The following is a 55,092-nucleotide window of genomic DNA, read 5'->3' on the forward strand; positions in this document are numbered from 1 at the left end:
AGTACGGTCCCGGGACCGTCGCTCTCGACCGCGGAAGCCTCGGCCGAAGCCGGATCGGCGGGCGCGATGGTCACGTGGGGGCTCTCCCTCGCTCGGCTCGGGGCCTCGGCGGGGGCAGGCGGACGGGCGGGCGTCCAGGCATGACGCGCCGCGTCCACCGGCCCACTCCGCGAGGCCCGGACGTCTGTGGCACCCGGAACGGAAGGACCGGGCGCGCTGTCGGCAGGTGTTCGGACTCACTCCGGACGAAACCGCACGAAGTACACCGTTGCGGGACAGTTCCGGATTCGCGCCGGATTCCCCTGCGTCGACAGCGAGGACGAGCATACATGTGGGGGGCGCCGCTCGTGGCACCCCCCACATGTTGTGTCGCCCCCTGGACGGGACTTGGGGTCAGAACTCCAGGGAGTAGGTGCGCAGAGAGTGATCGGGGATGGGCTCCCAGTCCCGGTGCGGGGTGCGGACGAAGCCCGTCCGCTCGTAGATCCGGTGCGCGGAGACCATCGCGGCGTCCGTGGAGAGCACGATCCTGGCGCACCCCGGAAGGGCCCGCGCCCGGTCGACACAGGCCCGTACGAGCGCCTCGCCGACGCCCCGGCCGCGGGCCTCCCGGGCGACCGCGAGCATCCGGAACTCGGCCTCGCCGGCCACCGCGATGTCGGCCCACGGGGTGCCGCCCCGGGCGAAGGTCACCCCGCCGACGATCCGCCCCGCCGCGTCCCCGGTGTCCTCCGCGACGAGGACCTCGCTCTCGCGGGCCCGCCGCTCCGTGTCCCGCAGCACGGCCAGATAGGAGTCCTCGGCCCCGTACTTCAGCAGTCCGTCGTCCAGATAGGTGCGTCCGGTCAGTTCGCCGAGCACCTCGTACTCCTCGGGCCGTACCGCCCTGATCGTGAAGTCCATGGGGGAAGTGTGCACGCCGGGGACGCGACGGGGCCCGGGGCCTCCTGGCGGAGGTCCCGGGCCCTTTCGGCGCGACCGGTGTCAGTGGGTGGGCGCGGTGGCCTTCTCCATCTCGGTCTGCACGCCGGGGTCGCCGGCGTCGGCGGTGTAGTCCGACGGGGAGGTCTCGTCGATGCCCTCGGGGGCCTTGAGGGCCTTGAGGACGAAGGTGAGGACCACGGTGACCACGACGTTGAGGACGAAGGCGGTGAGGCCGATGTAGCCGATCTCGCCGATGCCCGGGATCTCGGCGGAGGAGCCGCCGAAGTGCTTCTGCTTCGGAGTGGACACGTTGTAGGCGGCGATAGTGCCGTACAGCATGCCGACAGCCCACCCTGCGAGCAGGGCCCAGCGGTGGAACCAGCGGGTGAAGAGCCCTCCTACCAGGGCGGGGAAGGTCTGGAGGATCCAGATGCCGCCGAGGAGCTGGAAGTTGATCGCGACCGTCTTGTCCATGGTGAGGACGAACACGAGGGCGCCGACCTTGACCAGAAGCGAGACGATCTTGGAGACCTTGGTCTCCTGGGCCGGGGTCGCGTCCGGCTTGATGAAGTCCTTGTAGATGTTCCTGGTGAAGAGGTTGGCGGCGGCGATCGACATGATCGCGGCCGGGACGAGCGCGCCGATGCCGATCGCGGCGAACGCGACGCCCGCGAACCAGTCCGGGAACATGGTCTCGAAGAGCTGCGGAATGGCGAGCTGGCCGTTCTCGACCTTGATCCCTGCGGCGATCGCCATGAAGCCCAGCAGTGCCAGCAGACCCAGCATCAGCGAGTACAGCGGCAGGATCGTGGTGTTGCGGCGGATGACCTCGCGGCTCCGGGACGACAGCGTCGCCGTGATGGAGTGCGGGTACATGAAGAGCGCGAGCGCGGAGCCGAGCGCGAGCGTCGCGTACGTCCACTGGCCGGCCTCGCCGGGGACGAGTCCACCGACCTTGTTGGTGGTGAACTTCTCGCCCGCCTGGGCGAAGATCTCGTCGAAGCCGCCCAGCTTGATCGGGATGTAGATGATCGCCACCGCGATGACGATGTAGATCAGGGTGTCCTTGACGAAGGCGATGAGCGCGGGGGCGCGCAGGCCGGAGGAGTAGGTGTAGGCCGCGAGGACGCCGAAGGCGATGAGCAGCGGCAGGTCCTTGATGAACCAGTGGGTGTTCTCGCCGCCGCCGACGCCCATCACGTCCAGGACGGCCTGGATGCCGACGAGCTGGAGCGCGATGTACGGCATGGTGGCGAGGATGCCGGTGACCGCCACCGCCAGCGACAGGCCCTTGGAGCCGAAGCGGCCCCGGACGAAGTCGGAGGTGGTCACGTACCCGTGCTTGTGCGAGACCGACCACAGGCGCGGCAGGAAGGTGAAGATCAGCGGGTAGACCAGGATCGTGTACGGCACGGCGAAGAAGCCGGCCGCGCCCGCCGCGTAGATGGCCGCCGGGACGGCGACGAAGGTGTACGCGGTGTAGAGGTCGCCGCCGAGCAGGAACCAGGTCACCCAGGTGCCGAAGGACCGGCCGCCGAGGCCCCACTCGTCGAGGCTGTGCTCGTTCTCGGCCCTGCGCCAGCGCGAGGCCAGGAAGCCCATGACCGTGACGGCCAGGAAGAAGAAGATGAAGACGGCGAGCGCCACGCCGTTCACGCCGTCCTTCATCGCGCGTCACCCCCCTCGCGGGACCGCTGGTCCCGCTGCCACAGCTTGTAGGCGATCATGGTGAGCAGGGTGGAGACCAGCACCCAGAGCATCTGGTACCAGTAGAAGAAGGGGATGCCCGCGAAGAGGGGTTCTGCCTTCGCGTAGGAGCCCACCCAGAGCATCGCCACGAACGGGGCGACGAGACAGAGCGCGATCACCACCCGCAGGGGGGTGACGGTCGGTTGTTTCCCTTGTGCCGCTTCTGACATCGAGATTTCGTCCCCTCGCTGATCACCTCGGTAATGCTGGGGAAATCTAGGGGACGCGTCCGTTCCATGGAACCCCTGTCCGCATAACGGATCTGTTTTGTCGGAAGAGGCCCTCTTCGATCGCCGACGGTGCCGTGCGGAGGGAATACGACATTCCCGGAAACGCGAAACGGCCGCACCCGTCGGGGGGTGCGGCCGTTCTGCGAGAGGGGTGCCGTCGAGTCAGCCGTTGGGGCGCTTGAGGCGGGCCACGAACTTGTACCGGTCGCCCCGGTAGACGGACCGCACCCACTCCACCGGCTCGCCCTGCGCGTCCAGCGAGTGGCGGGAGAGCATCAGCATCGGCAGGCCCACGTCCGTGCCGAGCAGCCCGGCCTCGCGCGGGGTGGCGAGGGAGGTCTCGATGGTCTCCTCGGCCTCGGCGAGGTGCACGTCGTAGACCTCGGCGAGCGCGGTGTAGAGCGAGGTGTACTTCACGAGCGAGCGGCGCAGGGCCGGGAAGCGCTTCGCGGACAGATGGGTGGTCTCGATCGCCATCGGCTCCCCGCTGGCGAGCCGCAGGCGCTCGATGCGGAGCACCCGGCCGCCGGCCGAGATGTCGAGGAGCCCGGCGAGGGTGTCGTCGGCGGTGACGTAGCCGATGTCGAGGAGCTGCGAGGTGGGCTCCAGGCCCTGGGCGCGCATGTCCTCGGTGTACGAGGTGAGTTGCAGCGCCTGGGAGACCTTGGGCTTGGCCACGAAGGTGCCCTTGCCCTGGATGCGCTCCAGGCGCCCCTCGACGACCAGCTCCTGGAGCGCCTGGCGCACGGTGGTGCGGGAGGTGTCGAACTCGGCGGCGAGCGTTCGCTCCGGCGGCACGGGGGTGCCGGGCGGCAGGGTCTCGGTCATGTCGAGCAAGTGCCGCTTCAGCCGGTAGTACTTGGGCACGCGCGCGGTACGGGTGGGCGTCCCGCTCTCTGTCTCCGTGCTGCCCGCGTCCGTGGCCATGGCCTGCCTTCCCGACTCCTGTGCTGTTGCCGTCACCGGCTCCTCCGTCTGTCGCGGCTCACATGGTGGCACGCTTCATGTGCCTCCACGGTTTCTCCTGCCGATATGTGCGGGTTCGGCGAGGAGGAGTCGTTCCCTGCTTCTTATACACCGTGATATCCCCCGTTGGTCTAGGCCATTCCGGCCGAGAGGTGAGAGGCTTCCTCCGGCGGGACGGGAAGGGTCCTCCGGGCCGCCGGGGTGCGCGCGGCGTCCTCGGGAGGGCGTCGGGTGGCGCGATTCCTGCGGTCGTGGCCGGTCTGGACCAGGTGTCGGTCCGATAACGGACGCCCATACCCGTCTTGCGCACCCTTGACACCCAAAAAGGTCTAGGCCAAGCTCCGGGTACTGGTCTAAACCATTAAAGACCAGGTCCCAGCCCCAGCATTACCCGACGTATGTCTTCGCGCGGTGGGCAGGGGGGTTGCAGGCATCCCTGAGGAGGGTGGCGTGAAGCGCAAGCTCATCGCGGCGATCGGCGTCGCGGGCATGATGGTCTCCATTGCTGCGTGTGGTTCCGACAGCGACAAGGCCAAGGACGGCGACAAGGGCACGGCCGGGGGCGACAAGACCCTGACCGTCTGGGTCATGGACGGTTCCGCTCCCAAGGAGTGGATCGACGGGGTCAACAAGGAGTTCGAGGCCTCGCACCCCGGCGTCAAGGTCAAGGTCGAGACGCAGCAGTGGACCGACATCCAGACCAAGGTCACCACGGCGCTCTCCGAGAACACCCCGCCGGACGTCCTGGAGATCGGCAACACCCAGACCACGGGCTACGCCGCCTCCGGCGGTCTCGCCGACCTCACCGGTGACAAGGACAAGCTCGGCTACGCCAACTGGAGCGAGGGCATCAAGCCCTCGGCCGAGCTGGAGGGCAAGCTCTACGCCGCTCCGTGGTGGGCCGCCAACCGCGCCGTGATCTACGACAAGGCCGCCTTCAAGAAGGCGGGCATCACCCCGCCGAAGACCCGCGCCGAGTGGATCGAGGGCCTGAAGAAGCTCAAGGCCTCCGACCCGAAGTCGCAGCCGCTCTACCTGCCCGGCCAGAGCTGGTACGTCTTCGCCGGCTTCCTGTGGGACGAGGGCGGCGACCTCGCCACCAAGGACGGCGACAAGTGGAAGGGCGGTCTCGGCACCGCGGAGGCCGCCTCGGCCATCAACTTCTACAAGGAGCTGCAGTCCTACTCGACCGCTCCGAAGGACAAGGACGAGGCGACCCCGCAGCAGTCCACCGACATCGTCCCCAAGGGCGGCGTGGCGTCCTGGATCGGTCTCGGCTGGGAGGCCGGCGGCGCGATCGACGCCATCAAGAAGGCCGGCAAGACGGCCGACTTCGGCTACTTCCCGATCCCGGGCAAGACGGCCGACAAGCCGGGCTCCGTGTTCTTCGGCGGCTCGAACCTCGCCGTCGCCGAGCGTTCGCAGAACAAGGACCTCGCGAAGGAGTGGCTGACCCTCGCCACCAACAAGAAGGGCATGCAGTCCTACGGCACCGCCGTCAAGGGCGGCATCGTCCCGAACGACCCGTCCGCGCAGATCCAGCCCGAGGCCGGCTCCTTCGCCGAGGCGATGGTGAAGTCCGCGAACAGCGGCCGCATCACCCCGATCACCGAGGGCTGGGCCAACGTCGAGACCGAGCCCAACCCGATCAAGGGCTACATGACCAAGGTCCTGAAGGGCGAGGACCCGAAGAAGGCCGGCGACGAGGCCGACAAGGTCATCGCCGAGCGCCTCAACCAGTAGCGGTAACCACCCCGGTGGCGCGGCCGGATCGTACCGGCCGCGCCATTCGGCCATTGCAGTGAACAGCGGCCCGCTCCCCCGGGCCGCGCCCCGGTGGGCGCGGGAGCCCCAGAACCGCGAGGAAGAAGACCATGACCGTGGACTCCCAGGGGACGGCCAGCGCCGCTCCTCAGGACGCGCCCGGGAGGGCGGCAGGGAAGTCGCAGACTCCGCCACCCCCTTCCGGCGCGAAGGAATCCCTTCGGCCTCCGCGTGGCAGGCGCTCCCTGCCCAGCGGGCTGCTGCCGTACCTGCTCGTCACGCCCGCCCTGCTCTCCATGGCGGTGCTGCTCCTCTACCCGCTGATCCGCAATGTGATCCTCTCCTTCCAGGGGGTCAACAAGCGGGAGATGATCCGGCGCGAGACGCCCTGGGTCGGCTTCGAGAACTACACCAAGCTGCTGAGCGACCCCGACTTCTGGAACGTCGTCGTCCGGTCGCTCGTCGTCACCGCCGTCAACGTCGCGCTCGTCATGCTGCTGGGCACGCTGATCGGCATGCTGCTCAACCGCCTCGGCAAGAAGATGCGGCTCGTCCTCTCCCTGGCGCTGATGCTCGCCTGGGCCATGCCGATCGTCGCCTCGGTCACCGTCTTCCAGTGGCTCTTCTCCGAGCAGTTCGGCGTCGCCAACTGGCTGATGCGGTCCCTCGGCTTCGCCGGCTACGAGCAGCACAACTGGTTCGAGACCGGATTCTCCACCCTCACCATCGTGACGATCCTGCTCGTCTGGGGCTCGATCCCCTTCGTCGCCCTCAACATGTACGCCGCCCTGACCACGGTCGGGTCCGAGCTGTACGAGGCGGCCAAGATGGACGGCGCGAGCGGCTGGCGCACCTTCTGGTCCGTGGTCTTCCCGAACCTGAAGCCGTTCTTCATGATCACCACGTTCCTGGAGATCATCTGGATCTTCAAGGCCTTCACCCAGGTCTACGCCATGAACCAGGGCGGCCCCGACCGGGCCTCCGAGACCCTGCCGGTCTTCGCCTACATCGAGGGCATGGGCCAGCAGCACTACGGCCTCGCGGCCGCCATCTCGATCCTCACCATCGTGATGCTGCTCGTGGCCATGTCCTTCTACTTCCGCCTGATCCTGAAGCAGGAGGACGAGCAGTGAGCACCACCACCCCGACCCCCCAGAAGCTGCGGACCCGCAGCCCGCTCCGGCCGGCGACGGTCGCGAAGAACCTCACCGCCCTCGTGGTCGCCGTGGTCTTCGTCTTCCCCGTCTACTGGATGTTCTCGTCCTCGCTGAAGCCGCAGAGCGAGATCCTGACGAAGGATCCCGTCTTCTTCTTCAAGCCGACCTTCGAGAACTACTCGACGGCCACCGGTGTCGACCTGTTCTGGACCTACGCCACGAACAGCCTGATCGTCACCGCCGGCGCCGTCCTCCTGGCCCTGCTCGTCGCCCTGGCCGCGAGCTTCGCGATCGCCCGCATGAAGTTCAAGGGCCGCAAGGGCATCGTCCTGATCGTGATGATGGCGCAGATGGCCCCCTGGGAGGTCATGGTCATCGCGATGTACATGATCGCCCGCGACAACGACATGCTGAACAGCATCCCGCTGCTCACGGCGATCTACTTCGTGATGGTCCTGCCCTTCACCATCTGGACCCTGCGCGGCTTCATCGCCGCCGTCCCGGTCGAGCTGGAGGAGGCCGCGCAGATCGACGGCTGCACCCGCGGCCAGGCCTTCCGCAAGGTGATCTTCCCGCTGCTCGCCCCCGGTCTGATGTCGACCTCGCTCTTCGGCTTCATCACCGCCTGGAACGAGTTCGCGATGGTCCTCGTCCTGAACAAGGACAAGACGAACCAGACCCTCACGCTCTGGCTGACCCAGTTCCAGACCGCCTTCGGCAACGACTGGGGCGCCACCATGGCCGCCTCGACCCTCTTCGCGCTCCCCGTGCTCGTCGTCTTCATCTTCCTCCAGCGCAAGGCCGTCGGCGGCATGACCGCCGGCGCGGTGAAGGGATAACGGGTCTCATGACCACTCTCGTACACGCCTCGGACACGCTCACCCGCGACGCGCTCACCGTCCTCCAGCCCGGCTTCGTCGGCACCACCGCCCCCGACTGGCTGCTCCGCCGCATCGGCGAGGGCCTGTCGTCGGTCGGCCTCTTCGGCCGGAACATCGTCACCCCCGAGCAGCTCACCGCGCTCACCGCGCAGCTGAGGGCCGAGCGGGACGACGTCCTCGTCGCCATCGACGAGGAGGGCGGCGACGTCACCCGCCTGGAGGTCAAGCAGGGCTCGTCCTTCCCCGGCAACTACGCCCTCGGCAGCGTCGACGACGTCGAGCTCACCCGGGCCGTGGCCCGCGAGCTCGGCCGCCGGCTCGCGCAGTGCGGGGTGGACCTCAACTGGGCCCCCTCCGCCGACGTCAACTCCAACGCCGAGAACCCGGTCATCGGCGTCCGCTCCTTCGGGCCGGACCCGGACCTGGTCGCCCGGCACACCGTGGCGTACGTCGACGGCCTCCAGGGCGTCGGGGTCGCGGCCTGCACGAAGCACTTCCCCGGACACGGCGACACCAACGTCGACTCCCACGACGCGCTGCCCCGGATCGATGTGGACCTCGCCACACTGCACGCCCGTGAGCTGGTACCTTTCCGCGCGGCCGTCGCCGCGGGTACCAAAGCGGTCATGAGCGCGCATATTCTTCTCTCCGCGCTCGACCCGCACCGCCCGGCCACCCTGAGCCCGCAGATCCTCACCGGTCTGCTGCGCCAGGAGCTGGGCTTCGAGGGGCTGATCGTCACCGACGGCATGGAGATGCAGGCCGTCTCGGCGACGTACGGCATCGAGCGCGGATCCGTCCTCGCCATCGCCGCGGGCGCCGACGCCATCTGCGTCGGCGGCGGGCTGTGCGACGAGGACACCGTGCTGCGGCTGCGCGACGCGCTCGTCGACGCGGTACGGACCGGTGAACTGCCCGAGGAGCGGCTGGCCGACGCCGCGGCGCGCGTGCGCGCCCTGGCGGCCTGGACCCAGGCGCACCGGGTCAGGGGGGCTGGATCGGTGCCGGGCGCGGCAGTGCAGGAGGGGACCGCGCCCGGCGCCGACATCGGACTCGTCGCCGCCCGCCGGGCCCTGAAGGTGACCCGCGGGGAGCGTCCGTACACCCCGATCACCGGTGCCCCCTACGTGGCGTCCTTCACCCCGGTCGCGAACTTCGCCGTCGGCGACGAGACGCCCTGGGGCATCGCGGCGGAGCTGGGGCGGCTGCTGCCCGGCACGGAGACCGGCTCGTACGACGAGTCCTCCGCCGAGTCCGTCCTCGCCGACGCGGGGGAGCGGCGCGTGGTGGCGGTCGTACGCGACCTCCACCGGCACCCGTGGATGATCCGGGCCCTCGACGGCCTCCTCGCGGCCCGCCCCGACACCGTCGTGGTCGAGATGGGCCTCAACGAGGCGGAGCCCCGCGGGGCCCTGCACATCGCCACGCACGGCGCGGCCCGGGTCTGCGGCCGCGCCGCCGCCGAGGCCGTGGTCGGCACCGGAGCCTGACGGCTCCCCGCGCACGCCGTACGGCGGAGGGACCCGGCACCGGAGCCCGACGGCTTCCCGCCGACGCCGTACGCGAAGGGGCCCGGCCGGAGCCCGACGGCTTCCCGTCGACGCCGTACGCGAAGGGGCCCGGCACCCGTCCTCGGGTGCCGGGCCCCTTCGCGCTGTCACCGGGGTTCCGGGTGTTCTCAGATGCCCTGCCAGGCGGGCTTGTTCGCGAAGGTGTGGCGGAAGTAGTCCGCGAGCTTCAGCTTGGAGGCGGCGGCCTCGTCCACGACGACCGTGGCGTGCGGGTGGAGCTGGAGCGCGGAGGCCGGCACGAGCGCCGCCACCGGGCCCTCGACGGTCTGCGCCACGGCCTCGGCCTTGCCCTCGCCGGTGGCGAGCAGCACCAGGTGGCGGGCCTCCAGAATGGTGCCGATGCCCTGGGTGATGACGTGGTGCGGCACCTGCTCGATGTCGTCGTCGAAGAAGCGCGCGTTGTCCACCCGGGTCTGCTCGGTGAGCGTCTTGATCCGGGTCCGGGAGGCGAGCGAGGAGCACGGCTCGTTGAAGCCGATGTGCCCGTCGGTGCCGATGCCGAGGATCTGGAGGTCCACGCCGCCGGCCTCGCGCAGGGCCCGGTCGTACTCCTCGCAGGCCGCCTGGACGTCCTCGGCGGAGCCGTCGGGGCCCATGAAGGCCTCCGGGGAGAGCCCGAGCGGCTCGACGACCTGCCGGAGCACGGTGGAGCGGTACGACTCCGGGTGCCCGGCGGGGAGGCCGACGTACTCGTCCAGCTGGGCGATCCGGGCCCGCGAGGCGTCCACCGCGCCGTCCCCGACCTTGGCGATCAGGGCCTTGTAGATGGGCAGCGGAGTCGAACCGGTGGCCACGCCGAGCAGCGCGTCGGGCTTGCGGCGCAGGAGGTCGGCGATGCCGTCCGCGATGAGCTCTCCGCCCGCCTCGGCGTCCTTGACGATGACAACTTCCACGCTGTGCCTGCCGATCTGGTGAGGGGCTGGGAAGGGGTCCGGTGGTATAGACCAATCTAAGGTCAAATCTAGCAGAGGAGAGCCCTCCCTCCCATGCCGTTCCGCCCCCCGGACGGCCCCGCTCCCATCGTCTGCCGCACCCGCCCCGCCAGCCACTCGGACCCCGGGCGCGCGGCCCCGGCGGCTCAGGTCAGCGAACCCCCCGTGGCGTCGATCCAGGCCCCCGTCACCCACCGCGCGTCGTCCGAGGCCAGGAAGGCCACCACGTCGGCTATCTCGGCCGTGCTTCCGATCCCGCCCAGCGCCGAGTACCCCGCCGCCCGCGTACTGGCCTCCTCGTCGTCCTCCAGCCATGCCGTGTTGTCCGTCGCCACGATCCCGGGCGCCACCGAGTTGACCGTGATCCCGCGCGGGCCCAGCAGCTTCGACAGGTCCCGCGTGAGGACGTCCAGCGCCCCCTTCGACATCGAGTAGGCGATCAGGTCCGGCATCAGCGCCGTCCTCGTCAGCCCCGTCGACACGTTGACGATCCGGCCCCCGTCCCGCAGCCGCTCCGCGCCGAGCCGCGCCAGGAAGAACGGGGCCTTCGTGTTCACCGCGAAGACCCGCTCGAACTCCTCCTCGGCGATCGTCGCGAAGGGGCTCGACGCGCCGATCCCCGCGTTGTTCACCAGGATGTCCAGCCCGTCCGCCCGCGCGTCGAAGGCCGCCCAGAGCGCCGCCGCGTCCCCCGGCACCCCCAGCTCCTGGCCGAGCGCGAACGCCTCGCCGCCGGCCGCCTCGATCGCCGCGACCGTCTCCTTCGCCGCCGCCTCGTTCGTCCCGTAGTGCACCGCGACCCGCGCCCCGTCGCGCCCCAGTCGCTCGGCGATCCCCCGCCCGATGCCCCGGCTCGCGCCCGTGACCAGTGCCGTCTTCCCCGTGAGCACGCCCATGGCGACGCCCCCTCATATCTGTAGCGGTCGTTACGTAAAGACCGTACCCCACTTCCGTAGCGTGCGCTATAGAATTCACTCCATGGTGACGAGACAGCGCGGCCGCCCCCGCTCCTTCGACCGGCCCACGGCCCTGGAACAGGCCACGATGGCCTTCTGGGAGCACGGCTACGAGACGACCTCCGTCTCCGACCTCACCCGCGCCATGGGCATCAGCGCGCCCAGCCTCTACGCCGCCTTCGGGGACAAGAAGACCCTCTTCGAGGAGGTCGTCGAGGCGTACGCGCTCTCGTACGGCGCCTACGGCGGCCGCGCCTTCGCCGAGGAGCCGACCGCCCGGGGCGCCGTCGGACGCATGCTGTGCGAGGCCGCCGAGCTCTTCACCGAGCCCGGCCACCCCCGCGGCTGCCTGATGATCTCCGCCGCGACCAACTGCTCGACCCCCGAGGTCGAGGAGGCCCTGCGCGACCGCAGGAACGCCAACCTGGCCTTCTTCGAGGAGCGGATCCGCCGGGGCGTGGAGTCCGGCGAGCTCCCGGCCGGCACCGACCCGCGCGCCCTCGCCCGCTTCAGCGGCGCCGTCCTCCAGGGCATGTCGCAGCAGGCCCGCGACGGGGCGACGGCGGAGGAGCTCGCGGCCGTGGCCGAGGCGGCGATGCGCGCCTGGCCGGCGGAGGCGGGGGAGTAGGCCCGGGTCCCGGGGGACGGCGGCGCCGGAAACACCCGCGGGCCGCGGCGCCCGGCGGGACCCTCAGCCCGCCCGGCACCGCAGCCCGGAGTTGCTCGGCCGGGGGTGTGCGGTCCCTCGGCCGTGTGGGAGGTCTCGACGCAGTCAGGGCAGAGAGCGTCGGGTACCTCGTTCCATCCTCCTGTGCGGGGAGGATGGAGGCTCTGTTCTGTTCATTGTGGACTAGACCATTCTTGTCTGTCCATCCACGGGAACGCGGTGTTTCCCGGCCCATACTCCAACACGCGGCCCCGGAGATCCAGGTTCACCGCCCCTGAATTCCGCGGGTACGCTCGCACCGTGCCCTCCATGAACGACCTCGTGCGCCAGCACACCGCCCTGAGCGACTCCGACCTCGAGTGGCTCCACCTGCTGGTGTCGGAGTGGCAGCTGCTCTCCGACCTCTCCTTCGCCGACCTCGTCCTCTGGGTCCCGACCCTCGACGGCACGCGGTACGTCTCCGTCGCCCAGATGCGGCCGAACACCGGCCCCACCTCCTACCAGGACGACATGGTCGGCCACCTGGTCCCGCGCGGCCGCCGCCCGCTGCTCGACGCCGCCCTCGACGAGGGCCGGATCGTCCGCGAGGGCGACCCGGAGTGGCGCGAGGAGGTCCCGGTGCGGGTCGAGTCGATCCCCGTGCGGCGCGAGGGCCGGGTCCTCGGCGTCATCGCCCGCAACACCAACCTGCTGACCGTCCGCACCCCCTCCCGCCTGGAGCTCACCTACCTCCAGTCGGCCTCCGACCTTGCCCAGATGATCGCCGCCGGAACGTTTCCCTTCTCCGGCGAGCAGGTCGACATGGACTCCTCGCCCCGCGCCGGCGACGGTCTCGTCCGCCTGGACGCGGAGGGCATCGTCCAGTACGCCTCGCCCAACGCCCTCTCCGCCTACCACCGCCTCGGCCTCGCCGCCGACCTCGTCGGCCAGCACCTCGGCCAGATCACCGCGGAACTCGCGCCCTCGCGCGGCCCGGTGGACGAGGCCCTGGTCACCCTCGCCTCCGGCTACGCGCCGCGCGAGTTCGAGGTCGAGGGCAACGGCGGGGTGATCCAGCTCCGGGCGATCCCGCTCAAGCCCAAGGGCACCCGCATCGGTTCGCTCGTCCTGCTCCGGGACGTCACCGAACTGCGCCGCCGCGAGCGCGAGTTGATCACCAAGGACGCCACCATCCGGGAGATCCACCACCGGGTGAAGAACAACCTCCAGACCGTGGCCGCCCTGCTCCGCCTCCAGGCCCGCCGGATGGACTCCGACCGGGGCCGCGAGGCCCTCAACGAGGCCGTGCGGCGCGTCGGTTCGATCGCCATCGTCCACGAGACGCTGTCCCAGAACCTGGACGAGCGCGTGGAGTTCGACGAGATCGCCGACCGCGTCATCGCGATGGTCGCGGAGATCTCCCCGGGCAAGGTCACCTGCCGGCGCAACGGCCGCTTCGGCATCCTCGACGCCGAGGTCGCCACCCCGCTCTCCATGGTCCTGACCGAGGTCCTGCAGAACGCGCTCGAACACGCCTTCGCGCAGGGGGAGCGGGGCACGGTCGAGGTCTCCGCCGTCCGCGGCGAGGCCCGGGCCGACGCCCGCCTCCTCATCACGGTGAAGGACGACGGCTGCGGCCTGCCCGAGGGCTTCGACCCGCAGCGCGCCGGGAACCTCGGCCTCCAGATCGTACGGACCCTGGTGGAAGGGGAGTTGGGCGGAACCTTCGACATGCTGCCGGGCACCGAGCGCGGCACGAAGGTGGTCCTCGACATTCCCGTGCGGTCCCAGAAGTAGGCCCCGCGGAAACGGTCTCCGCCGGAATCCCGCCGGAGACCGGAACGGCCGGAGGCCGGAACCGCAGGAGAGCACAGCAGCGAGCCCCGGACCGAAGGGAATTCGGTCCGGGGCTCGAATGCTGTGGGTTACTACTGCGCGCTGCGACTCAAGGGCGGTGATTGCACACGCGATGTGTGCGCCGCTCGCCTGAGGCTGTAAGTGGGGCGTCAGGCGCTGGCGTTGCGCGCCCGGTTGCGAGCGGCACGGCGCTTCATCGCGCGGCGCTCGTCCTCGCTGAGGCCACCCCAGACGCCGGAGTCCTGGCCGGACTCGAGCGCCCACTGCAGGCACTGCTCCATGACGGGGCAGCGGCGGCAGACGGCCTTGGCTTCCTCGATCTGCAGCAGCGCAGGACCGGTGTTGCCGATGGGGAAGAACAGCTCGGGGTCTTCCTCACGACAAACGGCGTTGTGACGCCAGTCCATGGCTGCTACCTCTCTTGGTATTACGTGCAGGTTGCTTGTGAATGTGAACGCTTTCACGAATCCCCCCGCAAGGGAAGGGCCGACTGCCAGATGAACTGGTGTGGTCCTTGGACTGAGGAGGGGTTCTGGCTCTCAGTGGAGGCCGGTCTTGCGGGCCGTCCCGATCGCCAAGAAGAGACTCGCAAACCTCGGCAGCGGATACAACCCCTTCCGGAAAGTTTTTTTTGATTCCTCGGTGTCGGCTAGGTCACAGCCGTACTTCTTAGGGGTGGATACGCGCCTAAACGTTCGAGTGAAAGGACTTTGGGCCCTTCCACTCACACAATCACACGCAGTGCACGGCGAACGCCTGTGAACGCCACGCTCGTACGCAGTCCGAGGTGGTCTCCGTCCATCTGGAGGGGGAGGGGGACCTTCGAATGCAAGGTGAAGTCGGTCAGGTCGTGCAGGGAGACCGCGTGCTTGCCGCGGGGCCCGCGCTCCGGGGACGAAGTGAGCAACTGGGTGGCATACCGGGCGACGGCGGGGGTAGAGAGACGCCTCAGCCCGAGCACGTCCAGCGCTGTTTCGAAGGAGGCCTCGGGGGACGCGTACACCGGGCGATTGCCCAGGTAGGTCCAGGGAGAGGTGTTGCAGATTATGGAGAGGACCAGGTCCTCGACCGGCTCCTCGCCGGGGCGCTCCAGGCTGATCGTGCCGTGCCGGCGGTTCGTCTCCCCCAGGAACTGGCGCACCACCTGGCGCAGATAGAGGGCGTGCGTGGATCTCTTCCCGCGCTCCCGCTGCTGTTCGACCCGGCCGATGACGCTCGCGTCGAAACCGAGGCCGGCGCAGAAGGTGAACCAGCGGGACGGCACGGACTCGTCCTCCGTGCCCGGCGCCCCGGAGGCGAGCCCGAGGCTCACCGTCCGTGTCCGCTCCTCACGCAGCGCGTCGAGCAGGGCGCCGGTCGCCTCCACGGCGTCGTTCGGCAGTCCGAGCGCGCGGGCGAAGACGTTGGTCGACCCGCCGGGCACGACCGCGAGGCTCGGCAGCCGGTCCGGATCGGGTCCGCCGTGCAGCAGTCCGTTGACCACCTCGTTGACCGTGCCGTCCCCGCCGAGGGCCACGACCAGGTCGACGTTCCCGGAGTCGGCGGCCCGCCGGCCCAGGTCACGCGCGTGTCCGCGGTACTCGGTGGTGATCGCCTCCAGCTTCATCTCGCTGGCCAGCGCGTGGATGAGGACGTCACGGGTGCGGGCACTGGTGGTGGTGGCTGCCGGGTTGACCACGAGAAGTGCGCGCATGGTCGCCAGCGTACCTACCCGGCGGTACCCGGCCCAGCCCGGTCCGTCCGGCGGACTCTCCCGCGAGAGCCCGCCCGTCGGCACCCGGCCCCGCCGGTCCCGGCGGCGCCCCCGCTACCCTGCCTTCCATGAGCAGTACGGAGCAGACCCCCGCCGGCGGTGCGGAGACCCCCGTCGGCGACCCGGAGCACACCCCCCGCCCCGCCCGTCTCGCCGCCGCGGCGGCCGTGGCCGGTGTCGAGGCGCTCGGCCTCGTCGCCGGGGGCATGTACATGCTGGTGAGGGCCCTGACCGGAACGCCCGACGACCTCACCGGCGCGGTGACGGGCGCCGTGACGCTCGTCGCGCTCGGCCTGATCCCGCTCGCCGCCGCCCGCGGCCTGTGGCTGCGCCGCTCCTGGAGCCGCGGCCCGGCCGTCATCACCCAGATCCTGGCCCTGCCGGTCGCCTGGCAGATGCTCCAGGCGAACAGCGCGATGATCCCGGCGGGCGCCGTCCTCGGCGTCCTGGCCGTCACCGGGCTCGTCCTCCTGGTGAGCCCGGCCACGACCGAGGCGCTCGGCATCCGGCGCCCCGGCCAGGACACCCCGTGAGCGGCGCCCCGTGCGGCCCCCTGTGAACAGCGGCACTCTGTGAACGCTGTGAATGGATAGCGGCGAGTCCTACTCCTCTGTCAGGAGTTCTGCTCCTCCGCCAGCAGTCCTACCTTTTCCGCCAGGAGGTGCTACTCCTCCACCAGCAGCTTCTCCCGCAGCTGCGCGAGCGTCCGGGCGAGCAGCCGGGAGACGTGCATCTGCGAGATGCCGACCTCCTGCGCGATCTGCGACTGGGTCATGTTCCCGAAGAAGCGCAGCAGCAGGATCCGCTTCTCCCGGGGCGGCAGGTCCTCCAGGAGCGGCTTGAGCGACTCGCGGTACTCGACCCCCTCCAGGGCCTCGTCCTCCGCGCCCAGCGTGTCCGCCACCGCCGGCGACTCGTCGTCGGTGTCGGGGACGTCCAGGGAGAGCGTCGAGTAGGCGTTCGCCGACTCCAGCCCCTCCAGGACCTCCTCCTCCGAGATCCCCAGCCGCTCGGCCAGCTCGTGCACCGTAGGGGAGCGGCCGTGCTGCTGGGAGAGCTCCGCCGTCGCCGTGGTCAGCGAGAGCCGCAGCTCCTGGAGCCGGCGGGGCACCCGTACCGCCCAGCCCTTGTCCCGGAAGTGGCGCTTGATCTCGCCGACGACCGTCGGGGTCGCGTACGTCGAGAACTCGACCCCGCGCTCCGGGTCGAACCGGTCCACCGACTTGATCAGGCCGATCGTCGCCACCTGCGTCAGGTCGTCCAGCGGCTCGCCGCGGTTGCGGAAGCGCCGGGCCAGGTGCTCCACCAGCGGCAGGTGCATCCGCACCAGCCGGTTGCGCAGCTCCGCCTTCTCGGGGGAGCCCTCCGGCAGCTCGCGCAGCTCGACGAAGAGGGCGCGGGCGCCGCTCCGGTCGTGCGGGGCGGGGACGGCGGGGACCTCCGGCGCCTCGTCGGCCCCGCCGTCCTCCGGCGCCCCGGCCCCGGCCGCACCCTCGTCCCCGGGCTTCGGGACTCCGGAAGCCTCCGCGGGGCCCTCGGGACCCGCGAGGGCCGCGGGGACGGCAGGGGCCTCGGGGGCGCCCGGTGCCCCGGCACCCTCGTGCTGCTGCTCGTGCTCGCTCATCTGGTCCGCCCGCTCCGTAGCGCCCTCATGCGGCCGCGCCTTCTGCCCGGGGAGGCCGGCCGTCGCGTCCCCGCTCCTCACGCCGGGCCTGGCCCCGCGCCGCGCTGTTTGTACAGGCTGATCGAGACCGTGCGGTCGTCGGCCACCGACGACTCGACCTTCCCGGCCAGCGCCGACAGCACCGTCCAGGCGAAGGTGTCCCGTTCGGGAGCGCGGCCGTCCGTCGTCGGGGCGGAGACCGTCACGTCCAGCGAGTCGTCAACCAGCCGGAAGACGCAGCTGAGGACGGACCCCGGCACGGCCTGCTGGAGCAGGATGGCGCAGGCCTCGTCGACCGCGATCCGCAAGTCCTCGATCTCGTCGAGGGTGAAGTCCAAGCGCGCCGCGAGGCCGGCCGTGGCCGTACGCAGCACGGACAGATAGGCACCCGCAGCGGGCAGCCGGACTTCCACGAAGTCCTGGGTCCCGGGCTCGCCTGCGATCTGGGACACCCTCACCTCCAAGGTGGCACAAACTCATTCGGGGCCCGGGGGGAGAGGCCCCCGAACCGGGCGGTACGCAGGGGGCTGCGCAGTCCGCCGTGACGCTATCGCGATCCGTCCCGCCGTGTCGCCGTGCGTTCCCCGGCCCCGCCACGACCCGTCACCCATGGTAGGCCCATGGGTGCGGAAGGTGTGCGGAGGTCTGTGGACAACGGAACCGAGCGACCGGCGGAGGGGTGACGTACCCAAGCGGGAGCCCGTCGAACCGCCAGACGCCGAACCGTCAGACGATCGCCCCGTCCACGAAGCACCAGCGCCACCGCTCGCCCGGCTCGAAGGTCCGCATCACCGGGTGCCCGGTCGAGGAGAAGTGCGCCGTCGCGTGCCGCCCCGCCGAGGAGTCGCAGCACCCCACGTGCCCGCAGGCCAGGCAGAGCCGGAGCTGGACCGGATGCGTGCCGTCCGCCAGGCACTCGGGGCAGGTGTCGGACAGCGGGGCCGGCTCGGGGCGCGGCAGTTCGGCAAGGTGCGGGCACTCGCTCATGATGGCCAGGTTACGTTGCGGGACGAGAGGGCGGGCGGGGACGGGCATGGACGCACTGCAACTGGTGGGACTGGTGGCGGCGAGCGCCGCGATCGCGGGGGCGGCCCGCCGGACCCCGGTGCCCGCCCCGCTGCTCCTGGTCGCCGCCGGCCTCGCCGCCTCGTACGTCCCGGGCGTCCCCGACTACACGCTCGACCCGCACGTGGTGCTGCCGCTGATCCTGCCCCCGCTCCTCTACACGGCCGCCGTCGAGTCCTCCTACCTCGACCTGCGGGCCAACGTCCGGCCGGTCGCCCTGCTCTCCGTCGGGTACGTCCTCTTCGCCACCGTGGCCGTCGGCTGGCTCGCGTACGTCCTCGTGCCCGACCTGCCGCTCACCGCCGCCCTCGTGCTCGGCGCGGTGATCGCCCCGCCGGACGCGGTCGCCGCCACCGCCATCGCCCGCAAGCTGGGCCTGCCGAACCGGATCACCACGATCCTCCAGGGCGAGTCCCTGGTGAACGACGCCACCGCGATCACCGCCTACAAGGTCGCCCTCGCGGCGGCCGTCGGCGAGGGCGTCAGCTGGGCCGGCGGGATCGGGGAGTTCGCGCTCGCGGCCGTCGGCGGCGTCGGCGTCGGCCTGGTCCTGATGGTCCCCATCCACTGGCTCCGCGTCCACCTGCGGGACTCCCTGCTCCGGAGCATCCTCTCGCTCCTCATCCCCTTCGTCGCCTACGCGGCGGCCGAGGAGGTCGGCGCCTCCGGGGTCCTCGCCGTCGTCGTGGTCGGCCTCTTCCTCGGCCACCGCGCCTGGCAGGTCGACTTCGCGACGCGGCTCCAGGACGAGGCCGTCTGGAAGATGGTGGCCTTCATCCTCGAATCCGCCGTCTTCGCCCTGATCGGCCTCCAACTCCCTTACGTCGTCCAGGGGCTCGGCCGGTACGGCGTCGGCGAGGCCGCCGGGTACGCGGTCGGCGTCTTCGTCGCCGTCGTCCTCGTCCGCTTCGTCTGGGTCTACCCGGCGACCTTCCTGCCCCGGTGGCTCTCCGCCCGCGTCCGGGAGCGGGAGCCGGGGGTGGACTGGCGGGCGCCGCTCGTCGTCGGCTGGGCCGGCATGCGCGGAGTGGTCTCGCTCGCCATCGCCTTCTCCATCCCCGTGGTCGCCGACGGCGAGGAGTTCCCGGCCCGCAACCTCGTCCTCTTCCTCACCTTCACCACCGTGATCGGCACCCTGGTGGTGCAGGGCCTCACCCTGCCGCCCCTCATCCGGCTCCTGAAGCTGCCCGGCCGCGACCGGTACGCCGAGACGCTGGCCGAGGCGCAGGCCCAGAGCGAGGCCTCGCGGGCCGCCGAGGAGCGCCTCGACGCCCTCCTCGCGGACGGGCGCAACACCCTGCCGCAGCCCCTCGCCGACCGGCTGCGCACCGTCCTCGACCGGCGCCGCAACGCGGTCTGGGAGCGGCTCGGAGCGGTCGACGAGGCCACCGGGGAGACCGCCGACGACACCTACCGGCGCCTCTCGCGCGAGATGATCGACGCCGAGCGGGAGGTCTTCGTGCGGCTGCGCGACGAGCGCCGGATCGACGACGAGATGATGCGCACCCTGCTCCGCCGCCTCGACCTGGAGGAGGCGGCCGCCTACCGCGAGGAGACGGACGGCTGAACCCCGTCCGGGGCGCCCGTGACCACCGCCGCGATCCGGCTGCCTTTGGGGAACGCGCCCTCCTCCGCCAGGGTCACGAGGCCGTGCAGCATTTTGGCCACATATAGTCGCTCGATGGCGAGTTCATGCCGTTCCTCGAAATCCCGTGTGAACGCCTCCAGAGCCGGGGACACGCGCGCGTAGCCGCCGCCGTGGAAGCGCTCGTCCAGGGACCAGTCGCCGCGCGGACCGCCGTACGCCGCCTCCTGGAGGGCCCGGACCTCCCCGCCCAGGAAGCCCCCCTTGAGGACCGGGAAGCCGAGGGCCCGCTGCCCGGGGGCGAGACCGGCCGCGAGGCCCGCCAGGGTGCCGCCCGTGCCGCAGGCGACGGCGACCGCGTCCGCCGCCCCCGCGAGCTCCCGGCCCAGCTCGGCGCAGCCGTGCACGGCGAGCGCGTTGCTGCCGCCCTCCGGGACCACGTACGCGCCCGCGGGGGCACGCTCCAGGAGCGCGGCGAGGACGGCGGGGTCTTTCTTCGCGCGGTACGTGGCCCGGTCCACGAACTCCAGGCGCATCCCGTCCGCCGCGCACCGCGCGAGGGACGGGTTGAGCGGCCGGCCGGCCAGCTCGTCGCCCCGGACCACCCCGACCGTGGGGAAGCCGAGCAGCCGGCCCGCGGCCGCCGTCGCCCGCAGGTGGTTGGAGTACGCCCCGCCGAAGGTGAGCACGGGCCGCCCGGCCGCCGCCTCCAGGTTGAGCACGAGCTTGCGCCACTTGTTGCCCGGCAGGTCGGGGTGGATGAGGTCCTCGCGCTTCAGGAGCAGCGTGAGGCCCCGCCGGGCGAAACGTTTGTCCTCCACCGGTTCCAGGGGTGAGGGGAGCCGGGGCCGCAGCCGGGAGAGGTCGAACGCGTTCACGGGACCATTGTGTCGCCCGGAAGCCCCGGAAGCCCCGGAAGCCCCGGAAGCCCCGGAAGCCCCGGAAGCCCCGGTGGCCCCGGTGCCCGGCTCCGGCTACCGCATCCGCTCGGCGATCCGCTCCCGCATGGAGGCCATCGTGAAGCCTCTGGGGTCCGACTTCCCCGGCTGCCACTCCAGGTGGCCGATGACCGACCGGTGGGTCCAGCCGTGCACCCGGCACACGGCCGCGGCCGCCTTCGCGATGGCCTCCAGCTGGACCTTCGGCCACGGGTCCACGCCGTCCCCGAGGTTCTCGCACTCGAAGCCGTAGAAGTGCCGGTTGCCGTCCGTGGTGGCCTCGTCGTCCCGTGGCAGGCGCCGCTCGGCGATGACCGCCCGGAGCACCTCGTCGTCGCCGAGCCCGGCGTGGTTGGCGCGCCCGTGGCCGACGAGGTGGACCGTGCCGTCCTTGGCGATCACGCCGTGGCAGAGCGGCCCCGGCAGGCCCGCGTAGCCGTCCCGGCAGACGCGGACGGTGCCGGCGGTGCCCCGGGTCACGGTGTGGTGGATCATCACGCCGTGCACCGGACCCCAGGGGCCCTTGTGGTTGCGGTTGTGGGTGGACCAGTCGCCGACCTGGACGACCTCCAGGCCCTCGTCGCGCAGCGCGGTGAGGAACCTGTTCGCGGACATGGGCGCAGCCATGGCTGACTCCTTCCGGAGGACGGGTGGGCTTCCGGAGTACCGGAGTCCGCCGCTCCGCCGCCATCCGTTCGGACCGTGTGCGAGCCGATCCGGACAGGGGGCCGAAGGGGTCGCCGGGGCTCCACCGTCCGGATGGAAAAACCGGTGACATGCCCCGAAGATCTTCGAACAGTCCCACTCGATTGTGTAATGGCGCGGACACGGTGCGTACTGAAAGGCTTCTCCCGCAACTCAGTCATACGAGAGGGAGTTCCATGTCCGTAGGTTCGGTTGGCGACGAGGTCCTCGCGGAGCAGCAGGCGCCGCAGCAGAGTCTCGGCACCGCCGCCGCGCGGAACCTCGCCACGACCACCAAGTCGGCCCCGCAGATGCAGGAGATCACCTCCCGGTGGCTGCTGCGGACGCTGCCGTGGGTCCAGGTGCAGGGCGGCACGTACCGGGTGAACCGGAGGCTCAGCTACTCCGTGGGGGACGGGCGCGTCACCTTCGTCCAGACGGGCGAGCGCGTCGCGGTGATCCCCGCCGAACTCGGCGAACTCCCCGCCCTGCGCGGCTACGAGGACGAGGAGGCGCTGTCCGAGCTCGCGTCCCGCTGCACCCAGCGGGAGTACGCGGCGGGCGAGACCATCGCCGTCTCGGGCGCCCCCGCCGACCGGGTGTACCTCCTCGCCCACGGCCGGATCGAGCAGATCGGCGAGGGGCCCTACGGCGACGAGGCCGTCCTCGGCGTCCTCGCCGACGGCGCCTACCTCGGCGAGTCCTCCCTGATCCGCGAGGACGCCACCTGGGAGTGGAGCGCCCGGGCCGCCACCGCCTGCACGGTCCTGGAGCTCACCCGGGCCGACGTGCGGAACCTCGCGGACCGGGCCGGCTCGCTCGCCACCCACCTCGCGGCCGTCGCCGCCCTGCCCGAGCAGCGCACCAACAAGTACGGCGAGGCCGCCATCGACCTCTCCGCCGGCCACGTCGGCGAGGCCGTCGTCCCGCACACGTACGTCGACTACGACGCCTCGCCCCGCGAGTACGAGCTGAGCGTCGCCCAGACCGTGCTGAAGGTCCACAGCCGCGTCGCCGACCTCTACAACCAGCCGATGAACCAGACCGAGCAGCAGTTGCGGCTCACGGTCGAGGCGCTCCGCGAGCGCCAGGAGTACGAGCTCGTCAACAACAAGGAGTTCGGCCTCCTCTCCAACTGCGACTACGAGCAGCGGATCCAGCCCCACGACGGCGCCCCCGGCCCGGACGACATGGACGAGCTGCTCTCCCGCCGCCGGGGCTCCAAGATGTTCCTCGCCCACCCGCGCGCCATCGCCGCCTTCGGCCGCGAGCTCAACAAGCGCGGTCTGGTCCCCGAGACCATCGACGTCAACGGCAACCGCATCCCGACCTGGCGCGGCGTCCCGATCTACCCGTGCAACAAGATCCCGGTCTCGGACGCCCGCACCACCTCGATCATCTGCATGCGCACCGGCGAGGCCGACCAGGGCGTGATCGGTCTGCACCAGACCGGCATCCCCGACGAGATCGAGCCCAGCCTCTCCGTCCGCTTCATGGGCATCGACGAGCAGGCGATCATCTCCTACCTGGTCACCGCCTACTACTCGGCCGCAGTCCTCGTCCCGGACGCGCTCGGCGTCCTGGAGAACGTCGAGGTCAGCCGCTGGCGCTGAACCGGCGGCGTCCGGGGGCGGGGGAGTGGACCCTCCCGCCCCCGGGCGTTCCCGGCCCGCCGCGGCGGACGACCGCCGCGAAGGACGCGAAGGAAGTGACCGTGACCATGACCAGCGCGGATGCCGTCACCGAGGGCCAGGGGGCCGTGGCGCTCCTGGACCGGACGCGTACGGCCGTCCAACCCCAACTCCGCTCGACCGTCGAGACCCTGCCCGGGTCCATACGCCGGGTGGCGATGTACCACTTCGGCTGGGAGCACGCCGACGGCTCCCCGGCCGCCGAGCAGGCGGGCAAGGCCATCCGGCCCGCCCTCGTCCTCGCCGCGGCCCGCGCGCTCGGCGCCGAGGAGGCCCGGGCCGTGAAGGCCGCCGCCGCGGTGGAGCTCGCGCACAACTTCACCCTGCTCCACGACGACATCGTCGACGGGGACCCGACCCGGCGCCACCGGCCCACCGCCTGGACGGTCTTCGGCATCCCGGACGCGCTGATGGCGGGCGACGCGATGAGCGCGCTCGCCCTGCGGCTGCTCGCCGAGGACCCGCACCCCGCCTCGGCGGCCGCCTCCGCGCGCCTCGCCGCCTGCGTCATCGAGCTCTGCGCGGGACAGCAGGCGGACTGCGCCTTCGAGCGGCGCGGCCCGCGCGAGGTCTCCCTCGACGAGTGCACGGCCATGGCCACCGCCAAGACCGGCGCGCTGCTCGGCTGCGCCTGCGCCCTCGGCGCGCTCTACGCCGGCGCGGGCGAGGAGGAGGTCGCGGCGATGGACGCCTTCGGCCGGGAGGCGGGGCTCGCCTTCCAGCTCATCGACGACCTGATCGGCATCTGGGGGGACCCGGAGCGCACGGGGAAGCCGGCCGGTGCCGACCTGGCCGCCCGCAAGAAGTCCCTGCCCGTGGTGGCGGCGCTCACCTCCGGGACCCCGGCGGGGGAGGAGCTAGTCGAGCTGTACTCCCGTCCGGTCCTCGACGCCGCGGGGGTGCGGGCGGCGGCGGACGCGGTGGAGCGGGCCGGCGGACGCGACTGGGCACAGGCCCAGGCGGCCGAGCGGATGGGCCGCGCCGTCGAGCACCTGGCGCAGGCGGTCCCGGACCTGGCGGACGCGGGGGACCTGCTGGCCCTGGCGGAGTTCGTCACCCGACGCACGCGCTGAACCCCGTCCCGGGCCGGGGCGGTCACGTCCGGGGACGGTCCGGATCCCCCGCCGCGCGGGGCTCCGTCCGTACCGAACACGTAGCCGGGCACGGCCGAGCCCATGGGCGTCGACGAAAAGGCTTGCGTAACCACTACAAGCAGAGCACTATGGCTGACGTGGTTGCGGACGTGGTCCGCTTCCGGAACTTCCCCGAACGAAAGAGAACCGGTTTGCGCAAGCTCACGTACTACATCGCCTGCACCATCGACGGCTTCATAGGCGACCCCGAGGGCGACGCCGCCTCCATGTACAAGTACGTGGACGAGGCGTACCTCCGGTGGATGAACACCGAATACCCCGAGACGATCCCCACCCAGGGCCGGGAAACCCTCGGCATCGACAACCCCGACCAGCGCTTCGACACCGTGATCCAGGGGATGGGGTCGTACCGGCTCGCCCTGGACATCGGCGTCACCAGCCCCTACAACCACCTGCGCGAACTCGTCGCCACCCGCTCCCTGGCCGAGTCGCCCCACCCGAACGTCGAGCTGATCTCCGGCGACCTCGTCGGCCGCGTCCGCGAACTCAAGGCCGAGGAGAGCCCGTTGGACATCTGGCTCTGCGGCGGCTCCACCGTCGCCGGCGAACTCGTCGAAGAGATCGACGAACTGATCATCAAGACCTACCCGCAGGTGTACGGCAGCGGCATGCCGATGTTCGGCGCCGGCTTCGAGCCCCGGGACTTCGAACTCGACGACGTGCGCGCCTTCGACAACGGCGTGCTCGTCCGCCGGTACTCCAGGAAGCGGTAGCGCGGGCGGCGGTCACGAGGAGCACGAGGGGCGGAAGCCGCGACACCGCACGTGACCGGCAAGAACGACGAGATCGGGAGAAGTCCGGCCACGGGGTGGCCGGACGCGCGGCGGAGCCGTTCGTACCGCTACAGTCCGCGCATGTCATCGGAGTCGACGGAAGTCTGGACCGGCTGGTACCGGGACCGCAGCGGCGCGGAAGCGATCGCCATCACGGCCGACGGGCGGCACGTCGCCGTCCGGATCAGGGGCACCGAGTACGCGGGCGAGAGCTTCGCCGCGCTCGCCGCCGCCGACGGGCAGACCCTCACCGGCTGCGTCCTGGAGTGGGACCTGCCGCTCCCCGTCGTCGTGGACGGCGCCTCCCAGCAGGCCACGCTGAGCTGTCTGCTGACGCTCGGCGAGCGGTCCGACCTCAGCCTCGCGCTGCACTACGGCGGCGCCGCCTTCGAGGCGTGCGTCGCGGGAGGCGACTTCGAGGGGGCCCTCGACCGGGTCCGCCGCCAGCTGCCGCCCGGCGCGGACTTCGGCCGCGGCCTCCTCCAGCCGGCCTGACGGGCCGAAAGGCCCGGGAACGGCGACGAGGACGGCGGCGCCCGGGGAGGGACGCCGCCGTCGTACTCGTACTACCCCTGCCGCGTCAGTTCTTGAAGGCCGAGGCGAGGCCGTAGCGCCACAGCTGGTCGACGCGCGCACGCTCCTGCGCGTTCGGCTGGGCGTTCCGGCAGGACGTGCCGGGGCCGCCGCCCGACATCAGCTCGCTGCACGGGCCGCTGTAGCGGTCCGGGAGCCCGAGGACGTGCCCGGTCTCGTGGGCGGTCACCCGGGTCGAGTCGTACTGCTGGTTCTGCCGGTAGTCGAGGAAGATGTAGCCGCCGCCGTGGCCGTCGGTGCTGGCGTACGAGCCGCGGGAGTCGTTCCCCTCGTAGTAGCGGAAGTCGGGGTTGCTGCCCTCGACGAGCCGGACGTTCACCACCGAGCTGTTCCATATCTGGGTCGAGCGGGCGATCTGGGTGCGGAAGCTCGGCGCGTTGGAGGCGCTGTAGACGACGGTGACGGCGGCCGCGCCGGGGGCGGCGGCGCGCTTCTTCGCCACCGACTTCACGACGGCGTCGAAGAAGGCCTGGTTGGCCTTGGCCTCCGCGGCCGAACCGGCGTACGCCACCGTGGCGTCGGCGCGGGACACGGCCCGGTCGTCGGGCGCGGCGACGGCCGGCGACGCGCCGAGGGAGGCGGCGAGACCGACGCCGAGGGCGGCGGTCAGTGCGGAGGTGAGGACCTTGGAACGAAGCATGGGGGGCTCCTCCTGTGTGGGGTTGGGGAGAGTCTGGAGGGAGCCGGGGCGCGTGGGGATGATGCCAACCCCCGATAGCCCCACCGCATCACCCCTCCTTCGCCCGTCAACGACCTTGGAATGAAAGGTGATCGAGGGGTTCCGGGTATCTGGTGCGACTCAGGGAGCCGCCCTACCCTCGGGGCATGGAGCTGGAGGTGAGACATCTGCGCGCGCTCTGCGCCATCGCGGACGCGGGCAGCCTGCACAAGGCGGCACGTCAACTGGGCATGAGCCAGCCCTCGTTGACCACCCAGCTGCGCCGGATCGAGAACTCCCTGGGCGCCGAACTCTTCTCGCGCGGCCGCACCGGCTGCCGCCCCACCCCGCTCGGCCGCTCGCTGCTCAGCCGGGCCCGCCCCCTGGTCGCCGACATGGCCGCGCTCGTCACCGAGACCCGGGCCGCGGCCGCCCGCGCCGAAGGGTCCGGCCTCCGCGTCGGCTCCACCGCCAGCCGGGCGCTCCCCGGCTGGCTCCGCCGGCTCCGCCAGCGGCTGCCCGGCACCGAGGTCGGCCTGCGGGTGGACGTCTCCGCCCACGCGCTGCTCCGCATGGTCGCCGCCGGCCAGCTCGACGTGGCCTTCGTGCACGAGGTGGAGGGCTGCCCGCTACAGGTTCCCGAGGGGCTCACGGGACGGGTCCTGGTCGCCCGCGAACCGCAGTTCGTCTCCATGGCCCGCGACCACCCGGCCGCCGCCCGGCCCGTCGTGGACCTCACCGACCTCGCCGACGACCACTGGATGGTCGACCCGACCGTCGACGGCGAATGGGACGGCCTGCGCAGGGTCCTGCACGCCGCCGGAATCGATCCGCCGCTGCTGCACGGCGACTACCACACGGCCGCCTCGCTCATCGCCCTCGGCGAGGCCGTCGCGCCCTGCCAGCCGACCTCGGGCCCGCGCGAGGACATGGCCATCCGGCCCCTGCGCGGCGACCCCCTGGCCGTCCGCCTCCTCCTGTACGCGCGGCCGGGCGCCCCGCTGGACACCCTCTACGCGGAACTCGCCGCCGCCTACCGCGAGGCGGCCCTGCGCGCGGCCCCGTACCGCGAGTGGTTACGGAGCCAGGGGGCGGCGGCGGAGGTGTCGGTGGGGCCGTGTCCGGCACCGGTGTGAGCGCCGGGACCCGAAACTCCCCGGCACGACTGCCGCATACTCTCCGGATGATCGCCCTGCACCCCGTCCTGGAGGTCCACCCCGCCGACGGCTTCGACCTGTGGCCGGTGGCGGCCCTCGCTCCGTCCGCACCCCGGTACGCGCCCGCCGTCCGCGCGGTCCTGGCCGTGAGCGCGGACTCGTACCACCGGTGGATCGCCCGGGAGCGGCTGGCGGCCTGGGGCGAGGACGTCACCGGTCTCGTCGCCGCGGAGGAGGAGCGCCGCGCGGCCCTGGGCCGGGCGCGCGACCCGGCGGACGACCCGTTCGCGGAGGGGCAGGGGGAGGCGATCCGCCGGCCGGCCGGCGGAGCTGCCCGAGGACACCGCGGCCCCGGAACGGTTCGGCCGTCGGCGTGGGAGCCGGACAGCGCCCCCGGCTCCGCACGGACCGGCGCCCGAGCCGCCCGTGGCCGCCCCGGGGAGCGGGGCGGGGCACCGCGGCGCGTGGCGGATCGCCCGGGAGGAGGAGCGCGCCGAGTGGACGTTCACGCCCTACGTGGGAGTCGGGCCCCTGCACTTCGGGATGGCCCTGGAGGAGATCGCCGGTGCCCTCGGCGAACGACCGGCCGTCTCGGCCTCCTCCCGTCACGGCGAGGTGCGGCGGCTCGACTTCGCCGACTTCGCCGACTTCGCCGACTTCACGAGGAGCGGGATCAGGGCCCTCTTCCGGAACGGCCGCCTGGGGTGCGTCGCCGTGGACGCCCTCGTCGGACCCCAGGTGAGGCTGGACGCGGCTCCGCTGACCGGCTGCGCGCCCTCCCGGGTGGAGGACTGGCTCGTCCACCGCACGGCACCGCGGCCCGGCAGCCTGACGTACAGCCCCGCCGCCGATCCGGTCTTCGCCGACCTCGGCCTGGCGATCCGGTCCCAGCGGGCCGGCGACGCCGTCCTGACCCGGCCCCTCTTCCTGCTCCCCGACTGGCTCGACCTGTGGCACTCGCTGCCCGGGGAGGAGTGGAACCACTCCTGAGGACGGGCCGCCCCTCCGCGCGCGCACCTGCGGCCGGGGAAAAAGACCGCACCCGGACCGCCGGGGACGCCGTGCTCGGCGCCCCGGCGGTCCGGGTGCGGACAGGTCGACCGGGCGATCGGAGAAATCGCGGGTCGAGCGGCTTGATCGAGGATCAGGCCTTCTTCGTCTCCCAGAAGATCCGGTCGATCTCGGCGATGAGCTCCAGCGCCGCCTCGCCCGTCTTCGGGTCCGTCGACGCCTTGGCGGCCGAGAGGGCCTTCAGGGTGTCGTTGACCAGCTGGTTGAGCTGCGGGTACTTCTCGAAGTGCGGGGCCTTGAAGTAGTCGCTCCAGAGCACCGAGACGTGGTGCTTGGCGAGCTCCGCGCGCTGCTCCTTGATGACCGTGGCGCGGGCCCGGAAGTGCGGGTCCTCGTTGGCCTGGTACTTCTCCTGGACAGCCTTGACGGACTCGGCCTCGATACGGGCCTGGGCCGGGTCGTACACGCCGCACGGGAGGTCGCAGTGGGCGCTGACCTTCACCTTGGGGGCAAACAGGCGGGAGAGCATTGAGCCGTCCTTCCTCGTGATCGTCTTCTCAGGTGGGACATTACTCGGTGAGAAGGGCGTTTTCGCGGGCGCCCCCTGGGGCTTAGGTCAAAAGTCCAGGGTCACCATGGGACTCGTGTACGAGTGGACGAGCGGGTCGGAGGGCCCGCGCGCGGGCGGATCTGGAGGTGCCGGATGAGCGGGTCGGGGCGGGAACGGGCGGGGGAGGCCGGTCCTCCGTTCGGGATCGCCGAGGTGACGGGCGTGTCGATGGTGCCCACGCTGCTGCACGGCGACCGGCTGCTCGTGCACTACGGCGGCCGGCTCCGGCCCGGGAACGTGGCCGTGCTGCGCCATCCGCTCCAGCAGGACCTGCTCGTCGTGAAGCGTCTGATCGAGCGACGCGACGGCGGCTGGTGGGTGCTCGGCGACAACCGGGACGCCGAGGGGGACAGCCGGGTCTTCGGAGCCGTACCGCCCGAACTCGTGCTCGGGCGGGTGCGGGCGCGGTACCGGCCCGTGACGCCGGGGCGTCAGCGGTCGGCCGGAGTGGTGCTCTCCTGGCTGTTCTCGGCGGTCAGGCCGGTGAGGTCGCGGTCGGCGCGGTCCGTGCGCTCCGCCTCCAGGCGCTTGCGGGCCCGGTAGGCGGCCACGTTCGCGCGGGTCGCGCAGCGGTCCGAGCAGTAGCGCCGGGAGCGGTTGGTGGAGGTGTCCAGGTAGGCGTTGCGGCACGGCGGCGCCTGGCACAGGCCCAGCCGGTCCGCGCCGAACTCGGTCAGGTGGAAGGCCAGCCCCATCGCGCAGATGGCCGCGTACCCCGTGGTCGCGTTCGAGGAGTGGTCCGCGAGGTGCATGTGCCAGCGGGGCCGCCCCGCCTCGTCGAGGAAGTCGTGGCCCGAGATCTGGGGGCTGACCGGGAACTCCAGGAGCAGGGAGTTCAGGAGGTCCACCGCCCCCGTGTGGTCGCCCTCGTCGGCCGCCGTGAAGACCGCCCGCAGCCGGGTCCGGATCGCGCGGAAGCGCGGCACGTCCGCCTCGGTGACCCGCCGGGCCATCTGGGAGGCCGAGCCGAAGAGGTCCCGCACCACCTCGACGGAGGTGAGGGAGTCCTTGCCGCGGGCCGGCTCCTCGGTGTTGACCAGACGCACGGCGAAATCCGAGTAATGGGCCAGTTCCACTTGTAGTCCTTACTTCGGCGGGCTAGTGTCTCGGTCGAAGGGGGTAACGGCTGTTTCCCCTTCGAGGGTATTACGAAGTGGGGAGGGCGCGGCGATGACCGGAACCGACTGGGCGGGCTGGCAGCAGAGCTGGGACCGTCAGCAGGAGTGGTACATGCCGGACCGCGAGGAGCGGTTCCGCGTGATGCTCGACATGGTCGAGGCGCTGGTGGGGCCGAAGCCCCGCGTCCTCGACCTCGCGTGCGGTACGGGAAGTATCACGGATCGGCTCCTCAAGAGGTTCCCGGAGGCGACCAGCACCGGTGTCGACCTCGACCCGGCCCTCCTCGCCATCGCCGAGGGACACTTCGCCGGGGACGGGCGCGTCGCCTTCGTGACCGCCGACCTCAAGGACCCCGCGTGGACCGCGGACCTGCCGTACGACGCGTACGACGCCGTCCTCACCGCCACCGCCCTGCACTGGCTCCACGCCGAGCCCCTCGCCGCCCTCTACGGGCAGCTCGCCGGGCTCGTCCGGGACGGCGGCGTCCTCATGAACGCCGACCACATGATCGACGAGGCCACGCCCCGCATCAACGCCGCCGAGCGGGCCCGGCGGCACGCCCGGATGGACCGCGAGAAGGCCGCCGGGGTCCTCGACTGGGCCGACTGGTGGGCCCTCGCCGCGAAGGACCCCGTCCTCGCCGGACCCACCGCCCGCCGCTTCGAGATCTACGGCGAGCACGCCGACGGCGACATGCCCTCCCCGCGCTGGCACGCCGACACCCTCCGCGCCGCCGGCTTCGGCGAGGCCCGGACCGTCTGGGCCTCACCCTCCGACACCCTGCTCCTCGCCGTGAAGTAGCCGGGACGGAGACGGACGAAGGGGCGGTACGGGAGATCCCGTACCGCCCCTTCCCGTGCGCCCTACAGCACCTTGGACAGGAACGCCTTCGTCCGGTCGTGCTGCGGGTTGCCCAGGACGTCGCGCGGGTTGCCCGACTCGACCACCACGCCGCCGTCCATGAAGACCAGCGAGTCGCCGACCTCGCGGGCGAAGCCCATCTCGTGCGTGACGACGACCATCGTCATGCCCGACTCGGCCAGGTCCCGCATGACGTCGAGGACGTCGCCCACCAGCTCCGGGTCGAGCGCCGAGGTGGGCTCGTCGAAGAGCATCAGCTTCGGCTCCATCGCCAGCGCGCGGGCGATGGCCACGCGCTGCTGCTGGCCGCCGGAGAGCTGCGAGGGGTAGTTCCCCATCTTGTCCCGCAGGCCGACCCGGTCGAGCAGGCGCTCGGCGCGCTCGCGCGCCACCGCCTTCGACTCGCCCTTCACCTGGATGGGCGCCTCCATGACGTTGCCCAGGGCCGTCATGTGCGGGAAGAGGTTGAAGCGCTGGAAGACCATGCCGATGTCGCGGCGCTGGAGCGCGACCTCGCTGTCCTTCAGCTCGTAGAGCTTGTCGCCCTTCTGGCGGTAGCCCACCAGGTGCCCGTCGACCGAGAGCCGGCCGGCGTCGATGCGCTCCAGGTGGTTGATGCACCGCAGGAAGGTCGACTTGCCGGAGCCGGACGGACCGACCAGGCAGAAGACCTCGCCGTTGCGGACCTCCAGGTCGATGCCCCGGAGGATGTGGGCGGCGCCGTAGGACTTGTGGACGCCTTCTGCCTTGACCATGGGCTCGCCGGTCATCGGGACACCTCCGGGCGCTTGAACGTGCTCAGGTTCGCCTTGATCCGCTGCCAGGGGGTCGGCGGCAGGTTGCGGGTCGAACCGCGGGAGAAGCGACGCTCCAGGTAGTACTGCCCCACGCTGAACACGCTGGTCAGCGCCAGGTACCAGATGGAGGCGACGAAGAGCATCTCCATCACGGCGCCGGCCGTGCTGCCGATGTTCGACGAGGCCCGCAGGAGTTCGGTGTACTGCACGGCCGAGACCAGCGACGAGGTCTTCAGCATGTTGATGAACTCGTTGCCCGTCGGCGGCACGATCACCCGCATGGCCTGCGGGAGGACGATCCGGCCCATGGTCTTCGTCTGGGACATGCCGAGCGCGTGCGCCGCCTCGGTCTGGCCCTCGTCGACCGACTGGATGCCGGCCCGGACGATCTCCGCCATGTAGGCGCCCTCGTTCAGGCCGAGGCCGAGCAGGGCCACCATGAACGGCGTCATGACGTCCACGGTCTCGTTCTTGTAGATCGGCCCGAGGTCGATGTACTGGAAGATCAGCGACAGGTTGAACCAGACGAGCAGCTGCACGTAGACCGGCGTGCCGCGGAAGAACCAGATGTAGAGCCAGGCCACCGCGCCGGTGACCGGGTTCTTGGAGAGCCGCATCACGGCGAAGAGGATGCCGAGGACGAGGCCGAGCGCCATCGAGACGACGCTGATGATGATGGTGTTCCACAGGCCGCTGATGATCGACGGGTCGAACACCTTGTCCCACACCGTGTCCCAGATGACGTTGCCCTGGGAGAAGGCGTAGACCAGCCAGCCGAGGAGGGCCACGACCACCACGGCGCTGACCCAGCGGCCGTAGTGCCGCACGGGGACGGCCTTGATCGCCTCGTACGGGTTGGACCCCGAGGGGCCGGACCCGGCCGGAGCGGCGGCCGGGTCCTTGTGGATCTTGTCAGTCATGACGACTGCCCTTCAGTGGTGCGACGAGGTCACTTGCCGGCGTTGACGGTGGCCGACTTGACCGCGCTGTCCTCGACGTCCCACTTCTTCAGGGCCTCGGCGTAGGTGCCGTCCTTGATGATGGCGTCGAGCGCTTCCTTGACGGCGTCGCGCAGCTGGGGCTTGTCCTTGGAGACGCCGATGCCGAAGAGGCCGACGTCGCTCTGGCTGCCGACGACCTCGAAGTCGTTGCCGCCGCCCGAGGTCTTCGCGATGTACGCGGCCACCGGGTAGTCGTTCAGGTCGGCGACCGCGCCGCCGGCCTTGACGCGGGTCTGGGCCTCGGCGTCGGTGTCGAAGGCCTGGATGGTCAGCTTCTTGTCGCCGCACTTGGTGGCCTGCGCCTTGAAGGTGTCCTCGTAGATCGTGCCGCGCTGGACGGCCACGGTCTTGCCGCAGAGGTCGTCGAGGGAGTTGATGCCCTGCGGGTTGCCCTTCTTGACCAGGAGGGAGACGCCGGAGCTGAAGTAGTCGACGAAGTCGATGCCCTTGCCGATCTTCTTCCCGTTGTCGTCCAGGCCCTCCTGGCGCTTCTTGTTGTCCGTCATCGAGGACATGATCAGGTCCTGGCGACCGCTGTAGATCGAGGTGATCAGGCCGTCGAAGGTGCCCGAGACGAACTCCAGCTTCACACCGAGCTGCTTGCTCAGGGCCTGCGCGATGTCGGGGTCGACGCCGACGATCTTGCCGCCCTCGGTGAACTCCATCGGGGCGTACGAGGCGTCCGTGCCGACCTTGATGACGCCGGACTTCTGGATGTCGGCCGGGAGCTTCGAGAAGAGCGGCGCGTTGGAGGCGGGCTTCTGCGAGGGCGAGGTGCCCCCGGAGGAGCCGCCCTCGGTCTGGTCGCCACAGGCGGTCAGCAGCATGGAGCCGGCGACCGCGATGGCGGCGACCGCGGCAAGACGGGAGGTGCGGGTCTTGGCGGCGGTCGTACAGCGCGTGGAGCGTGCGGTCATGGTCGGGTTCCTCCGGCGTATCAGGGAGATGCCAGGTGGCCACGTACGCATCTTCGAGTGTCGCGGCCTCGTGTGATTACGGCATCTTGCCATTCGGACTGCCTCAAACCGACGGCCACGGATGTCAAAATCGGGTAACGGGTGACCCTCGAATCACGACAGAACGCTCCATCAAGGCCGGACCTTCTGCGGAATACCTTCCACGCCACCGAAAAATCTCCGGTTGATCTCGCCATTCGGACGACACCAAGGCCGCCAATCGGGTGCCCTGGGCACCTATACGGACATCGTGTGACGTGTCATCACCCGTACGTGCCCGGATGCTCTCGGTATGAGTCGTGTCACCGAACGGTTATGGACTCGTCTGCGGTGCCGTCCGTCCGGTAAGAAGGATCCTTACACCCCTCATCCGGGGCTCAGGGCGCGTTGTGCGGCGTGCCCGAGCGGCTGCCCGACAAGGCGGCCGCGGTGCCTCCCCACCCCTCCTCAACCGGGAGCGGCCACCCTCAAATGAAACAGACTCAAGGGGTCAACCCAATGGCAGCGGAGATCGTCAACCCTCGCAACGACAGCGGTACGGAGGCTCCCGAGGAGCCCTTCGATCCTGTCTTCGCCCTCCACCGGGGCGGCAAGATGGCCGTGCAGGCCACCGTTCCCCTCCGGGACAAGGACGACCTGTCCCTCGCGTACACCCCCGGCGTCGCCAAGGTGTGCACCGCGATCGCCGAGCAGCCCGAGCTGGTCAACGACTACACCTGGAAGTCCCAGGTCGTCGCGGTCGTGACCGACGGCACCGCGGTGCTCGGCCTCGGCGACATCGGCCCGGAGGCCTCCCTCCCGGTCATGGAGGGGAAGGCCATCCTCTTCAAGCAGTTCGGCGGCGTGGACGCGGTCCCGATCGCCCTCGCCACCACCGACACCGACGAGATCATCGAGACCGTCGTCCGGCTCGCCCCCTCCTTCGGCGGCGTGAACCTGGAGGACATCTCGGCCCCGCGGTGCTTCGAGATCGAGCGCAGGCTCCAGGAGCGCCTCGACATCCCGGTCTTCCACGACGACCAGCACGGCACCGCCATCGTCACCCTGGCGGCCCTGCGCAACGCGGCGAAGCTGACCGACCGGAACCTCGGCAACCTGCGCGCGGTCATCTCCGGCGCCGGCGCGGCCGGTGTCGCCATCGCGAAGTTCCTCCTGGAGGCCGGCCTCGGCGACGTCGCCGTCGCCGACCGCAAGGGCATCGTCAGCCGCGACCGCGGCGACCTCACGGACGTCAAGCGCGAGCTCGCGGAGATCACCAACAAGGCGGGCCTGACCGGCTCCCTGGAGGACGCCCTCGCCGGCGCCGACGTCTTCATCGGCGTCTCCGGCGGCACGGTCCCCGAGGCGGCCGTCGCCTCCATGGCCCCGAACGCCTTCGTGTTCGCCATGGCCAACCCGAACCCCGAGGTCCACCCCGACGTCGCGCACAAGTACGCGGCCGTCGTGGCGACCGGCCGTTCGGACTACCCGAACCAGATCAACAACGTCCTCGCGTTCCCCGGCATCTTCGCCGGCGCGCTCCAGGTCCGGGCCTCCCGGATCACCGAGGGCATGAAGATCGCCGCGGCGAACGCGCTCGCGGACGTGGTCGGCGACCAGCTCGCCGCCGACTACGTGATCCCGTCGCCGTTCGACGAGCGGGTCGCCCCGGCCGTCACGGCCGCGGTCGCCGCCGCCGCCCGCGCCGAGGGCGTCGCCCGCCGCTGACGCGCCGCCGGTACGCCCGAAGGGCCCTGTCCTGTACGCCGGGACGGGGCCCTTCGGCGTTACGGGGCGCTCCGGCTCGTACGGGACGGGCGCCGGCCTCCCGGCGGGCCGTACGGGGGCGGCCACGGCGTCCCGGGTGGGCCCGTACGGGGGGCGCGGCCACGGTGTCCCGGGCGGGCCCGTGCGGGGGACCGGCCACGGTGTCCCGGGCGGGCCCGTACGGGGGAAGGTTCCGGCGCCCGGGGCCGCCGGGCGACACGGGTCACACCGGGGTGTGGTTCCCCCGCCCGCCCGCGCGCCCTAGGGTCGGGGCCATGTTCGCTGCCTACGCCGCCCGAATCGACCGTGACCAGCCGCTGAACGGCCTTGAGTTGGGCGAACGCCCCGAACCCGAGGCACAGGCCGGATGGACCACCGTCACCGTCAAGGCCGCCTCCCTCAACCACCACGACCTGTGGTCGCTGCGCGGGGTGGGCCTGCCCGAGGAGAAGCTGCCGATGATCCTCGGCTGCGACGCCGCCGGGATCGACGAGGACGGCAACGAGGTCGTCCTGCACTCCGTGATCGGCCAGACGGGTCACGGCGTCGGCCCGGACGAGCCCCGGTCCATCCTCACCGAGCGCTACCAGGGCACCTTCGCCGAGCGGGTCACCGTGCCCCGCTGGAACGTGCTGCCCAAGCCGAAGGAGCTCTCCTTCGAGGAGGCCGCCTGCCTGCCCACCGCCTGGCTGACCGCCTACCGCATGCTCTTCACCAACGCCGGCGTGCGGCCCGGTGACTCGGTCCTCGTGCAGGGCGCGGGCGGCGGCGTGGCCACCGCCGCGATCGCCCTCGGCAAGGCGGCCGGCCTGCGGGTCTTCGCCACCAGCCGCGACGAGGAGAAGCGCAAGCGGGCCGTCGAGCTCGGCGCCGTCGAGGCGTACGAGGCGGGGGCGCGGCTCCCGCAGCGGGTGGACGCCGTCATCGAGACCGTCGGCGCCGCGACCTGGTCCCACTCGGTCAAGTCGCTGCGGCCGGGCGGCACGCTCGTCATCTCGGGCGCCACCAGCGGCGACCGCCCCTCGCACGCCGAGCTGACCCGGATCTTCTTCCTGGAGCTGAAGGTCGTCGGCTCCACGATGGGTTCCAAGGACGAGCTGGAGGACCTGCTGTCCTTCTGCGCGGCCACCGGCCTCCGCCCGGTCATCGACGACGTCCTGCCGCTCGACCGGGCGCGGGAGGGCTTCGAGAAGATGGCCGCGGGCGACCTCTTCGGAAAGGTCGTCCTGACGACCTCCTGAAGATCTTCCGACGAGCTCTTGATGACTCGTCAGTAGTACTGATGGGATCTCCGGCACGCGCACCCCGAACACACCGTCGTGCCGGAGGTCCTCCATGCCGCGAACCACCTGGCGAACCACTCTCCTCGCGAGCGCCGCCGTCGCCGCGCTGCTCGTCCCGACAGCCGCCCGCGCCGAGACCGGAGCCGGAGCCGGAGCCGGAGCCGGACGCACGGTCGGCGACGGCATCCCCGTCCTCACCGACGCGCACGGCCGCGCCCTCACCCTGCGCGGCTGGAACGTCGAGGACAAGGCGAACCGGGGCGACGCCGCCCTCTCCGCCGTCACCGAGAAGCACTTCCGCGACATGCGGGCCAAGGGCTTCAACTTCGCCCGCCTCCTGGTCTTCTGGGACGACCTGGAGCCCCGGCCCGGCCGGTACAGCCAGGGCTATCTGCGCAAGATCGAACGGATCCTGGACTGGGCGGAGAAGCACGACGTCAAGGTCCTCCTCGACGCCCACCAGGACGTCTTCGGGCCCGCGTTCGGCCACCGGGGCATCCCCGAGTGGGCGACCAGGACCGACGGGCTGCCCTTCACCCCGCGCCCCGACGACTGGTTCTCCGAGTACTTCGAGCCCGCCGTCCAGCGGGCCTTCACCCATCTGTACGAGGACGAGGACCTGCGGCGCGCCCAGGCCCGCATGTGGCGGGTCCTCGCCGACCGCTTCGACGACCACCCGGCCGTCCTCGGCTACGACCTGATCAACGAGCCGATGGGAGAGGTCCGGGAGGGCGAGGACCTGGCGACGGCGGCCCGGCGCATCGAACGGGACCAGCTCACCCCGCTCTACAACCGGCTCGCCGACGCCGTCCGCTCGGTCGACCGGGACGCCTGGATCTTCGTCGAGCCGACCCCCGTCGTCGGCGAGGGCGTGCCCACCGGGCTCGGACGGATCCACGACCCGAAGGTCGTCTACGCCCCGCACTTCTACAACACCGGCATGGAGGCGGGCGCCGACTACGACCCCGCCGCCGGCTGGATCGAGAGCTACGAGCGGGCCGTCACCCTCTACCCCGAGCAGTACGAGGTGCCGGTGGTCGTGGGGGAGTGGGGGCCGCTCAACAACACCCTGCCGCAGATGAACCGCTTCTACCGCGACGCGATGTCCTCCCTCGGCCGCTACGGCTCCGGCTGGGCGGGCTACGTGTGGTGCTACGGCGGCGGCTACTGCGCGGTCGACGGCACCGGCGCCTTCCGCACCAACAAGGAGCTGACCGCCGAGCCGTACGCGGAGGCGGTCGCGGGCCGGGTCCGCTCCGCCGCCTACGACTCCGGGACCGGGGTCTACCGCCTCGCGTACGACGCCGCCGGGCGCCGGGGCTCCCGGGTCACCGAGCTCTCCCTGCCGCCCGGCGACTGGCGGGTGACGGCCCGGGGCGCGGCCCTCGTCCTCCGCAAGGACCGCGGCAGGGCCTGGGTCCTCGCGGCCCCGGACGCCCGGGTGACGGTCACGGTCACCCGCCGCTGACGCCCCCGGCCCCGCCGTCCCTCCGCTCACGCTTCCCGCTCACGCCTTCCGCTCACGCCTTCCGCTCGGGGTGCAGCAGGTCCGTGATGCGGTGGGCCGCCGTCGAGAGGTGGCGACGGGTCTCGGCCAGCTGCTCCGGGGTCACCCCGTGGTCGCGGGCCGCGTCCCGGATCTCGTCGCGGAAGCGGTCGAGGAGCCGGTCGAGGTCGCGGGCCGGGTCGCCCGAACCCTCCACGTCCCGCGCCCACTCCGGCGCCTCGTCGGCCGGGGCCGCCGCGAACGGCGACTCCCGGTCGGCGGCGCCGGCGGCCTTCGGATGGGTCGTGCCCGTCACCAGGTCCCCGAGCTGGGCGGTGATGCCCGAGACCCCCTCCCAGACCCCCTTGGGCCAGTCACCGCGCGAGAAGCGGTCCTGGACCTCCTCCTGGACCTGCTGGGCGATCCGCTGGAACTCCTTCGCCTGGCGGCGCGCCGAACGGGCCTCCGCGCGGGCCTCGCGGGCCTGCTGCTTCCACTCCTGCCCGACCCGGCGCAGCTCCTCCTTGGCGTCGGCGAACGAGGAGGGCTCCGCCGTCCGGGTCCGGCCCGCCGCCGCGCGCATCTCGCTGCGGACCCGGCCGGCCGCGCCGCGCACGTCGTCGCGTATCTCCGCCGCCAGCTCCGACACCGACTCGCGGATCTCCCGCTCCAGGTCGTCCAGTTCGGTGCCGCGCCCGGCCAGTTCGGCGCGGCCCGCCTCGGTGATCGAGTAGACCTTCCGGCCCCCCTCGCTGGCGTGGGTGACGAGCCCCTCGGCCTCCAGCTTGGCCAGGCGCGGGTAGACCGTGCCGGCCGAGGGCGCGTAGAGGCCCTGGAAGCGCTCCTCCAGGAGCCTGATCACCTCGTAGCCGTGGCGCGGGGCCTCGTCGAGCAGCTTGAGCAGATAGAGGCGCAGGCGGCCGTGGGCGAAGACGGGCGGCATGTCAGAGCACCTTTCCGGTCGCGGAGGGGGCGGAGGAGGGGCCGGCGCCGGTGTCCTCGTCCGCCTCGGGGCGGCGGAGCAGGGCGATGGAGCCGGAGACGGTGGTGGCCTTGAGGGTGCCCCGGCCCGCGCCGAGGGTGCCGCTGACGGTCTTGGCGCCCCACTGGCCCCCCACCCGGAGGTCCTCGAAGGCGTTCGACACGGAGCCGCTGGTGGTGCTCGCCTCGACCCGGGCGTCGGCCGGGTGCGGCAGCCGGATGGCGACCTCGCCGGAGACGCTGGTGAGCCGGATGTCGGCGGGCGGGCCGTCGAGCCCGGCCGGGTCGAGGTCGACGACCATGTCGCCGCTGACCGTCTCGGCCCGCACGGAGCCGCCGGCGCCCTCGATCACGGTCACGTCCCCGGTCATGGAGTTGGCCCGCAGGGCGCCCGTGACCGACTGGGCCTCCAGGCTCCCCGAGACGCTCTCGGCGCGGACCGGGCCGGAGAGCCCCAGGAGGGTGGTGTCGCCGCTGACGCCGCGCACCTCCGTACGCCCCCGGACGCCGGAGACGACGACCTCGGCGCCGACCACGCCCACCTCGACGTCGGCGCCCGCGGGGACGGCGACGGAGACGACGGCCCGGCGCCGGTACTCCTTGCGGTCGAGCAGCTTGAGGACGTGCTTCCACTGGAGGTCCTCGTAGCCCACGGTCAGGGTGGAGCCGTCCTGCGACACGAGCAGGGGCGGGCCCTCGACCTCGGACACCTCCACGCGGGCGGAGTCCTCGTCCGTCCCCACCACGTTCACCGTGCCGTTGACGACGCGGATCCGCAGGCGCGTCACGGGGTCGGCCGGCGCCAGTTTCGTCGGCTCGGTGACGGACCACTCTGTCATGGTGCTGACCTCCCGCATCGGCAACGCAACATATCGCGTCTCTCGATGAACACGATATATCGCGGTCGGGTGAAGTCAACCCCGACTCTTCCCTGAGACGCGAGGTGCAATCGAAGCCTTACCAGGACAAATTGACCTAGCGTAGGGGCATGAACGCGACATCCGGACCGAACCCCGTCGGGGCGCTGCTGCTCTGCCGCGCCGATCCCCCGGCGGTCCGGCCGCCGGCCCGGCTGCTCGGGGAACACCTGCTCCTCGCCCCCGCCGGCCCCGGCTGGAGCGTCCTCGTACCGGAGGGGAAACCCTGGCTGCACGGCGGGGAGCCCGTCGAACGGGTCGTCACCGGCTGGGCCGCCGCCCTCGCCGTCCCGGCCGCCACCTGGCCCGTCGTCGCGCTGTGGTGGGACCGCGACCGGGCCGGACTCACCCTGGCCGCCGGCTTCCGCCGCACGGTCGGCTACACCTGGCTCGCGGACGGCACCCCCGTCGGCGAGGACGAGGCCATGCGCACCTTCGCCGCCCGGCTCGCCCTCGACCCCGTCCTCGACGTGCAGGCCCTCGAACCGCTCACCGTCCCCGACCCGGAGGCCGACGCCCACAGCCGGCTCGTCGGGATCGTCGCGGTCCTCGCCCGCGCCGGCCTCGCGCTGCCCACCGGCCTCGTCCCCGGCGACCACGCCGACCGGCTCCGCTCCGTCGCCCTCGCGCAGGGCGCCGAACAGCTCGAACGGCCCGGCCGGCGCGACGCGGTGCGCGCCGAGCTCGACGTGGTGGAGCAAGGCCCCCTCGGCCCGTACCTGCGCGGCCCCCGGGGGCGCGTGCTGGGCGGGGCGCAGCTCCTGGCGGGGGTCCCGCTGCTGCTCTGGGGCGCCGGACGGCGCAGCGGCGGCTGGGCGACGGCCGGCGCCCTGCTCGTCGCGCACGGCGCCCTCGGACTCGCCTACGACCGGCTCAGGGAGCGCTGACCGTACGGCGTCCGGGGGCGCGGCCGACCCCTACTCGTCGTCCTCGTCCTCGTCGTCCAGACGGGCCAGCCAGGTCGCGAGGCGCTCGACCGGCACCTCGAAGTCGGGGTTGAGGTCGACGAACGTCCGCAGCTGCTCGGCGAGCCACTCGAAGGTGACCTCCTCCTCGCCGCGCCGCTTCTCCAGTTCCTCGATGCCACGGTCGGTGAAGTACATGCGATCAGGATAGGCCGTGTCCCGCGCGCCCCCGCCGCCCGCCCGGGCCAGGGAACGCCGGAGGCCCGGCACCCCGTGGGGGGTGCCGGGCCTCCGTCCGTCACGCGCGAGCGGTACGGATCAGGCGTCGAAGACCTCGTCGACGAGCTGCTGCTGCTCCGCCTGGTGGCGCTTGGCCGAGCCGACCGCCGGGGAGGAGGAGTGCGGACGCGAGATCCGGCGCAGGCGCTCGCCCGCCGGGATGTCCGCGCCGACCGCCAGGTCGAGGTGGTCGATCAGGTTGAGCGCGATGAACGGCCAGGCACCCTGGTTCGCCGGCTCCTCCTGGGCCCACAGGTACTTCTCGGCGTTCGGGTACTTGGCGATCTCGGCCTGGAGCTCGGCACCCGGCAGCGGGTACAGGCGCTCCACGCGGATGATCGCGGTCTCCGTGTCACCGCGCTTCTGCCGCTCGGCCTCCAGGTCGTAGTAGACCTTGCCCGCGCAGAAGACGACCTTGCGGACGTCGGCCGGGTTGGCCGTCTCGTCGCCGATCACCGGGCGGAAGCCGCCGGTGGTGAACTCCTCCACCTTGGACGCCGCGGCCTTCAGGCGCAGCATCGACTTCGGGGTGAAGACGATGAGCGGCTTGTGGTGCGGGTTGTGCACCTGCCAGCGCAGGAGGTGGAAGTAGTTCGACGGCAGCGTCGGCATGGCGACCGTCATGTTGTCCTGGGCGCACATCTGGAGGAAGCGCTCCGGGCGCGCGGACGAGTGGTCCGGGCCCTGGCCCTCGTAGCCGTGCGGCAGGAGCAGCGTGACGCCGGAGGTCTGGCCCCACTTCTGCTCGGCGGAGGAGATGAACTCGTCGACGACGGTCTGCGCGCCGTTGACGAAGTCGCCGAACTGGGCCTCCCAGACGACCAGGGCGTCCGGGCGGGCCAGCGAGTAGCCGTACTCGAAGCCCATCGCCGCGTACTCGCTGAGCAGCGAGTCGTAGACGTTGTAGTGGGCCTGGTCCTCGGCCAGGTAGAGCAGCGGGGTGTGGTCCTCGCCGGTCTCCTGGTCCACCAGGACCGCGTGGCGCTGGCCGAAGGTGCCGCGGCGGGAGTCCTGGCCGGAGAGCCGGACCGGGGTGCCCTCCATCAGCAGGGAGCCGATGGCGAGGGTCTCGCCGAAGCCCCAGTCGATGGTGCCGTCGTCGATGGACGCGGCGCGGCGCTGCATCTGCGGGAGCAGGCGCGGGTGGACCGTGATCCGCTCCGGGACGTTGACCTGGGACTCGGCGATCCGCTTCACGACCTCCTGGGAGACCGCGGTGGTGACGGAGACCGGGAACTCGGCCTGGGCGTCCGGGACGTGCACCGAGGACGAGGCGGTGGTGGTGGCCTCGCGGACCTCCGCGAACACCTTCTCCAGCTGGCCCTGGAAGTCCTGGAGCGACTGCTCCGCCTCCTCCAGGGTGATGTCGCCGCGACCGATGAGCGACTCGGTGTACAGCTTGCGCACCGAACGCTTCTTGTCGATCAGGTTGTACATCTGCGGGTTGGTGAACGAGGGGTTGTCGCCCTCGTTGTGACCGCGGCGGCGGTAGCAGATGAGGTCGATCACGACGTCCTTGTTGAACGTCTGGCGGAACTCGAAGGCGAGCCGCGCGACGCGGACCACGGCCTCCGGGTCGTCGCCGTTCACGTGGAAGATCGGCGCCTCGATCATGCGGGCCACGTCGGTCGCGTACATCGAGGAACGCGAGGACTCCGGGGCGGCGGTGAAGCCGACCTGGTTGTTGATGACGATGTGGACCGTGCCGCCGGTGCGGTAGCCCCGCAGCTGCGACATGTTCAGCGTCTCGGCGACGACGCCCTGGCCGGCGAAGGCCGCGTCGCCGTGGAGGGCGACGGGCAGGACGGTGAAGTCCGTGCCGCCCTTGTTGATGACGTCCTGCTTGGCGCGGACGACACCCTCCAGGACCGGGTCGACCGCCTCCAGGTGCGAGGGGTTGGCGGTGAGCGAGACCTTGATCTGCTCGCCGTCCAGGCCCGTGAAGGTGCCCTCGGCGCCCAGGTGGTACTTGACGTCGCCGGAGCCGTGCATCGACTTCGGGTCGAGGTTGCCCTCGAACTCGCGGAAGATCTGCGCGTACGACTTGCCCACGATGTTCGCCAGGACGTTCAGCCGGCCGCGGTGGGCCATGCCGATGACGACCTCGTCGAGGCGCGACTCGGCGGCCGAGTCGATGACCGCGTCGAGCAGCGGGATGACGGACTCGCCGCCCTCCAGGGAGAAGCGCTTCTGGCCGACGTACTTCGTCTGCAGGAAGGTCTCGAAGGCCTCGGCGGCGTTCAGGCGGCGCAGGATCCGCAGCTGCTCCTCGCGCTCCACGCGGGAGTGCGGGCGCTCGACGCGGTCCTGGATCCACTTGCGCTGCTTCGGGTCCTGGATGTGCATGAACTCGACGCCGGTGGTGCGGCAGTACGAGTCGCGCAGCACGCCGAGGATGTCGCGGAGCTTCATCATCGACTTGCCGGCGAAGCCGCCGACCGCGAACTCGCGCTCCAGGTCCCACAGGGTGAGGCCGTGCTCGGTGATGTCCAGGTCGGGGTGCTTGCGCTGCTTGTACTCCAGCGGGTCGGTGTCGGCCATGACGTGGCCGCGGACCCGGTAGGAGTGGATCAGCTCGAAGACCCGCGCGGCCTTGGTGACGTCGTCGTCGTGGGAGGCGTCGATGTCGCGGAGCCAGCGGACCGGCTCGTAGGGGATGCGCAGGGCCTTGAAGATCTCGTCGTAGAAGCCCTCCTCGCCGAGGAGCAGGTTCGAGACGATCCGCAGGAACTCGCCGGAGGCGGCGCCCTGGATGACCCGGTGGTCGTACGTCGAGGTCAGGGTCATGACCTTCGAGATGCCCAGCTTGTTCAGGGTGTCCTGGGAGGTGCCCTGGAACTCGGCCGGGTAGTCCATCGAGCCGACGCCCATGATGACCGACTGACCGGGCATCAGACGCGGCACGGAGTGGACCGTGCCGAGGCCGCCGGGGTTGGTCAGGGAGACGGTGACGCCGGAGAAGTCCTCCATCGTCAGCTTGCCCACGCGGGCGCGCTTGACGATGTCCTCGTACGCCTGCCAGAACTCGAAGAAGTTGAGCGTCTCGGCCTTCTTGATGCCCGCGACGACGAGCTGGCGGTCGCCGTTGGGCTTCACCAGGTCGATCGCGAGGCCGAAGTTCACGTGCTCCGGCTTGACCAGGGTCGGCTTGCCGTCCTTCTCCGCGAAGGAGTAGTTCATGGACGGCATGGCCTTGATGGCCTGCACCATCGCGTAGCCGATGAGGTGGGTGAAGGAGATCTTCCCGCCCCGGGCGCGCTTCAGGTGGTTGTTGATCACGATCCGGTTGTCGAAGAGCAGCTTCACCGGGACGGCGCGGACGGACGTGGCCGTCGGCACCTCCAGGGAGGCGTTCATGTTCTTCGCGACCGCGGCGGCGGGACCGCGCAGCGTGATCAGCTCGGGACCGGCCGGGGCCTCGGCGGCCGGAGCGGCCTTGGCGGCGGGCTTCGCGGCGGCGGGCGCGGCCTGGGCGGCGGCCGGCTTGGCGGCCGCGGGGGCCGCCTTCACCGCGGCCGGGGCGGCGGGAGCCGCGGCCGGCTTCTGGGCGGCGGGAGCCGGAGCGGGCGCGGGCACGGAGGCCGGAGCGGCAGGCGCGGCCTGTGCGGGGCCCGTCTGCGTCACGGCCGGAGCGCTCGGCGTGCTCTGGGTGGGCGCCGGGGCGGCCGGGGTCTCCGACGCTCCGGGCTTGTAGTCGGCGAAGAAGTCCCACCAGGCACGATCGACCGAATTCGGGTCCTGGAGGTACTGCTGGTAGATCTCGTCGACGAGCCACTCATTGGCACCGAAGGCGGTCGCAGGGTTCTGGCCCTGCCCGTCTTGGTCGGTCGGGGAGCTCGGGGTACTGGGGGACTGAGACGACACGGCGGCAACCGCCCTCTTCCGCTTCACAAGGTGATGGACAGCGGAAATAAAGGCTACGCCTGTCCGGCCGGGAGGTGCAGGCCGGGCACTCCAACGTCGCGCAAGTCACACTTGACGGGGTGTTTCGGAGCCGTGAATGGCGGGAAACAAGCGTGGTTCCGCTGGTGTGAGGGTACGGAAAAGCATCGGCACGGCCCGCTTCGGCCGCACCCCTGATCGCACCCCGTTCACGTGCGCGGAGGTCTCGCCCCCGTACACGCAGAACGTGTTCTTCCGGTTCGAACCCTACGTCAATCCGTCGGTGGACGACTGCCCGGAAGAGTGACTCTGATGCGGCACCCGCGTGATGATTCGGCCACACCGATCTCGCCGCCGTGCAGATCGACCGCCCAGCGGGCGATCGCGAGCCCCAGACCCGTCCCGCCGTCGCTGGCCGGACCCTGCCGGCGCGAGGCCGGACCCCGGTTGAACCGCTGGAAGACCTTGTGCCGCTCCGACTCCGGGATGCCGGGGCCCTCGTCCTCGACCTCCAGCTCCAGGGAGTCCGGATACGGGCCGCGCCGGGCCCGCACGGTGACCCGGCCGTGCGGCGGGGAGTGCTTCACCGCGTTGTCGATCAGGTTCGCCATCACCTGGTGCAGCCGCTCCGCGTCCGCGTGGGCGACCAGTTCGGGCGGCGACACGTCCAGGTGCAGGTGCACGTCCGTGCGGTTGTGCAGGCCCGAGGTGGACGACAGGCCGCGCTGGGACGCGGCGAGGTTCGCCTCCCGCAGGACCCCGGACAGATAGGGCCACACCTCGAAGCGGCGCCCCCGCAGGGCGACGACACCGTTGTCAAGGCGTGACAGGTCGAGGAGCGTCTCCACGAGCCGGCCCAGCCGCTCGGTCTGCTTGAGCGCCGACCGCATCGTCTCGGGATCGGCCTCGGACACCCCGTCCACGACGTTCTCCAGAACGGCCCGCAGCGCGGCGATCGGGGTCCGCAGCTCGTGCGAGACGTTGGCCACCAGCTCCTTGCGGTGCCGGTCCACGGCCTCCAGGTCGTCCGCCATGCGGTTGATCGTGGACGCGAGGTCGCCCAGCTCGTCCCGCCGGTCCGCGCCCCGCACCCGGCGGCTGAAGTCGCCGCGCGAGATCGTCCCGGCCACCGTGGTCATCTCGTCCAGCGGGGCCGTCAGGGACTGGGCCACGAACTGGGTGATGAGCAGGGTCGCGATCATCGCGAAGATCGTGATGTACCGGAACTCGGTGGAGGTGCGGATCGCCACCAGGGCGAGGCAGGAGGTCAGCAGGACCGCCCCGACGACGAGCGCGCCGAGCTTGGTCTTGATGGAGATCACGATCCGGTGGCGGCGTCGCCCGCCACGGGGGGCGCCGGGCCTGCCCGGTCTGCCGGGCCCACCGGACCCGCCGGGGCCACCCGCTCTGCCGGGGCCGCCGGACTCACCGGACTCACCGGACCCGCCGGCCCCAGGCTCCCCGGGGCCGCCCGGCCCACCAGGTCCGCCCGGCCCCCCGGGGCCGCCCGGCTCCCTCGGCTCGCCCGGCTCCCAGGTTCTCTTCGGCTCCTCCGGCCCTCCGGGCCTCCGGGGGCTCATGGCGCCGGGGTCTCCAGCGCGTAGCCGACGCCGTGGACCGTGCGGATCCGCTCGGCCCCGATCTTCCGGCGCAGCGCCTTGATGTGGCTGTCCACGGTCCGGGTGCCCGAGGCGTCCGCCCAGTCCCACACCTCGGCGAGGAGCTGCTCGCGGGAGAGGACCGCGCGGGGCGTGCTCGCCAGACAGACGAGGAGGTCGAACTCGGTCGGGGTCAGGTGCACGTCCTCCGTCCGGACCCGGACCCGCCGCTGCGCGTGGTCGATCTCCAGCTCGCCCAGGCGCAGGATGCCGCTGCGCGGGGTGACCGCGGCGAGCGCGGCCCGCTCGACCCGGCGGAGGAGCACGTGCACCCGGGCGGCCAGCTCGCGCATCGAGAACGGCTTCGTCATGTAGTCGTCCGCGCCGACGCCGAGGCCGACCAGCATGTCGGTCTCGTCGTCGCGGGCGGTCAGCATGAGGACCGGGACGGGCCGCTGGGCCTGGACTCTGCGGCACACCTCCAGGCCGTCGAAGCCGGGCAGCATGATGTCCAGGACCATCAGGTCGGGCTGCCAGGCCTCGGCGGCGTCGACGGCGGCGGGGCCGTCGGTCGCGGTCTGCACGAGGAAGCCCTCGGCGCGCAGCCGGGCGGAGATCGCCTCGACGATCGTGGCGTCGTCCTCGACCACCAGGACGCGCCGCTGGGCCCCCGGAGTGGCCGCCGCACCGTGGTGAGTGGTGTGTGTCTGCTCCATTGCCCCGCCTCGCGTCGCCGATGTCGGTGCAGCAGCCTAGAGGTACCGGCGGTGTCCCGGCTATCCAGGAGTCAGCCGGGACGCACGGCGAGGTGGACCGCGTCCGGGACGCCCCGGGCAACGGGGATCTCTTCCGTCCGTACCCCGCTGAATCCGGCATTCCGCAAGGTTGCTTCGAAATCCCCGGAGGGCCGCGCGGACCACACGGCGAGGATCCCACCGGGGTTCAACCGGTCCGCGCAGGCCGCCAACCCCTCGGCGGAGTAAAGGGATTCGTTGTCCTCGGTGACGGTCCAGTCGGGGCCGTTGTCGATGTCGAGGCAGAGGGCGTCGTAGGTGTCGGCGGAGGTGTGGACGTGCTCCACCAGGTCCGTGTGCAGGATCACGGTCCGGGGATCGGCGAGCGCGGCCCCGGAGATCGCGGCGAGCGGGCCCCGCCGGTGCCAGTCGATGATCGCCTCCTCGCGCTCGGCGACCACGATCCGGCCCCAGCGGGGGTCGGCGGCGGCGTGGGCGAGGGAGAAGCCGACGCCGAGACCGCCGACGAGGACGGAGGCGCCGGCCCGGCGCTCCTCGGGGAGCGAGGCGAGGGCCGCGTCGACCAGGAGCCGCTCGGAGCGCCCGTCGGAGGTGTCCATCAGGAAGGTGCCGTTGGCGATGATCTCGTAGTGCTCGTCGCGGCGCCGCAGGACGACCTCTCCGTGGGGTCCTTCGCGCCGGTCGAGGGTCACGGTTCCCGACATCGTCACTCCGCTCTCGTCGTCTCGTCGGATGGTTCCCGCCATCCTGGCCGCGCGGTGGTGACGATCACAAACGCGTTACGGGAACGGCCGGTCGTGGCCCACCCCCTCTCCCGGGAGGCCCTCCCCCGACCCTCCGACCTGCTCCGGTCCCACCACCGCCCCGACCCCGGGAGGTCGCGGGCCGGGCCGCCCGGAGCGCACCGCCCGCCGGTCCGTCCGACGTCCCGCCCCCGTCCCCCGAGCGCCCGCCGCCCCTTCGCCGGCCGCCGCGAGCAGCGGGTCGAGGACGACGGCCGGAAGCCGGTCGGAGGGCCCGGCGCCGGGGGCTGTTTCCAGCCATCGGGCGGCCCGGGCGGCGACCGCCGCCGTACCGGCGAGGGCGGCGGGCGCGCTGGGCGGGGCGGGGGAACGGGAGTGGAGGAGCAGAGGGGAGAAGGGGTGCGCGGGGAAGCGGGGGAGGGAGGGGCCTCACGGGTCACGGTCCGGGAAAGCGCTGCTCGGAGGCGTGCCCCCCGAGCTCACGGGCTCGTCGGCGGCCCGCCCTCCGGGAGGGCGTCGAAGACGCGCTGGAGCGCGGGCGGCCGGTCGTCGTCGCCCGCGACGACCACGCGGTGGCGGTAGGCCACCTCGTACTGGAAGCCGTCGGCGATCGGCCGTCCGGTCGGCCGCGCCGGGACGAGGGCGAACGCGGGGTCCTCCAGGGCCGCGCGCAGCTCGGCGGCCTCGGCGGGGGTCTGCCGGCCGGTCCGGGGCGGCTTGTCGCCGGAGCGGATCGTCCATCCCCCGTCCCGGTGGACGACGAGCCGGTTCCTGACCCCGGCGAAGCCGCCGGTGACGGTCACCCGGACGAGGACCTGGCCCGGCCGGGGGTCGTCCCGCGGGGCGCTCGGCCCGGTCGTGGCGCCGGGGGTGCCGGGGCTGCTCGGTCCGGGCGTGGTTCCGGGAGCGCCCGGACCGGTCGTCGGGCCGGACGCGCTCGGTCCGGACGCGCTCCCCGGTGCGCCGAGCGCCGGGGGAGCCCCGGTGTCCGCGCCGCAGCCGGTCGCGCCGCCCGCCAGGACCGCCGCGAGCAGCACGGCCCCGCATCGCCTTCCCCGTCCGCCTCGCCTCGTGGGACTCATGGGAGGAGCATGCCCGGCGGGCCGCCTCCCCGCAGCCGGACGACCGGATTCCGCCGCCGTCCGGAGCGTCCGGGGCTCAGCCCTCCCCCCGTACGATCCCGGTCAGCGGCCCCCGGTACTCCCAGCCCAGCGCGGCGTAGAGCTGTCGGCCGTCCGTGGTGGCGGAGAGCACTCCGGTCGCGGCGCCCGCCTGCGCGGCGGCGGCCTCCAGGGTGAGCACGACGTTCGCGCCGAGGCCCCGGCGCCGGTGCGCCGCGTCCGTCTCGATCTGGTCGGCGACGGCGGTGGCGCCGGTCGGGGCGATCTGCCCCCGGGCGGCGAGGGTGCCGTCCGGGGCGAGGATCCGGACCCGGACGACGCCGTCCCGGACCTCGACGGTCCGGGCGTACCCCTCGGGCGGCGAGGGGCGGACGCCGGGGTCCAGCGGCTTGACCATCATGAAGCCGGGGTCGTCGGGGATCGTCCACCCCTCGGTGATCCACGGCGCCACCTCCCCGGCGTCCGCCATCACCTTGAGCCAGCTGTACGGCTCGGTGAGCCGCTCGCAGAGCGCGCCGACGGTGGCCGCGTCGGGGGCGGGCAGCACGTGCCGCAGGACGTGCCGGGGGAGGCCCACGTCGATCCGGTGACCCCACGGCTGGTCGACGGCGGTCGGGGTGCCCCGGGAGACGGTCCAGCCCTCCACCCAGGCCGATGTAATGGCTCGCATATCCATGGAGGTATTACATCGGCCGATCGGTGGGCGTGCGAGGGTGATCGCTCAGAGCGAACGGGCGTCCGGGAACATTGAGGGGCTCACAAGCATTGAGTCCGTACAGCTCAACTTGACTGCCGAAGGGGAGATCATGGCTTCCGAGTCCATGGCGTCCGCGCCGCTCACTCTGCCTGTGCTGCCGCTCGACGACGAGGTCGTGCTGCCCGGAATGGTGGTGCCGCTGGACCTGTCCGACAACGACGTACGGGCCGCCGTCGAGGCCGCCCAGGCCGCCGCACGGCCGGGAGGGGGAAAGCCGCGGGTGCTGCTCGTGCCCCGCGTCGACGGCACCTACGCCGGGACCGGCGTCCTCGGGACCGTCGAGCAGGTGGGACGCCTGTCCGACGGCGACCCGGGCGCGCTGGTGCGCGGCCGCGGCCGCGTCCGCATCGGTGCCGGGACGACCGGCCCCGGCGCCGCCCTGTGGGTCGAGGGCACCGCCGTCGAGGAGACCCTGCCCGACCCGCTGCCCGGCTCCGTGACCGAACTGGTCAAGGAGTACAAGGCGCTGGCCACCACCTGGCTCAAGAAGCGCGGTGCCTGGCAGGTCGTCGACCGCGTCCAGCAGATCGACGGCGTCGGCGCCCTCGCCGACAACTCCGGCTACTCGCCCTTCCTGACCGTCGCCCAGCGGATCGAACTCCTGGAGACCGCCGACCCGGTCGCCCGGCTGCGCCTCGCCACCGCCCAGCTCCGCGAGCACCTCGCCGAGCAGGACGTCGCCGAGACCATCGCCAAGGACGTCCAGGAGGGCGTCGACAAGCAGCAGCGCGAGTTCCTGCTCCGCCGCCAGCTCGAAGCCGTCCGCAAGGAGCTCCGCGACCTCAACGGTGAGGCCGAGGGCGACGAGTCCGACGACTACCGCGCCCGCGTGGAGGCCGCCGACCTGCCCGAGAAGGTGCGCGAGGCCGCCCTCAAGGAGGTCGAGAAGCTGGAGCGGTCCAGCGACCAGTCCCCCGAGGGCTCCTGGATCCGCACCTGGCTCGACACGATCCTCGAACTGCCCTGGAACGAGCGGACCGAGGACCGGTACGACATCCGGGGCGCCCGCGCGGTGCTCGACGCCGAGCACGCGGGCCTGGACGACGTGAAGGAGCGGATCACCGAGTACCTGGCGGTGCGCAAGCGGCGCGCCGACCGCGGTCTCGGCGTGGTCGGCGGGCGCCGGGGCGGCGCCGTCCTCGCCCTCGTCGGCCCGCCCGGCGTCGGCAAGACCTCCCTCGGTGAGTCCGTCGCCCACGCGATGGGCCGCGAGTTCGTCCGGGTCGCCCTCGGCGGCGTCCGGGACGAGGCGGAGATCCGCGGCCACCGGCGTACGTACGTGGGCGCCCTGCCCGGCCGGATCGTCCGCGCGATCAAGGAGGCCGGGTCCATGAACCCGGTGGTCCTGCTCGACGAGATCGACAAGGTCGGCTCCGACTTCCGCGGCGACCCCGCGGCGGCCCTCCTCGAAGTCCTCGACCCGGCGCAGAACCACACCTTCCGCGACCACTACCTGGAGGTCGAGCTCGACCTCTCCGACGTGGTCTTCCTGGCCACCGCGAACGTCCTGGAGTCCATCCCGGAGGCCCTCCTCGACCGCATGGAACTGGTGCGGCTCGACGGCTACACCGAGGACGAGAAGGTCGTCATCGCCCGCGACCACCTGCTGCCCCGGCAGCTGGAGCGGGCGGGCCTGGAGCCCGGCGAGGTCGTCCTGGAGGAGGCGTCGCTGCGGAAGCTGGCCGGCGAGTACACCCGCGAGGCGGGCGTCCGCACCCTGGAGCGGGCGGTCTCCCGGCTGCTGCGGAAGGTCGCGGCCCAGCACGAACTGGGCGACCGCGAGCTGCCGTTCACGGTCCGCCCGGAGGACCTGCGGGAGCTGATCGGGCGCCCGCACCACGTGCCCGAGTCGGCGCAGGACCCGGCCGAGCGCCGGACGTCCGTGCCGGGCGTCGCCACCGGACTCGCGGTGACCGGCGCGGGCGGTGACGTCCTCTTCGTGGAGGCCTCCCTGGCCGACCCGGAGACCGGCGCCGCCGGCCTCACCCTCACCGGACAGCTGGGCGACGTGATGAAGGAGTCGGCGCAGATCGCGCTCTCCTTCCTCCGCTCGCACGGCGCGGAGCTGGAGCTGCCCGTCACCGGCCTCAAGGACCGGGGCGTGCACATCCACTTCCCGGCGGGCGCGGTCCCCAAGGACGGGCCGAGCGCGGGCGTCACCATGACGACCGCCCTGGCCTCCCTGCTGAGCGGCCGGCTCGTCCGCACGGACGTGGCCATGACCGGCGAGGTCTCCCTCACCGGCCGGGTCCTGCCGATCGGCGGCGTGAAGCAGAAGCTGCTCGCCGCGCACCGGGCGGGCATCACCACCGTCGTGATCCCCAAGCGGAACGAGGCCGACCTGGACGACGTCCCGGCCGAGATCCTGGAGAAGCTGGAGGTCCACCCCGTGACGGACGTCCGGCAGGTCCTGGAGATCGCCCTCGCCCCGGCGGAGGTGCCGGTGGGCGTGGCCGCGTAACCCCTCGTCAGGAGCGGGGCGTTCCCTCGGGGGCGCCCCGCTCCGGCACGTCCGGACGCCGGTCCGGGGGCGGGTCCGCGATGTCAGTCCCGGCTGTCATGATCGTACGCATGAACGAAGACGCCTTCTGGGCTCTCATCGACGAGTTGAGCGGCCGCCCCGGCACCCGGGACGAGCGGCTGGAGTGGCTGGAGGGGGAGCTGCTGCGGCGTCCGGCCGAGGAGAGCGTGGCGTTCCAGGTGCGCCTGGAGAAGGCGTGCGGGGCGGCCGACACGCACGCGCTGTGGAGGGCGGCGAACCGGATCGAGGGCGGCGGCTGCACGGACGACGGCTTCCACTACTTCACGCTCTGGCTGGTGGGCCAGGGACGGAAGGTGTACGCGTCGGTGCTCGCCGACCCGGACGCGCTGGCCGACGTGTCCGACGTACGGGCGCTCGTGGGGCGGCACCACGACGACTGGGACGACGACGAGTGGCCCGAGTGGGAGGAGCTCGACTACGTCGCCCAGGACGCGTACGACGAGCTGACCGGCCAGGAGGACGACGACGGGGAGGAGTTCCTCGAAGCGGTGGAGGCCGCGGAGGAGGACGAGGAGGACGAGGGGGAAGAGGACGAGGAGCGCGGGGCGGCCGGGCCGGAGGGGTCGGCCCTGCCCCGGCTCACCGCCCTCTTCCCGCCCGGGCCGTCCGGCTCCTAGGGCGTGCCGGGCGCCGCCGGACCGGCGGGACCCCCGGCACGTGCCCCGGGTGCCGCCCGGACCCCGTCGGGCCGGGCGGCAGCCACCGGTGACGCGTGGGGGCGCGTCAGGAGGCGGACGTGTTCCGGCGGCGGCCCAGGAGCAGGCTGCCCGCCGCGAAGGCGGCGAGGGCGCCCGCGCCCGCGAGGGCCGGCGTCAGGGGGGAGGAGGTCCCGGCGGCCTCGGCGGAGAGCGCCGGGGGCTGCTCGTCGCCGCCGTGGCCCGCGTGGCTCACGGTGGACAGGGCGGCGCCCGCCGCGATCTTCGCCTCGGTCGGGGCCTGCGCCTTCGCGCCGGCCGTCGCCGTACCGGACTGCGCCGGGGCCCCGGCCTTGGCCGCCGTACCGCCGAAGGTGACGTCCGAGCAGCTGTAGAAGGCCTCGGGGCTGTCGTTGCGCTGCCACACCTTGTAGACGACGTGACGGCCGGTGCGGGCCGGCAGGGTGCCGGTGAAGTTGTAGTAGCCGTCGGTGGCGGTGCGGGTGGTGTGGTGGACGGCGACCGGGGTCTCGTCCAGGTCCGACCACTTCAGGGGCTGGGTCGGGTCGAAGCCGGCCTTGGTGATGTAGACCGTCATGGTGCCCGAGTGGGCCGCCGTCGCCCGCACCTTGAAGTCGAAGGAGCCCGCGGCGACCGCCGTCGCCGGCCAGTCGGTGCGCGCCCAGTCCAGGGCCCGGTACTTCGCGCGGTTCGCCGAGCAGAGCTTGCCGTCCGGGATGAGGGTCCGGTGCTGTCCGTCCGCGTTGGCGATGTTGACCTCGTTCCAGTCGTAGAGCGGCTGGGTGCCGGAGTCGGCGACGAGGTCCTTGCACACCTGCGACCTGGGCGTCTCGGGGCCCTCGGCGTAACAGGCGGCCACCCGGCTCACGGGGTTGAAGACGGCCCCGTGGGCACTGGCCGCCGTCGGGGTGAGACCGACGAGCGCGGCGGCGGACAGGGCCGCGGCGCCGGCGGCGGTGGCACGGCGGGCGGAAGACAGGGAGGGCATGCGGGGGCTCTCTCTCGTGCGTGGGGGAGTACGGAACGAGCAACGCGCGCGGGACGCAAGGAAGTTGAATTCCGGGCGACCGCCGTAGAGCCTCGCATTGGTCCATACCAATGGGCAAGGGGGTGGAGGGAAAAAGCGGGCGCGGCCCCCGGGGCGCGCCGTGCGCTCCGGGGGCCGCCGGGAAGCGAGGGGTGACGAGGGGGTCGGGGCCGCGAGGGCGGCGCCCGCGAGGGTCGTTCCGGATCTGCGCACACGCATCGCGTGCCTCCGGAAGGCTCGCGGGGAGAGGGGGCGACGGGATGCCCTGTCGCGGACATGTCGGAAGGGTCGGTGGGAGCGACGTTCCGCACATGGACCCGGCCGTGGAAGGGGCCCGGTCATCGCCGTTGGTCTACGCCTGCGAAATACTGGAAGAGCTGCGGAAACGGCCGCGACGGGAAGAAACTTTCAGCGGCGGAAGGCCGCCGGTGTGACGGAGTCACGTCACCGGGGAATGCGTGGGAGGCGCTGACGTGCACGGAAGCGGTACGGGAAGTGAGGGCGGGGTCGCCCTGCCGGCGCCCGACGGGACCGGAGCCGTTCCGCCGGTCCGCGGCGAGGGCGAAGGTGCCCCGCCGGCTCCCGGTGGGAGCGGGACCGCCCCGTCGGCTCCCGCCGAGGGCAGGCCCGTCCCGTCGGCTCCCGCCGAGGGCGGGACCGTCCCCCCGGTCAGCGTGGACCGGGAGTTCCTCGCCCTCGAACGCGAGCTGG

53 protein-coding genes and 1 riboswitch (2 of these 54 running past the window's edge) are annotated in these 55,092 nt (G+C 72.0%); of the genes, 23 read left to right on the forward strand and 30 right to left on the reverse strand.

Features of this window, described 5'->3' with window-relative positions; all coding sequences use genetic code 11:
• The 5 genes from ACWGSR_RS27100 to ACWGSR_RS27120 all read right to left on the reverse strand — a co-directional run.
• A protein-coding gene (locus ACWGSR_RS27100; RefSeq protein WP_453569745.1) for a ribonucleoside-diphosphate reductase subunit alpha crosses the window boundary here: on the reverse strand, positions 1-74 show its 5' portion. 2,302 nt of this gene lie to the left of the window's left edge; 74 of the gene's 2,376 nt are visible here — the first part of the coding sequence; it begins with the start codon at positions 72-74; the stop codon falls past the left edge of the window.
• A gap of 130 nt (positions 75-204) precedes the next feature.
• Positions 205-327: riboswitch (cobalamin riboswitch) on the reverse strand.
• Between the two features lie 66 nt (positions 328-393).
• A complete protein-coding gene (locus ACWGSR_RS27105; protein WP_376246293.1) occupies positions 394-903 on the reverse strand; it encodes a GNAT family N-acetyltransferase in 510 nt (169 codons plus the stop codon).
• 81 nt (positions 904-984) lie between these two features.
• A complete protein-coding gene (gene mctP / locus ACWGSR_RS27110) occupies positions 985-2,592 on the reverse strand; it encodes a monocarboxylate uptake permease MctP (RefSeq protein ID WP_453569749.1) in 1,608 nt (535 codons plus the stop codon).
• Positions 2,589-2,843 (reverse strand): DUF3311 domain-containing protein, encoded by a 255-nt coding sequence (locus ACWGSR_RS27115; protein ID WP_366371790.1) that lies wholly within the window; start codon positions 2,841-2,843, stop codon positions 2,589-2,591. The genes mctP and ACWGSR_RS27115 overlap by 4 nt, the downstream gene beginning before the upstream one ends.
• Before the next feature lie 222 nt (positions 2,844-3,065).
• Positions 3,066-3,830 carry a GntR family transcriptional regulator gene (locus ACWGSR_RS27120; protein WP_053649500.1) on the reverse strand — a complete coding sequence of 255 codons (765 nt, stop codon included), beginning with the start codon at positions 3,828-3,830 and terminating at the stop codon, positions 3,066-3,068.
• A 489-nt stretch (positions 3,831-4,319) separates the two neighbouring features.
• Between ACWGSR_RS27120 and ACWGSR_RS27125 the strand changes: the two genes are divergently transcribed.
• The 4 genes from ACWGSR_RS27125 (at position 4,320) to ACWGSR_RS27140 (ending at position 9,161) form a co-directional block, all read left to right on the forward strand.
• Positions 4,320-5,612 (forward strand): extracellular solute-binding protein, encoded by a 1,293-nt coding sequence (locus ACWGSR_RS27125; protein ID WP_376246303.1) that lies wholly within the window; start codon positions 4,320-4,322, stop codon positions 5,610-5,612.
• 131 nt (positions 5,613-5,743) lie between these two features.
• Positions 5,744-6,766, forward strand: a complete 1,023-nt coding sequence (locus tag ACWGSR_RS27130; protein WP_376246306.1) for a carbohydrate ABC transporter permease — start codon at positions 5,744-5,746, stop codon at positions 6,764-6,766.
• A gap of 26 nt (positions 6,767-6,792) precedes the next feature.
• Positions 6,793-7,629 (forward strand): carbohydrate ABC transporter permease, encoded by an 837-nt coding sequence (locus ACWGSR_RS27135; RefSeq protein ID WP_376246312.1) that lies wholly within the window; start codon positions 6,793-6,795, stop codon positions 7,627-7,629.
• Positions 7,630-7,637: 8 nt separating this feature from the next.
• Positions 7,638-9,161 carry a glycoside hydrolase family 3 protein gene (locus ACWGSR_RS27140; protein WP_453569754.1) on the forward strand — a complete coding sequence of 508 codons (1,524 nt, stop codon included), beginning with the start codon at positions 7,638-7,640 and terminating at the stop codon, positions 9,159-9,161.
• 188 nt (positions 9,162-9,349) lie between these two features.
• On the opposite strand, the gene nagB is transcribed toward ACWGSR_RS27140, so the two are convergent.
• Positions 9,350-10,135 carry a glucosamine-6-phosphate deaminase gene (gene nagB, locus ACWGSR_RS27145; RefSeq protein WP_366371797.1) on the reverse strand — a complete coding sequence of 262 codons (786 nt, stop codon included), beginning with the start codon at positions 10,133-10,135 and terminating at the stop codon, positions 9,350-9,352.
• A gap of 185 nt (positions 10,136-10,320) precedes the next feature.
• Positions 10,321-11,070 (reverse strand): SDR family oxidoreductase, encoded by a 750-nt coding sequence (locus ACWGSR_RS27150; protein WP_376239351.1) that lies wholly within the window; start codon positions 11,068-11,070, stop codon positions 10,321-10,323.
• Between the two features lie 82 nt (positions 11,071-11,152).
• Here ACWGSR_RS27150 and ACWGSR_RS27155 point away from each other — a divergent pair, with 82 nt between their 5' ends.
• Both ACWGSR_RS27155 and ACWGSR_RS27160 read left to right on the forward strand, forming a co-directional pair.
• Positions 11,153-11,758: a TetR/AcrR family transcriptional regulator gene (locus ACWGSR_RS27155; protein ID WP_376239354.1), complete on the forward strand. Its 606-nt coding sequence runs from the start codon at positions 11,153-11,155 to the stop codon at positions 11,756-11,758.
• Between the two features lie 348 nt (positions 11,759-12,106).
• On the forward strand, positions 12,107-13,573 hold the full coding sequence (locus ACWGSR_RS27160; RefSeq protein ID WP_376239357.1) for a sensor histidine kinase: 1,467 nt from the start codon (positions 12,107-12,109) through the stop codon (positions 13,571-13,573).
• Between the two features lie 209 nt (positions 13,574-13,782).
• On the opposite strand, the gene ACWGSR_RS27165 is transcribed toward ACWGSR_RS27160, so the two are convergent.
• Together ACWGSR_RS27165 and ACWGSR_RS27170 are read right to left on the reverse strand one after the other, a co-directional pair.
• On the reverse strand, positions 13,783-14,040 hold the full coding sequence (locus tag ACWGSR_RS27165; protein WP_003953983.1) for a WhiB family transcriptional regulator: 258 nt from the start codon (positions 14,038-14,040) through the stop codon (positions 13,783-13,785).
• A 317-nt stretch (positions 14,041-14,357) separates the two neighbouring features.
• Positions 14,358-15,326: a diacylglycerol/lipid kinase family protein gene (locus ACWGSR_RS27170; protein ID WP_453569760.1), complete on the reverse strand. Its 969-nt coding sequence runs from the start codon at positions 15,324-15,326 to the stop codon at positions 14,358-14,360.
• A 128-nt stretch (positions 15,327-15,454) separates the two neighbouring features.
• Here ACWGSR_RS27170 and ACWGSR_RS27175 point away from each other — a divergent pair, with 128 nt between their 5' ends.
• Entirely contained in the window at positions 15,455-15,919 is a 465-nt protein-coding gene (locus ACWGSR_RS27175; RefSeq protein WP_453569763.1) for a hypothetical protein, read from the forward strand.
• Positions 15,920-16,050: 131 nt separating this feature from the next.
• Here ACWGSR_RS27175 and ACWGSR_RS27180 read toward each other — a convergent pair whose 3' ends face one another.
• From ACWGSR_RS27180 to ACWGSR_RS27190, 3 genes are all read right to left on the reverse strand, one after another.
• On the reverse strand, positions 16,051-17,199 hold the full coding sequence (locus ACWGSR_RS27180; RefSeq protein ID WP_453569827.1) for an RNA polymerase sigma factor SigF: 1,149 nt from the start codon (positions 17,197-17,199) through the stop codon (positions 16,051-16,053).
• Positions 17,088-17,501, reverse strand: a complete 414-nt coding sequence (locus tag ACWGSR_RS27185; RefSeq protein WP_019889334.1) for an ATP-binding protein — start codon at positions 17,499-17,501, stop codon at positions 17,088-17,090. Before ACWGSR_RS27185 ends, ACWGSR_RS27180 begins: the two co-directional genes overlap by 112 nt.
• Positions 17,502-17,775: 274 nt before the next feature.
• Entirely contained in the window at positions 17,776-18,036 is a 261-nt protein-coding gene (locus ACWGSR_RS27190) for a UBP-type zinc finger domain-containing protein (RefSeq protein WP_376239364.1), read from the reverse strand.
• 46 nt (positions 18,037-18,082) lie between these two features.
• Between ACWGSR_RS27190 and ACWGSR_RS27195 the strand changes: the two genes are divergently transcribed.
• Positions 18,083-19,681 carry a Na+/H+ antiporter gene (locus ACWGSR_RS27195; protein WP_453569767.1) on the forward strand — a complete coding sequence of 533 codons (1,599 nt, stop codon included), beginning with the start codon at positions 18,083-18,085 and terminating at the stop codon, positions 19,679-19,681.
• Here the strand turns inward: ACWGSR_RS27195 and ACWGSR_RS27200 are convergent.
• Together ACWGSR_RS27200 and ACWGSR_RS27205 are read right to left on the reverse strand one after the other, a co-directional pair.
• Positions 19,657-20,577, reverse strand: a complete 921-nt coding sequence (locus ACWGSR_RS27200; RefSeq protein ID WP_453569770.1) for a 1-aminocyclopropane-1-carboxylate deaminase/D-cysteine desulfhydrase — start codon at positions 20,575-20,577, stop codon at positions 19,657-19,659. The genes ACWGSR_RS27195 and ACWGSR_RS27200 overlap by 25 nt on opposite strands.
• Positions 20,578-20,673: 96 nt before the next feature.
• A complete protein-coding gene (locus ACWGSR_RS27205; protein WP_376239371.1) occupies positions 20,674-21,264 on the reverse strand; it encodes an N-acetylmuramoyl-L-alanine amidase in 591 nt (196 codons plus the stop codon).
• 254 nt (positions 21,265-21,518) lie between these two features.
• Here ACWGSR_RS27205 and ACWGSR_RS27210 point away from each other — a divergent pair, with 254 nt between their 5' ends.
• The 4 genes from ACWGSR_RS27210 (at position 21,519) to ACWGSR_RS27225 (ending at position 25,434) form a co-directional block, all read left to right on the forward strand.
• Positions 21,519-22,934, forward strand: coding sequence for a family 2B encapsulin nanocompartment shell protein (locus ACWGSR_RS27210; RefSeq protein WP_376239374.1), 1,416 nt, complete (start codon positions 21,519-21,521; stop codon positions 22,932-22,934).
• Between the two features lie 107 nt (positions 22,935-23,041).
• Positions 23,042-24,085 (forward strand): family 2 encapsulin nanocompartment cargo protein polyprenyl transferase, encoded by a 1,044-nt coding sequence (locus tag ACWGSR_RS27215; RefSeq protein ID WP_453569830.1) that lies wholly within the window; start codon positions 23,042-23,044, stop codon positions 24,083-24,085.
• A 212-nt stretch (positions 24,086-24,297) separates the two neighbouring features.
• Positions 24,298-24,879, forward strand: a complete 582-nt coding sequence (locus tag ACWGSR_RS27220) for a dihydrofolate reductase family protein (RefSeq protein ID WP_453569774.1) — start codon at positions 24,298-24,300, stop codon at positions 24,877-24,879.
• A 141-nt stretch (positions 24,880-25,020) separates the two neighbouring features.
• On the forward strand, positions 25,021-25,434 hold the full coding sequence (locus tag ACWGSR_RS27225; protein WP_376239379.1) for a DUF6304 family protein: 414 nt from the start codon (positions 25,021-25,023) through the stop codon (positions 25,432-25,434).
• Positions 25,435-25,519: 85 nt separating this feature from the next.
• Here the strand turns inward: ACWGSR_RS27225 and snpA are convergent, their stop codons facing one another.
• Positions 25,520-26,173 carry a snapalysin gene (snpA, locus tag ACWGSR_RS27230; protein WP_376239382.1) on the reverse strand — a complete coding sequence of 218 codons (654 nt, stop codon included), beginning with the start codon at positions 26,171-26,173 and terminating at the stop codon, positions 25,520-25,522.
• Between the two features lie 185 nt (positions 26,174-26,358).
• On the opposite strand from snpA, the gene ACWGSR_RS27235 reads away from it, so the two are divergent.
• Together ACWGSR_RS27235 and ACWGSR_RS27240 are read left to right on the forward strand one after the other, a co-directional pair.
• Entirely contained in the window at positions 26,359-27,327 is a 969-nt protein-coding gene (locus tag ACWGSR_RS27235; protein ID WP_376239384.1) for a LysR family transcriptional regulator, read from the forward strand.
• A gap of 447 nt (positions 27,328-27,774) precedes the next feature.
• Positions 27,775-28,338 carry a hypothetical protein gene (locus ACWGSR_RS27240; RefSeq protein ID WP_453569779.1) on the forward strand — a complete coding sequence of 188 codons (564 nt, stop codon included), beginning with the start codon at positions 27,775-27,777 and terminating at the stop codon, positions 28,336-28,338.
• 154 nt (positions 28,339-28,492) lie between these two features.
• On the opposite strand, the gene sodN is transcribed toward ACWGSR_RS27240, so the two are convergent.
• Positions 28,493-28,888 (reverse strand): superoxide dismutase, Ni, encoded by a 396-nt coding sequence (sodN, locus tag ACWGSR_RS27245; RefSeq protein ID WP_366371825.1) that lies wholly within the window; start codon positions 28,886-28,888, stop codon positions 28,493-28,495.
• Between the two features lie 174 nt (positions 28,889-29,062).
• Between sodN and sodX the strand changes: the two genes are divergently transcribed.
• Positions 29,063-29,512, forward strand: coding sequence for a nickel-type superoxide dismutase maturation protease (gene sodX / locus ACWGSR_RS27250; RefSeq protein WP_376239390.1), 450 nt, complete (start codon positions 29,063-29,065; stop codon positions 29,510-29,512).
• Here the strand turns inward: sodX and ACWGSR_RS27255 are convergent.
• Positions 29,401-30,045, reverse strand: coding sequence for a CGNR zinc finger domain-containing protein (locus ACWGSR_RS27255; protein WP_376239393.1), 645 nt, complete (start codon positions 30,043-30,045; stop codon positions 29,401-29,403). The genes sodX and ACWGSR_RS27255 overlap by 112 nt on opposite strands.
• A gap of 94 nt (positions 30,046-30,139) precedes the next feature.
• Here ACWGSR_RS27255 and ACWGSR_RS27260 point away from each other — a divergent pair, with 94 nt between their 5' ends.
• The gene (locus tag ACWGSR_RS27260; protein ID WP_453569783.1) at positions 30,140-30,889 is read left to right on the forward strand and encodes a class I SAM-dependent methyltransferase; all 750 of its coding nucleotides are present in this window, start codon (positions 30,140-30,142) and stop codon (positions 30,887-30,889) included.
• 62 nt (positions 30,890-30,951) lie between these two features.
• Here the strand turns inward: ACWGSR_RS27260 and ACWGSR_RS27265 are convergent, their stop codons facing one another.
• The 3 genes from ACWGSR_RS27265 to ACWGSR_RS27275 are packed head-to-tail and all read right to left on the reverse strand — an operon-like array spanning position 30,952 to position 33,664.
• A complete protein-coding gene (locus tag ACWGSR_RS27265; RefSeq protein WP_376239399.1) occupies positions 30,952-31,719 on the reverse strand; it encodes an amino acid ABC transporter ATP-binding protein in 768 nt (255 codons plus the stop codon).
• Complete coding sequence (locus ACWGSR_RS27270) at positions 31,716-32,666, reverse strand: amino acid ABC transporter permease (protein ID WP_453569786.1); 951 nt, start codon at positions 32,664-32,666, stop codon at positions 31,716-31,718. The genes ACWGSR_RS27265 and ACWGSR_RS27270 overlap by 4 nt, the downstream gene beginning before the upstream one ends.
• A gap of 29 nt (positions 32,667-32,695) precedes the next feature.
• Positions 32,696-33,664: an ABC transporter substrate-binding protein gene (locus ACWGSR_RS27275; RefSeq protein WP_376239404.1), complete on the reverse strand. Its 969-nt coding sequence runs from the start codon at positions 33,662-33,664 to the stop codon at positions 32,696-32,698.
• Between the two features lie 537 nt (positions 33,665-34,201).
• Between ACWGSR_RS27275 and ACWGSR_RS27280 the strand changes: the two genes are divergently transcribed.
• From ACWGSR_RS27280 to ACWGSR_RS27290, 3 genes are all read left to right on the forward strand, one after another.
• On the forward strand, positions 34,202-35,410 hold the full coding sequence (locus ACWGSR_RS27280; RefSeq protein ID WP_366371838.1) for an NAD(P)-dependent malic enzyme: 1,209 nt from the start codon (positions 34,202-34,204) through the stop codon (positions 35,408-35,410).
• Positions 35,411-35,724: 314 nt separating this feature from the next.
• Positions 35,725-36,690, forward strand: coding sequence for a zinc-binding dehydrogenase (locus tag ACWGSR_RS27285; RefSeq protein ID WP_453569791.1), 966 nt, complete (start codon positions 35,725-35,727; stop codon positions 36,688-36,690).
• 94 nt (positions 36,691-36,784) lie between these two features.
• The gene (locus ACWGSR_RS27290) at positions 36,785-38,200 is read left to right on the forward strand and encodes a cellulase family glycosylhydrolase (protein ID WP_453569794.1); all 1,416 of its coding nucleotides are present in this window, start codon (positions 36,785-36,787) and stop codon (positions 38,198-38,200) included.
• Between the two features lie 52 nt (positions 38,201-38,252).
• Here the strand turns inward: ACWGSR_RS27290 and ACWGSR_RS27295 are convergent, their stop codons facing one another.
• On the reverse strand, positions 38,253-39,161 hold the full coding sequence (locus ACWGSR_RS27295; RefSeq protein WP_453569797.1) for a PadR family transcriptional regulator: 909 nt from the start codon (positions 39,159-39,161) through the stop codon (positions 38,253-38,255).
• Position 39,162: 1 nt separating this feature from the next.
• Positions 39,163-40,038 carry a DUF4097 family beta strand repeat-containing protein gene (locus ACWGSR_RS27300; protein WP_376239412.1) on the reverse strand — a complete coding sequence of 292 codons (876 nt, stop codon included), beginning with the start codon at positions 40,036-40,038 and terminating at the stop codon, positions 39,163-39,165.
• A 149-nt stretch (positions 40,039-40,187) separates the two neighbouring features.
• Here ACWGSR_RS27300 and ACWGSR_RS27305 point away from each other — a divergent pair, with 149 nt between their 5' ends.
• Positions 40,188-41,003 (forward strand): hypothetical protein, encoded by an 816-nt coding sequence (locus ACWGSR_RS27305; protein ID WP_453569800.1) that lies wholly within the window; start codon positions 40,188-40,190, stop codon positions 41,001-41,003.
• A gap of 30 nt (positions 41,004-41,033) precedes the next feature.
• Here the strand turns inward: ACWGSR_RS27305 and ACWGSR_RS27310 are convergent, their stop codons facing one another.
• From ACWGSR_RS27310 to ACWGSR_RS27340, 7 genes are all read right to left on the reverse strand, one after another.
• Complete coding sequence (locus tag ACWGSR_RS27310) at positions 41,034-41,219, reverse strand: DUF6104 family protein (RefSeq protein WP_007266501.1); 186 nt, start codon at positions 41,217-41,219, stop codon at positions 41,034-41,036.
• Positions 41,220-41,339: 120 nt separating this feature from the next.
• Positions 41,340-45,164 (reverse strand): multifunctional oxoglutarate decarboxylase/oxoglutarate dehydrogenase thiamine pyrophosphate-binding subunit/dihydrolipoyllysine-residue succinyltransferase subunit, encoded by a 3,825-nt coding sequence (locus tag ACWGSR_RS27315; RefSeq protein ID WP_453569803.1) that lies wholly within the window; start codon positions 45,162-45,164, stop codon positions 41,340-41,342.
• A 290-nt stretch (positions 45,165-45,454) separates the two neighbouring features.
• Entirely contained in the window at positions 45,455-46,504 is a 1,050-nt protein-coding gene (locus ACWGSR_RS27320) for a HAMP domain-containing sensor histidine kinase (protein ID WP_376239419.1), read from the reverse strand.
• Positions 46,505-46,758: 254 nt separating this feature from the next.
• Entirely contained in the window at positions 46,759-47,496 is a 738-nt protein-coding gene (locus tag ACWGSR_RS27325) for a response regulator transcription factor (RefSeq protein ID WP_062752240.1), read from the reverse strand.
• A gap of 71 nt (positions 47,497-47,567) precedes the next feature.
• On the reverse strand, positions 47,568-48,239 hold the full coding sequence (locus ACWGSR_RS27330) for a spermidine synthase family protein (RefSeq protein ID WP_376239422.1): 672 nt from the start codon (positions 48,237-48,239) through the stop codon (positions 47,568-47,570).
• A 518-nt stretch (positions 48,240-48,757) separates the two neighbouring features.
• Positions 48,758-49,315, reverse strand: a complete 558-nt coding sequence (locus ACWGSR_RS27335) for a hypothetical protein (RefSeq protein ID WP_453569807.1) — start codon at positions 49,313-49,315, stop codon at positions 48,758-48,760.
• A gap of 121 nt (positions 49,316-49,436) precedes the next feature.
• Complete coding sequence (locus ACWGSR_RS27340) at positions 49,437-50,075, reverse strand: GNAT family N-acetyltransferase (RefSeq protein ID WP_453569810.1); 639 nt, start codon at positions 50,073-50,075, stop codon at positions 49,437-49,439.
• Between the two features lie 130 nt (positions 50,076-50,205).
• Here ACWGSR_RS27340 and lon point away from each other — a divergent pair, with 130 nt between their 5' ends.
• Together lon and ACWGSR_RS27350 are read left to right on the forward strand one after the other, a co-directional pair.
• On the forward strand, positions 50,206-52,617 hold the full coding sequence (gene lon / locus ACWGSR_RS27345) for an endopeptidase La (RefSeq protein ID WP_376239430.1): 2,412 nt from the start codon (positions 50,206-50,208) through the stop codon (positions 52,615-52,617).
• Positions 52,618-52,727: 110 nt separating this feature from the next.
• Entirely contained in the window at positions 52,728-53,315 is a 588-nt protein-coding gene (locus ACWGSR_RS27350) for a DUF4240 domain-containing protein (RefSeq protein WP_383361668.1), read from the forward strand.
• Between the two features lie 106 nt (positions 53,316-53,421).
• Here ACWGSR_RS27350 and ACWGSR_RS27355 read toward each other — a convergent pair whose 3' ends face one another.
• Positions 53,422-54,333 carry a lytic polysaccharide monooxygenase auxiliary activity family 9 protein gene (locus ACWGSR_RS27355; protein ID WP_453569833.1) on the reverse strand — a complete coding sequence of 304 codons (912 nt, stop codon included), beginning with the start codon at positions 54,331-54,333 and terminating at the stop codon, positions 53,422-53,424.
• Between the two features lie 722 nt (positions 54,334-55,055).
• On the opposite strand from ACWGSR_RS27355, the gene ACWGSR_RS27360 reads away from it, so the two are divergent.
• Positions 55,056-55,092, forward strand: the beginning of a protein-coding gene (locus tag ACWGSR_RS27360; RefSeq protein WP_121830382.1) for a MarR family winged helix-turn-helix transcriptional regulator. Its footprint extends 395 nt past the window's final position; the window shows 37 of its 432 coding nt (coding positions 1-37); it begins with the start codon at positions 55,056-55,058; the stop codon falls past the right edge of the window.

The organism is Streptomyces sp. NPDC055632 (assembly GCF_053618675.1).

Excerpts from the sequence above, each read along its gene's own strand:
- ACWGSR_RS27260 (WP_453569783.1), top strand. The coding sequence starts at position 30,140 with ATGACCGGAACCGACTGGGCGGGCTGGCAGCAGAGCTGGGACCGTCAG.
- ACWGSR_RS27215 (WP_453569830.1), top strand. The coding sequence starts at position 23,042 with ATGACCAGCGCGGATGCCGTCACCGAGGGCCAGGGGGCCGTGGCGCTC.
- ACWGSR_RS27330 (WP_376239422.1), bottom strand. The coding sequence starts at position 48,239 with ATGTCGGGAACCGTGACCCTCGACCGGCGCGAAGGACCCCACGGAGAG.
- ACWGSR_RS27205 (WP_376239371.1), bottom strand. The coding sequence starts at position 21,264 with ATGGCTGCGCCCATGTCCGCGAACAGGTTCCTCACCGCGCTGCGCGAC.
- ACWGSR_RS27235 (WP_376239384.1), top strand. The coding sequence starts at position 26,359 with ATGGAGCTGGAGGTGAGACATCTGCGCGCGCTCTGCGCCATCGCGGAC.
- ACWGSR_RS27150 (WP_376239351.1), bottom strand. The coding sequence starts at position 11,070 with ATGGGCGTGCTCACGGGGAAGACGGCACTGGTCACGGGCGCGAGCCGG.
- ACWGSR_RS27290 (WP_453569794.1), top strand. The coding sequence starts at position 36,785 with ATGCCGCGAACCACCTGGCGAACCACTCTCCTCGCGAGCGCCGCCGTC.
- ACWGSR_RS27340 (WP_453569810.1), bottom strand. The coding sequence starts at position 50,075 with ATGGATATGCGAGCCATTACATCGGCCTGGGTGGAGGGCTGGACCGTC.
- ACWGSR_RS27305 (WP_453569800.1), top strand. The coding sequence starts at position 40,188 with ATGAACGCGACATCCGGACCGAACCCCGTCGGGGCGCTGCTGCTCTGC.
- ACWGSR_RS27225 (WP_376239379.1), top strand. The coding sequence starts at position 25,021 with ATGTCATCGGAGTCGACGGAAGTCTGGACCGGCTGGTACCGGGACCGC.
- ACWGSR_RS27350 (WP_383361668.1), top strand. The coding sequence starts at position 52,728 with ATGAACGAAGACGCCTTCTGGGCTCTCATCGACGAGTTGAGCGGCCGC.
- sodX (WP_376239390.1), top strand. The coding sequence starts at position 29,063 with ATGAGCGGGTCGGGGCGGGAACGGGCGGGGGAGGCCGGTCCTCCGTTC.
- ACWGSR_RS27285 (WP_453569791.1), top strand. The coding sequence starts at position 35,725 with ATGTTCGCTGCCTACGCCGCCCGAATCGACCGTGACCAGCCGCTGAAC.
- ACWGSR_RS27270 (WP_453569786.1), bottom strand. The coding sequence starts at position 32,666 with ATGACTGACAAGATCCACAAGGACCCGGCCGCCGCTCCGGCCGGGTCC.
- ACWGSR_RS27300 (WP_376239412.1), bottom strand. The coding sequence starts at position 40,038 with ATGACAGAGTGGTCCGTCACCGAGCCGACGAAACTGGCGCCGGCCGAC.
- lon (WP_376239430.1), top strand. The coding sequence starts at position 50,206 with ATGGCTTCCGAGTCCATGGCGTCCGCGCCGCTCACTCTGCCTGTGCTG.
- mctP (WP_453569749.1), bottom strand. The coding sequence starts at position 2,592 with ATGAAGGACGGCGTGAACGGCGTGGCGCTCGCCGTCTTCATCTTCTTC.
- ACWGSR_RS27265 (WP_376239399.1), bottom strand. The coding sequence starts at position 31,719 with ATGACCGGCGAGCCCATGGTCAAGGCAGAAGGCGTCCACAAGTCCTAC.
- ACWGSR_RS27190 (WP_376239364.1), bottom strand. The coding sequence starts at position 18,036 with ATGAGCGAGTGCCCGCACCTTGCCGAACTGCCGCGCCCCGAGCCGGCC.
- ACWGSR_RS27155 (WP_376239354.1), top strand. The coding sequence starts at position 11,153 with ATGGTGACGAGACAGCGCGGCCGCCCCCGCTCCTTCGACCGGCCCACG.
- ACWGSR_RS27130 (WP_376246306.1), top strand. The coding sequence starts at position 5,744 with ATGACCGTGGACTCCCAGGGGACGGCCAGCGCCGCTCCTCAGGACGCG.
- sodN (WP_366371825.1), bottom strand. The coding sequence starts at position 28,888 with ATGCTCTCCCGCCTGTTTGCCCCCAAGGTGAAGGTCAGCGCCCACTGC.
- snpA (WP_376239382.1), bottom strand. The coding sequence starts at position 26,173 with ATGCTTCGTTCCAAGGTCCTCACCTCCGCACTGACCGCCGCCCTCGGC.
- ACWGSR_RS27160 (WP_376239357.1), top strand. The coding sequence starts at position 12,107 with ATGAACGACCTCGTGCGCCAGCACACCGCCCTGAGCGACTCCGACCTC.
- ACWGSR_RS27140 (WP_453569754.1), top strand. The coding sequence starts at position 7,638 with ATGACCACTCTCGTACACGCCTCGGACACGCTCACCCGCGACGCGCTC.
- ACWGSR_RS27275 (WP_376239404.1), bottom strand. The coding sequence starts at position 33,664 with ATGACCGCACGCTCCACGCGCTGTACGACCGCCGCCAAGACCCGCACC.
- ACWGSR_RS27310 (WP_007266501.1), bottom strand. The coding sequence starts at position 41,219 with ATGTACTTCACCGACCGTGGCATCGAGGAACTGGAGAAGCGGCGCGGC.
- ACWGSR_RS27170 (WP_453569760.1), bottom strand. The coding sequence starts at position 15,326 with ATGCGCGCACTTCTCGTGGTCAACCCGGCAGCCACCACCACCAGTGCC.
- ACWGSR_RS27115 (WP_366371790.1), bottom strand. The coding sequence starts at position 2,843 with ATGTCAGAAGCGGCACAAGGGAAACAACCGACCGTCACCCCCCTGCGG.
- ACWGSR_RS27195 (WP_453569767.1), top strand. The coding sequence starts at position 18,083 with ATGGACGCACTGCAACTGGTGGGACTGGTGGCGGCGAGCGCCGCGATC.
- ACWGSR_RS27325 (WP_062752240.1), bottom strand. The coding sequence starts at position 47,496 with ATGGAGCAGACACACACCACTCACCACGGTGCGGCGGCCACTCCGGGG.
- ACWGSR_RS27280 (WP_366371838.1), top strand. The coding sequence starts at position 34,202 with ATGGCAGCGGAGATCGTCAACCCTCGCAACGACAGCGGTACGGAGGCT.
- ACWGSR_RS27295 (WP_453569797.1), bottom strand. The coding sequence starts at position 39,161 with ATGCCGCCCGTCTTCGCCCACGGCCGCCTGCGCCTCTATCTGCTCAAG.
- ACWGSR_RS27165 (WP_003953983.1), bottom strand. The coding sequence starts at position 14,040 with ATGGACTGGCGTCACAACGCCGTTTGTCGTGAGGAAGACCCCGAGCTG.
- ACWGSR_RS27105 (WP_376246293.1), bottom strand. The coding sequence starts at position 903 with ATGGACTTCACGATCAGGGCGGTACGGCCCGAGGAGTACGAGGTGCTC.
- ACWGSR_RS27175 (WP_453569763.1), top strand. The coding sequence starts at position 15,455 with ATGAGCAGTACGGAGCAGACCCCCGCCGGCGGTGCGGAGACCCCCGTC.
- ACWGSR_RS27120 (WP_053649500.1), bottom strand. The coding sequence starts at position 3,830 with ATGGCCACGGACGCGGGCAGCACGGAGACAGAGAGCGGGACGCCCACC.
- ACWGSR_RS27210 (WP_376239374.1), top strand. The coding sequence starts at position 21,519 with ATGTCCGTAGGTTCGGTTGGCGACGAGGTCCTCGCGGAGCAGCAGGCG.